Genomic DNA, 56,384 nt, shown 5'->3' with positions numbered 1-56,384 from the left:
TGGAGCGAGCCGTCGGCCTGGGAGGGCGCGACCCGGCTGGGCGGCCCGATGGAGCTGCCCGCCCCGATGATCGGCGGCATGGTGCTCGCGGAGGTCGTGGTGCACGGCTGGGACCTGGCGGTCGCCACCGGGCAGCGTCCGACCTGGCCGGACACCCTGCTGGCGCCGGTGCACGAGGAGGTCGCGAAGACCGCCGAGCAGGGCCGCGAGATGGGGGTGTACGGCCCGGCGGTGGCGGTGCCCGACGACGCGCCGCTGCTCGACCGCATCCTCGGGCTGACCGGCCGCGGCCCGATCACCCGACCTTCGTAAAAGCGCCGAGATCGGGCGTGAGAGGGTGGCACCATGCCATCGCCGCGTCGATCCACCATCTTCGCTGTGCTCGTGCTCGTCGCCGGGCTCGCGTTCGCCGGGTGCGGGCGGGCCCAGCCGGGCACGGCCGCGTACGTCGGTGACGTCCGGATCACCGAAAAGCGCATCGACGGGATGGTCGAGGAGGTCCGCCGGTCGGCGCCGGACCGCAACCCGGCCGGGATCCGGGGGCTGGTGGTGAGCACGCTCGTGCTGAGCGAGCTGGCGGAGAAGGCGGCCAAGGCGAACTCGATCGACGTGCCGGCGCCGGCGTACGACGAGGTGGCCCGGTCGACCGGTCTGCCGGCCGACTCCGACCTGGCCCGGGCGATCGCCGAGCTCGACGCCGCCGGTGGCGCGCTGATCCAGAAGTCCAGCCCGGTGCAGCCGACCGAGCGGGACCTGCGGGACATCTACGAGGGGCTGATCACCAGCCAGTCGATCCCCGACACCACCACGTTCGAAGACGCGAAGCAGCAGCTCAGCGCGAACTCGAGCCTGCCGGGTGTGCTCGGCGCGCGTGCCCTCCTGCTCGAGCAGGCGAAGAAGATCGGCCTGGAGGTCAACCCGCGGTACCGGCCGCTCACCGCGTCGATCGGGTCCGTGGGGGTGCCGATGGTGCTCGCCGAGGGCATCGGCGTCAGCGACCAGCTCTGAGCCCCGTGTCGCGCGTCGTCCTGCTCGTCACCTCGCCGCGGTTGCCGGCGGGGCTGCTCACCGCCGAGGCGTGGGACCTGGTGCGGGCCTTTCCGGTCCGGGCCGCCGTCGAGGGCGGGCAGGTCGCGGCGTTGCGCCACGTCGGGGTGTCGGTGACCGTCGACGCGCGGCCGGACGCCGAGGCGCTGCTCCGGGACGCAGACGAGCACGGCACGGCGGTGTGGCTGGCCGGTGCCGACGGCGACGAGGACTTCGCCCGATCGCTCGGCATGCGGATCGCGCGCGAGCCCGGCCGCGCCGAACTGGAGCTGATGTACGGGTCCTGGGACCCGCCCGGTGCCCGGCTGCTCGACGCGGTGGCGGTGATGGCCCGGCTGGTGGCGCCCGACGGCGATCCGTGGAAGCGGTCGCAGACCCACCGCAGCCTCGCGAAGTACCTGCTCGAGGAGGCATACGAGGCGTACGACGCGATCCTCGCCGACGACCACGGCGCGCTGCGCGAGGAACTGGGCGACGTGCTGCTGCAGATCGTGCTGCACAGCGCCCTGTCCGAGAGCGCCGGCGCGGGCTGGACGGTCGACGACGTGGCCGGCGGCCTGGTCGAGAAGCTGGTCCGGCGCAACCCGCACGTGTTCGCCGGCGCCGAGGTCGACGGGCTCGACGACATCGTCGCCAACTGGGAGCGGATCAAGAAGGAGGAGAAGCCCCGCGACTCGGTGCTCGACGGCATCTCGCCGCACCAGCCGACCCTGTCGCTGGCCGCGAAGGTGCTGGGCCGGCTCGACAAGGCGGACTTCGAGCCGCCGCCGCTACCCACCGACACCGACCTGGGCGGGTCGCTGCTGCGCCAGGTCGCCGACGCGGTGCGCAGCGGGCTCGACCCGGAGGCCGCGCTGCGAGTCACCGTCCTCGACCACATGAACCGGATCCGGGCCGCCGAGCGGGCTGCGCAACCCCAGCACGAGCCCGGCGGCGACGACGAGGACGCCGACGATCTGGACGGTGGCGGGACGCTCCAGGTCCAGTAGCGCGGTGACCGCCAGCGACACCGGCGGCAGCAGCCCGACGAACAGGCCGGCCCGCTCGGGTCCGAGCCGGCCCAGCCCGCCGTACCAGGCCAGGAACGCGACCACGGTCAGCAGCGCGCCGAGGTAGAGGTAGCCGGCGGTCTCGGCGCCGGTCGGCAGCCGCCACCGGGCCGGCTCGCCGGTCGCGACCAGCGCCACGCCGAGCATCGGTACGGCGAGCACGCACGAGTACGCCGAGACCCGCAGCGGGCCGAGCCGCGGCAGCAGCGGCACGGCGAGCAGGGAGAACAGCACCTCGCCGGCGAGCGTGCCGAGCGCGGCGGCGAGCCCGACGGGGTCGGCCGAGCCGCCGCCGTGCACCAGGGCACCACCGACGATCACCACGAGCGCGGCGAGCAGCAACATGCCGCCCGGCCGTTGGCGGCGCATCAGGGGACCCAGCAGGGCGAGCACCAGCGGCGTGCCGCCGACCACCGTGCCGACCACCGCCGCGTCGGCGTGCCGCAGCGCGGTGAGCAGCAGCACGTTGAACAGCACCAGGCCGGTGAGGGCAAGGGCGAGCAGGCGCACGCCGTCCGATAGCGAAAGTCGCACCGGGGGCAGGTTCCGTATGCGGAGGACCGCGAGGAGCACCAGCCCCGCGATCGTGTAGCGGGCGGCCTGGCCGGTGAGGTCGGGGTAGTCGAGCACGAGGCGCGACACGGGCACCGACGCACCGAGGATCGTCATGGCGAATATGCACTGGAGGACGCCGGATCTCTGTGACATGCGATGACCGTAGGTCCGCTGCGGTTCTATTCAGTGGTCCAGAAACGTGCGGGGAATGTGGACCAATCGGCGGGAGGTCAACTCCGGGTAGGTTCTCTGCATGCGGCAGCAGTTCCTCAGTAGCGCCGAGCGCATCGTCGACGCGATGCTCGGTGAGAGCCCGGCCCTCGCGCAGACCGCCGGCGACCACACCTACGACGACTGCCTGCCCGACTGGTCACCCGACTCGGTCGCGGCGCACGTGTCGATCCTGCGCGAGGCTGCCGACGCGCTGTCGCAGGTCGACACCGACGCGCTGCCGCCGGCCGACGCCGTCGACTGCACCGTGCTGCTGGCCCGGGTCGAGCGCACACTGTTCGAGCTCACCGAGGTGCGCGAGCACGAGTGGAACCCGCTGTACCACAACCCGGGTTCCCTGCTGCACCACCTGATCGAGCGCCCGTTCGCGCCGGTCGCCGAGCGGTTGGAGCCCCTCGCCGGCCGGCTGCGTGCCATCCCCGACGCGCTGGCCACCGCCCGCGAGGTGCTCGTCGACTGTCCGCGCGTGCACCTGGAGACCGCGATCGACCAGTTCACCGGCGTCGCCGGCCTGGTACGCCGCGAGGTCGACCGGATGCTCGGCGAGGCGCCGGCGCAGCGCGGCACGGTGGCGCCCGCGCAGGAGGCCGCGATCGCCGCGCTCGACGAGTTCAGCGACTGGCTCCGGTCGAAGCTGGAGACCGCCGGCGACGGCCGTGACCCGCGCCTCGGCCGCCGCCTGTACGAGGCGCGGCTCTGGCACACGCTCGACACCGACCTCACCGCCGCCCAGATCGAGGCCGCGGCCACCACCAACCTGTCGCGGGTGCTGGAGGAGATCCGCGAGACGGCCGCCGCCATCACCGGTGGCCGGCCGACCGACGACGCGGTGCGCGCCGCGATGGCCCGGGCCGCCGCCGACCGGCCCACCAACGACACGATCGTCGAGCTGGCCCGCGTGGCGCTCACCGAGGCAACCGCGTTCGTCGACCAGTTCGAGCTGATGTCGCTGGTCGACGACCCGTGCGAGATCCGGGAGATGCCCGAGTTCGCGCGCGGGGTGGCGATCGCCTACTGCGACCCGCCGGGGCTGCTGGAGACCGCCGACGTGCCCACCTACTACTGCATCTCGCCGACGCCGTCGACCTGGTCGGCGGAGCGGGTCGAGTCGTTCTACCGCGAGTACAACAACCAGATGGTGCGCAACCTCACCGTCCACGAGGCGATGCCGGGGCATTTCCTGCAGCTGGCGCACGCCCGCCGGGCCACCGGGTCGAAGAAGATCCGGGCGGTGTCGCGGTCGGGGTCGTTCGTCGAGGGCTGGGCCACCTACGCCGAGGAGCTGATGGCCGAGCACGGCTACGGCGGCCGCGAGGTGCGGCTGCAGCAGCTGAAGATGCAGCTGCGCATGACGATCAACGCGATCCTCGACCAGGCCGTGCACTGCGACGGCATGACCCGCGACGAGGCGCTCGCGCTGATGCGCGACAGCGGCTTCCAGGAGGAGGGCGAGGCCGTCGGCAAGTGGCGGCGGGTGCTGCTGACCTCGACCCAGCTGTCGACGTACTTTGTGGGCTACACGGAGGTGGCCGCGATCGCCCGCGCCCGCCCGGCCGGCACCCCGCTCCGCGACTGGCACGACGCGATGCTGTCGCACGCGTCACCGCCGCCGCGCCACCTCAGGACGCTGCTCGGGATCTAGTCCGGACGCTGGTCGTCGATCTCGGCGCCGGCCGGTAGCTCGAACGCCGCCGCGTCGGCGGTGGCGGTGTAGGTGGTCAGCTCGAACGAGTAGAGCGTGCCGTCGACCGTGCCGGTGAAGCTGCCGAGCAGCCCGCCGGCGGTGACGCACGTGGTGAACCCGGTCGGCCCGTGCACGCCCACGCACGTCGACGGCTCGCCGGCGATCGTCTTCCGGTAGCGGGTCACCGTGGCGCCGTCGGTCATGGCCGAGCTCACCAGGCGCACCGCGGCACTGGGCGCGACGAGGCCGGCGGCGGCCGGCGAGCCCGGCGACGGGCTGGGCGCCGGCTCGTCGGAGGCGGTGGTGGCCAGCAGGTCGAGCGCCGGCTCGGCACCGGGCGACGGGGGCGCCTTCAGCGTGCAGCGGCTGCCGAGGCAGTTCGCCAGCTCGGTCTCGGTGAACACGGCCTTGCCGCCGGGGTGCACGTACGCGGCCCGCCGGGGCTTCTGCGCCTGCGCGATCATCGCCTCGGCACCGCCGTCGAGGCGGTACTCGGCGGTGAACGTGAGGTCGCCGGCCCGGTCGAGGCGGGTGGCGAGGTCGTTGAGCAGAGCCGGCTCGTCGGCCGCGGCCCGGGTGCACCCCGCCGGAGCGAGTAGTGCCGTGACCACGGCGAGTGCCGCGACGAACCGCCCCCGCGAAGAACGCATGGCCTACACCTTGGACTGCGGGGGTGATCCATCGCAAATCGGTTCACCGCCCGCCCGGGTCGGCGTCACCCGGCCCGACTAGGCTGCTCCGCGGATCCAGACAACCTGAGGGGGAAGCCATGGGCACCATCGAAGCGGTCGTCGCCCGGGAGATTCTCGACTCGCGCGGCAACCCGACGGTCGAGGTCGAGATCGGTCTCGACGACGGCACCGTCGGACGTGCCGCGGTGCCGTCGGGCGCGTCGACCGGCGCGTTCGAGGCGATCGAACTGCGTGACGGCGACCCCAAGCGGTACCTGGGCAAGGGCGTCCAGCAGGCGGTCGAGAACGTCACCGAGAAGATCGCCGAGGAGCTGCTCGGCCACGACGCGAGTGACCAGCGCCTCATCGACCAGACGATGCTCGACCTCGACGGCACACCCGACAAGTCGAACCTGGGCGCCAACGCGATCCTCGGCGTGTCGCTCGCCGTGGCGAAGGCCGCCGCCGACTCGGCGCTGCTGCCGCTGTACCGGTACGTCGGCGGTCCCAACGCGCACCTGCTGCCGGTGCCGATGATGAACATCGTCAACGGTGGCGCCCACGCCGACTCGAACGTCGACGTGCAGGAGTTCATGATCGCGCCGATCGGTGCCGCGACGTTCGCCGAGGCGCTGCGCTCGGGCGCCGAGGTCTACCACGCGCTGAAGTCGGTGCTGAAGAAGAAGGGCCTGTCGACCGGCCTGGGCGACGAGGGCGGCTTCGCGCCGAACCTGCCCACCAACCGGGCGGCGCTCGACCTGATCGCCGAGGCCGTGTCGGCCGCCGGGTTCACGCTGGGTGAGGACATCGCGCTCGCGCTCGACGTGGCCGCCACCGAGTTCTTCGACGACGGCACCTACACGTTCGAGGGCGCCGCGAAGAGCGCCGACGAGATGATCGCGTACTACACCGACCTGGTCGACAACTACCCGATCGTCTCCATCGAGGACCCGCTGGCCGAGGACGACTGGGCCGGCTGGTCGGCGCTCACCGCCGGGCTCGGCGACCGCATCCAGATCGTCGGCGACGACCTGTTCGTCACCAACCCGGAGCGCATCGCGCGGGGCATCGACGAGGCGGCGGCGAACGCGGTGCTGGTCAAGGTGAACCAGATCGGTTCCCTCACCGAGACGCTCGACGCCGTCGACCTGGCCCACCGGGCCGGCTTCCGCTGCATGATGAGCCACCGGTCGGGCGAAACCGAGGACACCACGATCGCCGACCTGGCCGTCGCCACCGGCACCGGCCAGATCAAGACCGGTGCGCCGGCCCGCTCCGACCGGGTCGCCAAGTACAACCAGCTCCTCCGGATCGAGGAACAGCTGGGTGACGCGGCGCGGTACGCCGGCGCCGGGGCGTTTCCCCGGTACCGTTCGTCCTGACGTTTCACGTTCAGGGGGTTCTGATGCCAGCCAGTCGCGGTGGAGCGGCACCGCCGCCCCGCCGCGGCGGGCAGGGTAGCCGTGGGCAGAGCAGCGGTCGCGGCGCCGTTGGGCGCCGGGCCGCCAGGTCCGAGCCGAGCCGTGTCCCGCGGTCGGAGCCGGGCCGTACCGGCAAGACCATCCGGTTGGACCCGAACCGCTCCGCGTCGTCGGCCCGGCCCGTTCAGCGGGGACGGCCGACGGCGGCGAGCCGGCCGGCCGGGGTGCGCCGGCCCAACACGGGCACCGCTGCCACGCGTACCCGGGCACCGCAGCCGCGCCGGTTCACCGGCCGGGCCGCGGTGCTCGGGATGGTGCTGGTCGGGCTGCTGCTGGCGTACGCGTATCCGGTGCGGGTCTACCTGGCCCAGCAGGCCGAGATCGCCGGGCTCGAACAGCAGCAGCGCGAGCAGCGGGAGCGCATCGCTGGCCTGGCCGACGAGCGGGCCAAGTGGGACGACCCCGAGTTCGTGAAGGCCAAGGCCAAGAAGGAACTGCAGTACGTGCTGCCGGGCGAGATCTCGATCGTGCCGCTGCCCGACGCGGTCGCGGCCGGCGCCACCCCGACGACGCAGCCCGACCCGGCCGCGGGCGACCCCTGGTACAAGAAGCTGTGGTCGAGCGTCGAGGTGGCGAACGGGTGACCGTCGACCCTGGGAACCCGGTGCGGGATCCCGCGACCCAGGCCGACCTCGACGCGGTGGCCGCCCAACTCGGCCGCACCCCGCGGGGCACGCGCTTCGTGGCGCACCGCTGCCCCTGCGGCCGTCCCACCGTGGTGGAGACGACGCCGCGCCTTCCCGACGGCACCCCGTTCCCGACGCTCTACTACCTCACCTGCCCGCGCGCGGTGGCGGAGTGCAGCCGCCTGGAGTCGGGCGGCATGATGAAGGAGCAGAACGCCCGTCTGGCCGAAGACGCCGAGCTGGCCGAGCACTACGCCGGGGCGCACAAGGACTACCTGGCCCGCCGGGAGGCCGCCGGTCACGTGCCGGAGATCGAGGGCGTGTCCGCCGGTGGCATGCCGATCCGGGTGAAGTGCCTGCACGTGCACCTCGGGCACCGGCTGGCGGTCGGGCCGGGCATCAACCCGATCGGCGACGAGACGCTAGCGCTCGTCGGCGAGTGGTGGGCCGAGGGCCCCTGCGTGTGAGCGGATGTGGGCCTGCAGCGCCGCCTCGTCGGTGGAGCTGAGGGCGCCCACGGCCGCCGGGAACGCCTCGGCCAGGTCGATCATCACGTCGAGGGTCACCTCGTCGAGCAGGTCGTCGCCGGCGTCCGGGCCGACCTTGGAACGGGCGCTCGCCAGCCGCGGCCCGTTGACCATCGTCGTCGCGATCTCGCGGAGCTCCGCCGGGCTCAGGTGCAGCCACGGGTCCCACTTGCGGCTCTCGCTGAAGCGCCGCTCGTCGAACTCGGCGATCTTGAGCTTGCGTACCGGACGCTCGGCCGGGGTCATCGGGCCGTCGGGACGCAGGACGACGCCCTCGGCGAGGTTGCCGGCCAGCTCGGGCAGCCCGAGCACCTGCGGCACCCGCGTGGGGAACCGGACCGGCACCGCGTCGACCGAGGTGCGGCTGCCCCGGGCGAGCAGCGGCACCACGTCGAGCCCGGCGGCGGTGGCGACCGCGGCCACCTCGGCGTACGGCAGGAACCGGCCGTCGCCGCCGAGCACGTCGAACAGCGCGTACCGGACCGTGGGGGAGTACCACACCCCGGTCTGCACGGGTGCCATGCCGGGCGCGGCCGGCACGTCGGGGTGCGGGTAGGCGCCGCCGTACAGCTCGCCGAAGATCCGCACCTCGCCGCCGCACCGGGTCAGCGCGGCCTCCACTGCCACCTGGAACCGGTCCCGGAGCAGTTGCCACCCGAAGAACGCCTCGTCGGGCCGCAACCACGCCTTGCGCTTCCCCACGTGCAGGGCGCCGCCGTCGTACCCGAGAACGAGCTGACCGCCGTGGATCTTCTCGGTCGCGATCCAGTCGCCACCGGAGGAGCCGCCGACGGCGGACCCACCGGTGGTGATCCTGGGGTAGCTGATGTGCTCCACGGAGGCCATGGTGCGCGATCTACGCTAGGCGGCGTGGAGGTCATCGTCCGGCGGGCCAGGACCCGGGACATAAGAGCGGTCCGGCGGCTGGTCGACACCTACGCGCAGCCGGGAATCATGCTGTCGAAGGCGACCGTCGCGCTGTACGAGGACGTGCAGGAGTTCCGCGTCGCCGAGCGCATCTCCGACGGCGCGATCGTCGGGTGCGGCGCGCTGCACGTCATGTGGGAGGACCTCGCGGAGATCCGCACGGTCGCGGTCGACCCGGAGTGCCGGGGCCAGAAGGTCGGCCACCGCCTGGTCAGCGACCTGGTCGACGCGGCCCGGGAGCTGGGCGTGCGACGGGTGTTCTGCCTCACGTTCGAAACGGCGTTCTTCGGCTCCTTCGGGTTCGAACCGATCGACGGGACGCCGGTGACCCACCAGGTGTTCGAGGAGCTCCTGCGCTCCTACGACGAAGGTGTCGCCGAGTTCCTCGACCTCGAACGGGTCAAGCCCAACACCCTGGGCAACACGCGCATGCTGCTGCATCTGGAGGACAGGTGAGGGTCGCCGCGATTGACTGTGGCACCAACTCGATCCGGCTGCTCGTGGCCGACATCGATGGCGACACCGCGGGTGGCCGGCTCACCGACGTCAGCCGGCGCATGGAGATCGTGCGGCTGGGTGAGGGGGTCGACCGCACCGGTCGGCTCGCGCCCGCGGCGATCGAGCGCACCCGCAAGGCCCTGGCCGACTACGCGGCCGAACTGCGCGACGCGGGCGCCGAGCGGGTGCGGATGGTCGCCACCAGCGCCAGCCGCGACGCGTCGAACGCCGGCGACTTCCGGGCCATGGTGGTGGAGACGCTCGGCGTCGAGCCGGAGGTGATCAGCGGTGACGAGGAGGCGCGGCTGTCGTTCACCGGCGCGGTACGCGGGCTCGACGCACCGGGCCCTTACCTGGTGGTGGACATCGGGGGCGGCTCCACCGAGTTCGTCACCGGTTCCCGGCGGGTCGAGCACGCGATCAGCGTCGACATCGGCTGCGTGCGCATGACCGAGCGCCACCTGCCCGACGACCCGCCCGGAGCATCCGAGGTCGCGGCGGCCCGCGCCGATGTCACCGCCAGCGTCGACCGCGCGCTCACGGCGGTCCACGCGAAGCCCGGCGACGGCGTCGAACGCACGCTCGTGGGTCTCGCCGGATCGGTGACGACGGTGGCCGCGCTCGCCCTCGGCCTCGACGCGTACGAACCGGCGCGCATCCACCAGGCGCGGATCGACCGCGCCACCGTGGAGCGGGTGACCACCGAACTGCTCGTCGCCACGCGGGCCGAGCGCCTGGCGATGCCGGTGATGCACCCCGGCCGGGCCGACGTGATCGCGGCCGGCGCCCTGATCCTCCAGGTGATCATGGAGCAGGTCGACGCGCCGGCGGTGATCGCCAGCGAGCACGACATTCTCGACGGTATCGCTTACAGCGCAGCCGGAACCGCTTGAGGGCGGTAAGGACCGGGCGTACCGTCGAATGCCATGAAGTGGTGGTCGATCGAGGTGCGAGACGGCGTGCTTCCGGCGCAGCGCTGGAAGGACGGCTACGGCGAGTCGCTGCTCGAGGCGGCCATCACCCACGGCGCCAAGCGCTGGGAGTGGACGGTGCTGCCCGGCGGCGTGCTGCTCGAACTGGGCTTCCGGGAGGTCGACGACTGGCAGCGGTTCCGCGACCTGCCGGTGGTCACCGCCGCGCTCGACGCGACGCCCGACCCGGTCAACGGCCTGTTCGTGTACCCGGGCCGCGGCGGCAGTTCCACGAAGCCGAGCAGGCCGCGCAAGCCGCGCCCCATGGGTGCGGGTGCCGCCGCCGTGCCGATTCCGGCGCAGCCGCCGGTTCCGGTGCGCCTGGCCGACACCGAGCCGCCGGTCGAGATCCTGCGAGTATTCGCAGCTTGAGTCAGGCGGTGCGGCGCACTTCGGCGCGGCTCTGCTCGCGCGGCTCGGCGTCGTCGCGTGACCACCACCAGCCGTAGGTGAGCGAGGCCTCCGACGGAATGGTCATGAGGATCTTGGCCGGCATCGGGCCGTCGTAGGCGGAGAAGACCCCCGGCCGCACCTCCAGGAACCGCACCACCCCGGGCAGTTCCAGGCAGGCGACGTGCAGTTCCAGCCGGCCACCCTCGCCGGCGGTGAGCACCGTGTGCTCGACGTGCTGCAGCCCGTGCGAGTCGCTGAAAGCCTCGTAGTCGAGCACCACGGCGCGGCCGCGGACGATCGGCGTCACCTGGATGCGGGCGATGAACGGCCCGCTCTCCATGCCGTCTCCCCGGCCGCGGTACAGGCCGGGCGCCTTGGTGAGGCGTTGCAGCAGGTCGAACACCTCGACACCGTAACGGGCCGTGTCGAGCCAGTGAAGGGTCCGATCACGTGTGCCGGTACAGCGATCGAGGGGCTGTGGCGCTACGGTGAGTACTGATCACAGTGATACTTGTCGGAGGACTCGTGTCTGACCAGCACCCACCGCCGTACGGCGACGGTTCCAACCAGCCGCCTTACCAACCGCCCCCGGCCGGCGGTGGAGGGTACCCCCCGCCTCCGCCTCAGCCGCCACCAGCGGGCGGCCAGTTCCCGCCGCCCACCTCGGGCGCGGGCGCGGGCTTCCCGCCGCCGACGTCCGGCGCACCCGGTGGCTTCCCGCCGCCGGCGTCGGGCGCGCCCGGTTTCCCGCCGCCCACGTCCGGCGCCGCCGGTGGCTTCCCGCCACCGACGTCGGGCGCCGCGGGTGGCTTCCCGCCGCCCACGTCTGGTGCCGCCGGTGGGTACCCGCCGCCCACGTCCGGTGCCGCGGGTGGGTATCCGCCGCCGCCCGGTGGGTTCCCGCCACCTACGTCGGGTCCGCCGACCCCCAGCGGGGGGTTCCCGCCGGCGACGGGTGGCTTCCCGCCGCCGACCTCGGGCGCGGGCGCCTACCAGGCCCCGCAGACGGGCGGGTTCCCCGCGCCGGCGTCCGGAGCGGGGGCCTACCAGTCGCCCACCACCGGGGCGTTCCCACCACCGGGCCAGCCGGGCTACGACCCGAACCAGCCACCGACCGGCTTCGGCCAGCCGGGGCAGCCCGGGCAACCCGGCCAGCCGGGCTACGACCCGAACCAGCCGCCGACCGGCTTCGGCCAGCCCGGCTACGACCCGAACCAGCAGCACGCGTTCGGCGCCGCCCCCGGGTCTCCGCTGCCGCCGATGACGCCGCCCGGCCGGGGTGGCGGCAAGACCAAGATCATCCTGGCGGTCGCCGGTGCGGTGCTCCTGCTGCTCTGCCTCGGCGGCGTGGTCTGGGGTGTGATGTCGCTGTCCGGCGGTGGCGCGGCCGACGCCAAGGTCGGTGACTGCCTCAGCGGCAAGTCGATCGACCGGAACTCCGAGCGGTTCCAGGAGACCGACCTCGAGGTCGTCGAGTGCTCCGACGGCGACGCCCGCTACAAGGTCGTCGGCAAGGTCGAGGACAAGACGCAGGGCGAGGCCAACGAGGAGCTGTGCCGCCAGTTCCAGGGTGCGGAGGTCATCTACTGGGAGGGCCGCGAAGGCGACCCCGGCACGGTGCTCTGCCTCCAGACCAACAAGTGACGCGTCCGCACACCGATCCCGGGTTCGTCGCGCCGGGCCTGGGATCGCTGGCGGACCTCGACGACGCGGTCTCCGACTGCTTCGCCTGCCCCCGGCTGGTCGAGTGGCGGGAGGAGGTCGCGGTCACCAAGCGGGCCTCGTTCCGCGACTGGACCTACTGGGCCCGCCCCGTGCCCGGCTTCGGACCGGAAGGCGCCCGCATCGGGATCCTCGGCCTGGCACCGGCGGCACACGGTGGCAACCGCACCGGCCGGGTGTTCACCGGTGACCGGTCCGGCGACGTGCTCTTCGCCGCACTGCACCGGGCCGGCCTCGCGAACCAGCCGACGAGCGTCAGCGTCGACGACGGGCTCACGCTGCACGACACGCGGATCTTCGCCGCGGTGCGGTGTGCGCCGCCGGCCAACGCGCCGACCCCGGCCGAGCGCGACACCTGTGCGCCGTGGCTGCACCGGGAGGTCGAGCTGCTCCGGCCGTCGCTGAAGGTGGTGATCGCCCTCGGCGGGTTCGCCTGGGCGGCGTTCTGGCCGGTGCTCCGGAAGGTCTACGGCCGCACGGTGACACCCCGCCCCAAGTTCGGCCACGGCGCACTGTGGCAGGCTGGTCACGGTGATGCTCCGGCGTTGCTCGGTTGTTACCACGTCAGCCAACAGAACACCTTTACCGGCAAGCTCACGCCGGTAATGCTGGACGACGTACTGGCCCGGGCGGTGGCGATAGCCGGGGCCTGATCCAGAGCCCGTTGAGCGGCCCGCTGAGGAGGAACCCGTCCGGTGGTGCGCCGGTGGCTGCCATTGCTCGCCGTCGCGGCACTGCTCGTGGCGGCGTTCGTCGCGTCGGCGCTCGCCGAGCCGCAGATCAACGCTCGCCCGCTGCCGCCGGCCGACGGGTCGCCGGAGGCGGGACCCAGCGCGACCGCCACGGTCTCGCAGCCGCCCCTGGTGTCGGCCGAGCCGGTGCCGCGGGAGACGCCGTTCGAGATCCCGGCCTGGGTCGAGACGGTGCTCGGCGCCCTCTGCGTGCTGATCGTGCTGCTGATCGTCGGTGCGCTGGTGTTCGTCGCGGTCCGCGACTCGATCCAGGCCAGGGGACGCCCGATCGAGGCCGACAAGGGGACGCCGAAACCGGCGACCCACGCGGCCGAGGTCGCCGCCGCGCTCGACGCCGGCCTCGACCAGCTCGCGCAGAGCGGATCCGACCCGCGCAGCGTGGTGATCAGCTGCTGGGTGCGGCTGGAGGACGCCGCCGCGTCGGCCGGCACCCCGCGCCGCCCGTCGGACTCGCCGGCCGACTACGTGCTGCGGCTGCTCGAGGTGCACCAGATCAGCCGGCCGGTGCTCGACCGGCTGGCGGCCGTCTACCGGGCGGCCCGGTACAGCTTCGGCGACGTCGACGACTCGATGCGCAGCGAGGCCGTGGCCGCGCTGCAGCGCCTGCGGGCAGAGCTGGAGGCGAAGGTATGAGCGAGCGTCAGCGAGTGAATCATCAACTCAGTGTCCGCGAAAGCATCGCGGAGCGCAGCGGAGCGATCGCATGAGTCGCAGCCGCCGGCCCAGGCCGGAACAGGTCTCGCTCAACGACCTCCTCGACTTCGACGAGAGCGACAGCGGGCCCGGCGAGGCCCCGCGGCAGCGCCGCTGGTGGCTGGTCGACCTGATCCTCTCGGCGGTCGTCGCCGTCGGCGCGTACGTCGTGATCCGCACCACCGGCTTCGAGACGCCCCTGGCCGTCCTCTTCGCGGTCGTGTTCACGATCCTGCTGCTCAGGCGCGCGCTCAGGTCGGTCCCCGCATCTCCGCCACCACCGGCGGCCCGCAGCGACCTGTGGGGCGTGACCGACGACGGCGCCGCCGCCAACGCGCCGGCCGACGGGGTCGTGCGGGCCGTCCAGCGGTGGGAGTCGCGGTTCGGGTGGACGGAGCGCGACCCCGCCCGGTACAGATCAGCGGTGCTGCCACGGCTGTACGAGCTGGTCGACGAGCGCCTACGGCAGCGGCACAGCATCACGTTGCGTAGCGATCCGGAGCGGGCCCGCGCGCTGATAGGAGAGCAGTTGTGGACGTTCCTGCACACGCGGGTGGCACGCACGCCCACCGTTCGCGAGATGGCGGCCGTCGTCGACGAAATGGAGAAGATATGACCGCCCTGTCGCCCGTCGACGCGGGACAGCTCGGCCAGCGGGTACTCGACGAGGTGTCGACCGTCGTCGTCGGCAAGCGCGGAGCGCTGGAGATGGTGCTCGCGGGCATCCTCGCCGGCGGCAACGTGCTGCTGGAGGACATGCCCGGCCTCGGCAAGACCCTGGCCGCCCGCACGTTCGCGCAGGCGCTCGGCATCGGGTTCCGGCGCCTGCAGTTCACGCCCGACCTGCTGCCCGCCGACGTCACCGGCTCGTTCCTCTACGACCAGCGCAACCACGACTTCGCGTTCCGCGCCGGTCCGATCTTCACCAACCTGCTGCTCGCCGACGAGATCAACCGCACGCCGCCGAAGACCCAGGCCGCGCTGCTCGAGGCGATGCAGGAGAAGCAGGTCTCCGTCGAGGGGACCACGTACCGGCTGGAACCGCCGTTCCACGTGCTCGCCACCGCGAACCCGATCGAGTACGAGGGCACGTACCCCTTGCCGGAGGCCCAGCTCGACCGGTTCCTGCTCCGCGTGTCGTTCGGCTACCCGTCGGGCGAGGAGGAGTGGGAGGTGCTGCGCCGGCGGATGGGACGGCGCCAGGAGGAGTCGGAGGTGGCGGCGGTCGTCGACGCGCCGACCCTGCTGGCCATGCAGGCGGCGATGGAGGACGTGCAGGTGGAGAACTCGGTCGGCGGCTACATCGTGTCGCTGACCGCCGCCACCCGCGTCCACCCGCACGTGCTCGTCGGCGCGTCGCCGCGCGGGTCGCTCGCATTGCTGCTGTTGTCGCGGGCGTGGGCGGCGTTGTCGGGACGCGCGTTCGTGGTGCCCGAGGACGTGAAGGCCGTCGCCGTGCCGGCGCTGGCCCACCGCATCACGCTGCGGCCCGAGCTGTGGCTCCGGCGCGTCGAGCCGGCCAGCGTCGTGGCCGACGTTCTGGAGCGGACGCCCGTGCCGGCGAGCGGTGCCCTGCCGCGGCACGCATGACCGATCCGGAGGGCGGTTTCGGGATCTGGCGGCCCACCCGGGCGCTGGGGCGGTCCCTGCTGCTCATGGCCCTGCTGCTCCTGGTCGCCATCATCATGGGCCGGTTCGACCTGGTGGTGATCGTCGCGCCGGTCGCGCTCGGTGCCGGGGTCGCGCTCGTACGCAGACCGTCGCAGCCGCCGGCCACGGAGATCTCGGTCGCCGACTCGGTGGTCGTCGAGGGCTCCCCGATCGATGTGCGGCTCGGCGCGGTGAACCCCGACCGGGCCGCCTACGACCTCATGCTCATCCGGGTCCGCACGCCCGAATGGGTGACGCTCAAGCACGGCGACCGGCCGTACGTGGCGGGGACCACTCCACGCTCGGTCGTCGACGTCGACCTCACCGGCTACGTGCGCCGCTGGGGCCGGCACCGGCTCGGCCCGGTGACGGCGCACGCCGTCGCCTGCGACGGCATGCTGATGAGCACCGCCGCGATCACCGACCCGCTGATGCTCGCCGTCTACCCGGAGGTCGAGCCGTTCGTCGCGGCCGAGGCGATGCCGCGGGCGGCCGGGCTGGTCGGCGCGCACCGGTCCCGCCGCCCCGGCGAGGGCGGCGAGCTCGCCGGCGTCCGGGCGTTCGGACCGGGTGACCGGCTGCGCCGCATCGACTGGCGGGTGTCGCTGCGGGCCCGCGAGCTGCACGTCGCCGCGACCCTGAGCGACCGCGACGCCGAGGTTCTGCTCCTGCTCGACGTGCTGCACGAGGCGGGCCGCTCGGGCGGCCACGGCGGGAGGGCGTCGGTGCTCGACACCACCGTGCGGGCCGCCGCCGCCATCGCCGAGCACTACCTGACCCGCGGCGACCGCGTCGCGCTGCTCGAGTACGGCCTGCGGTCGCGGTTCCTGCGTCCGGCCAGCGGCCGCCGGCAGTACCTGACGGCGCTGCAGTGGCTGCTCGACGTCACCCCGAGCGAGTCGCCGTACGAGCCCAGCGCCGGCGCGTTCGGCACCACGCTGATCCCGTCGCACGCCCTGGTGATCGTGCTCAGCCCGCTGCTCGACCAGCGCACCGTCGGCATGCTGGCCCGGCTGGCCCGGGGCGGCCGGGTGGCGATCGCCGTCGACACGCTGAGCAGCACCGAGGTGCGGCTGCCCACGTCGTCGTGGATGCCGGTGGCCCAGCACATCTGGCGGCTGGAGCGGGAGAACCTCATCGGCCAGCTGCGCGAGCACGGTGTGCCGGTGGTGGCCTGGGCCGGCGCCGGCAGCCTCGACGCGGTGCTCCGCGACGTCTCCCGCCTGGCGACCGTGCCCCGGGTGGGCCTGCGATGAGTGATTCGGGTGGGTTGATCGCTCGTGGGGCCCGGGACCGGGTCGCCCGGGCGCGGCGCATCGTCGAGCGGGCCACCGCGTGGCCGTTCGCGGTGCGGCTGGTCGTCTTCGCCGCCGCGATGATCGCGCAGGGCTTCGCCTACCCGCCCGACACGACGTTCGGGTCTCCCGCGCTGCTCATCCTGCTGCTGGCGCTGCTGCCGGCGCTGTGGCCGCGCTCGCCCGCGGTCACCGTGTTCTGGCTGATCACGGTGGCCGGCTGGATCGCGGCGACGATGCTCTACGACTCGCAGGTGACGCTGACCCGGCTGATCGGCCTGTCGGTGGCGCTGTACGTGGTGCACTCCGGCGCCGCGCTGGCCGCCGTGCTCCCGTACGACGCCGTGGTCGACCAGGGCGTGATCCTGCGCTGGCTGATGCGGGCGGCACTCGTGGTGGTCGTGTCGGTCGCGCTGTCGGTCGGCGCCCTGTACGTGGTGAGCGGCTGGCCGGCCGAGTACTACCTGGCCGCCACGATCCTCGGCCTGTTCCCCGTGATCGGCCTGGTGTGGCTGATCGTGTGGGTGGCGCGCCGGCGTCCGTGACCCCGGCGCGCCCACCTCGTTCTACTGCGGCAGCAGGCCGGCCTGGCGGGCCAGGCCGAGCCACTGGGGGTACTCGGCCATCATCAGGTCGAAGAGCTGGTCGTCGGGGATGTTGGCCGGGTCGGTCACCGCGAAGAAGTTCGCGTTGTCGATGTAGCGGCCGGGCAGGTTGTCGAGGTTCTCCAGGAACGTGAAGTCGCTCTGGAGCAGCCGCTTGAAGAAGCCCTTCTTCTTGTTCTTGTCGGCGTCGACGGCCTGCGGCGAGTCGCCGATCGCCATGAACTGCCAGAAGATCGGCTCGTACGCGCTGTACTTCAGCTGCTCGATGGTCACCGACTCGTCGAACGTCGCCCCGTCGGTGACGAACATGACGTACACCGGCTGGTTGTCACGCTGCGGCTGGTACCGGGGGCCCGGGTTGCCCCAGTAGTTGGCCCGGATCATCTGCATGGCCTTGCCGTAGTACGTGCCACCCTCCAGCGGGTGCTGCTGCAAAACGCCGCCAAGGAACGCCTGGAAGTTGTTCATCCGCAGCTCGCCCACCTCGTGCGCCTCCGCGCCGAAGAGGAACACGTCGACGGCCTCGTTGTCGTCGAACCGCAGCCCGAGCGCCAGCACCCGCTCGACCAGCGCCTGGATCTTCCCCGACCGGTACAGGTTCGACATCGACCCGGAGATGTCGAGGCACAACGCGACCCGGGCGGTGTGGTCGGCCAGCCCGCGCTTCTGCAGGCTCACCGCCGCCTGCTTGGTGAGGTTGAGCAGTTGCGGCGCCTGCTGGGCGGCGCGCTTCTCCATGTCGATGAGCTTGCGCTGCTTGGCGAGGTTCACCCCGCCGCCACCGCCGGGTGCGGGTTGGGCGGCCGGCTGCGGCGGCGCCTGGTGCGGGCCTGAAGGCGGCGCCTGGAACGGAGCCGCGGGCGGGGCACCCGGCGGTGCCTGGTACGGCCCGGCGGGCGGGGCACCGGGCGGCGCCTGGTAGGGCCCGGTCGGGGGCGCCTGGTACGGCCCGGTCGGGGGCGCCTGGTACGGCCCGGTCGGCGGCGCCTGCGGAGCCTGGTATGGCCCGCTCGGCGGAGCCTGCGGCGGCCCGGCGGGCGGTGCCGACGGCGCCTGGAACGGCGCCGCCGGGGGAGCCGAAGCCGGGGGAGCCGAAGGCGGGGCAGCGGCCGGCCGGGAGGCGGCCGGCTGCGGCGCGGGCTCGTCGTCGACGGAGACGCCGAAGTCCGTCGCGAAACCGGCCAGCCCCGACGCGTAGCCCTGGCCCACGGCGCGCAGCTTCCACCCGTCCCCCCGCTTGTACACCTCCCCGAAGAGGTAGGCGGTCTCGGACGTGGCGTCGGTGATGTCGAAGCGGGCGAGTTCGGCACCCGAGCCGGCGTCGAGCACCCGCAGGTGGAGCCCGGACACCTTGCCGAAGGTCCCACCGTCGGCGGACGCGCCGATCAGCACGCGTTCGACGCCCGGCGGGAGCCTCGTCACGTCGATGCCGACCGCGTCGGCGCCCGCCTGCTTGCCCTCGTGGCGCACGGCGCCGCTCGCGTGCGTCGGCTGGTTGAAGAAGATGAAGTCGGAGTCGTCGCGGACCTTCTTGTCCGGGCCGAGCAGGAGGGCGGAGACGTCTACATCCGGAACGCCGGTGCCGGCGCTCCAACCGATGACGGCGCGCACCGATGTGGCGGTGAGCGGCATGTTCTGGCCCTTGGACAGCGTCGTCATGCCGCAAAACTATCAACGTGACGGGCGTAACACCCGGTGAGACGGCGGTGACAATATTGGGGGCCGCCGGATTGTCAAGCACCCGTGGGCAGGACGATGACCAACGTGACTGCCAAACGCATCCTCGTCGTCGGAGCCGGACACGTCGGCCTGTACGCCGCGCTTCGGCTCACCAAGAAGCTGAAGTTCCGCGAGGCCGAGGTCACGGTTGTGGACCCGCAACCGCACATGACCTACCAGCCGTTCCTGCCGGAGGCGTCGGCCGGCAACATCTCCCCGCGGCACGCGGTGGTGCCGCTGCGCCGCGCGTTGCGGAAGGCCCACGTCATCGCCGGTGAGGTCACCCGGATCGACCACAGCCGCAAGGTCGCGCTGGTCGAGCCGATCATCGGGCCGGCCCGGGAGGTCGCCTACGACCACGTCATCGCGGCGCCCGGCAGTGTCTCCCGGACCCTGCCGATCCCGGGTCTGCGCGAGCACGCCGTCGGTTTCAAGACCATCGGCGAGGCGATCTTCCTGCGCAACCACGTCCTCGAGCGGCTCGACGTCGCCGCGGCGACGAGCGACCCGGAGACCCGCAAGCGGGCGCTGACGTTCGTGTTCGTCGGCGGCGGCTACGCGGGCATCGAGGCGCTGGCCGAGATGGAGGACATGGCGCACGACGCGTTGAAGTACTACCCGGAGCTCGAGCCGGAGGACATGCACTGGGTGCTCGTCGAGGCGACCCGGCGCATCCTGCCCGAGGTCGACCCCGACATGGGCGCCTACACCGTGCAGGTGCTGCTGCGTCGGGACATGGACATCCGGCTCGACACCAGGCTGGAGTCCTGCGTCGACGGCATCGTCCGGCTCAGCGACGGTGACGAGTTCGCCGCCGACACGATCGTCTGGACCGCGGGCGTGAAGCCCAGCCCGATGCTGAACCAGACCGACCTGCCCCGCGACGGCCGCGGCCGGGTGCTCTGCAACGCCAAGCTGCAGGTCGTCCACGAGGACGGCTCGGTGGTCGACGGGGCGTGGAGCGCCGGCGACTGCTCGTCGGTGCCCGACCTCACCTCGAAGACGCCGGGTGCCACCTGCTCGCCGAGCGCGCAGCACGCGGTCCGGCAGGCGGTGCGCCTGGCCGACAACATCGTGGCGGTGATCCGTGACCGCGAGCCGAAGGACTACAAGCACAAGCACGTCGGCTCGGTGGCCAGCCTCGGCCTGCACAAGGGCGTGGCCCAGGTGTACGGGATCAAGCTGAAGGGCCTGCCGGCCTGGTTCATGCACCGCACGTACCACATGAGCCGGATCCCCAGCCTCAACCGCAAGATCCGCGTGGTCGTCGACTGGACGCTGGCGCTGATCCTGCGGCGCGAGGTCGTGTCGCTGGGCGGGCTGCACCAGCCGCGCGACTCGTTCGTCGACGTGACCCCACCGGTCGAGGCCCGCGAGCAGGCGTCCGTCGAGGCTTAGGTCAGCTTCCACACGTCGACGTCGGCGACCCGCTGCGGCGGGAAGCCGAGCAGTTGTTCGACGGTGTCGCGCAGCGGCGCGTCGTTGCGCTGCGCGGCGAGCACGAAGCAGCGGGCGCCCCAGAAGCGGGCGTCCGCGAGGGCGTCGGCCCGCTGGGCGTCGGTGATCACGGGTACTTGTCCGGTGTCGGCGACCTGCGCGAGCAGCAGCGACGTCGGTCGCGGGAAGGCGCCGAGCGACGCCGTTCCGCCGGTGCCGTAGGGGCCGATGAAAGAGCCTTCGGGCAGGGCGAATCGCGTGTCGGCCGCCGCGGCCCAGCGCATGCTTTCGGGCCGCCTGGGCTCAGGCAACGGGACCGGGACCAGCACGCCTCCGTCGCCGACGCACCCGCGCCACATGCCGGCGGTGAAGTACCGGGGCACCGCCGGCCGCTCCTCGGTCGGCAGCGGAGTGGGCGCGACCGGTGCGAGGGCGGCGAGCACGGCGACCGGCACGATGAGCCGCGTCCAGCCGTCCGTCACCGCGAGCGCGGTGTCGACCGCGAGCGCGACCAGCACCGCGAACAGCGGACCGGCGGCCAGCGCGAACCGCCCGGGCAGCGCCGCCGACACCCCGGGCAGCCCGTCGATCAACGCGAACGGCAGCGCGATCCCGGTCTGCTCGCCGTCGACGGTGAGCCGCGGGCCCAGCGCCAGCACGACCATCGCGGCCGCCGCGGCGGCGCAGGCGACCGCGACCGGCCGCCGCCACAGCCACAGGGTGATCCCGGCGATCGCGAGCAGCAGCGGGATCCCGAAGAAGCCGTTGTACTCGGCCGGGTCGGTCGACAGGTTCGCGGCGGCGCGGTCGCCGCCGAGTGCCAGCGGGGAGATCGTGGTGAGGCTGGCCGCGTCGAGGCCGAAGTAGTACGACGGGAACGGGCCGCCGCGCACGTGCTGCGGACCGGCGAACTGCAGCCACAACGGGTACGCCAGCAGCATGGCGGCCACGCCGAACGTGATGCCGAGGCCGCTGGCCAGGCCCGACAGCCGCGGCCGGGCGTCGGGCCAGGCGGCCGCCGCGTAGGCGGCGCAGAACAGGAACAGCCCGAACGCTGTGATCATGAGCACCTCGGGACCGAGGTGGTACTGCAGCGTCACGAGGAAGCCGAGCAGGGCGCCGGTGATCAGCTGCTGGCGCCGCTCGCGACCGGGGTCGGCGAGCCTGAGCACGCACCAGACCAGCGCCGGCACGAGCCACTGCGCGGTGATGTGCGGGTGCCCGTTCGACTGCGAGATCATCCCGGGTCCGAACCCGGCCAGGAGGCCACCGACCGCCGCCGCGAACCGGTGCCGGCCCAGGGCGCGGGCGAGCAGCAGGTACCACCCGGACGCGGTGACGGCCAGGTTCAGCCCGATGGCCAGCGCGAAGCTCACCGGTGCGCCGAAGGCCAGCGTGACCGGTCCGAGCATCAGGCCGAGCAGGATCACCGAGGCGTTGGCGAGCAGGCTCACCCCGTCGGGTGCGTTGAGCCGGTCGGTCACCAGGCTGAAGTCACCGGCGTAGACCCGTGCGTCGTAGGCCAGGAACCATTCGCTGAGCACCTGGTCGTTGGCGCCGAGGGAGAGCTGGCGGGTGTGCGGGTCGGGCCACAACCCGGCCGTCAGCAGCGCCGCGACCAGCACGAACCCGAAGCAGACCGCGAGGTCGTGCCACACCCGTCGGGGCGGCGCCGGCTCCGGCGGCGGCTGCGGCTCCGCGCGGCGCGGTAGCTTGGCGTTGATCACCCGTGACGGCCGGTCGGCACCGATCAGGTTGACGATGCGGATCGCGGTGCTGTCGTCGGAGGCTGCTTCCGTGCGTTGCCGCGGCGGGGTGGCCGTGACATGGGTATCGTCGTCCGGCCGGCCATCGTCGGTCGGCGCAGCGCTCCTCACCTGAGGGACCATACTGCCGTCCGGTCGTACGAGGCCTGCCGATCAGCACACCCGTTACGGTGATATGGGTCCACGATCTGGACGCCAACGCCCGCCCGGGTGGTGGAACGGCAGACACGGCCGCCTTAAAAGCGGCTGCCGAGAGGCATGCGGGTTCGAGTCCCGCCCCGGGCACTCTATTGATTAAATCCCGGACGCAAGCCTGCCCTTACCGGAGCAAGAGCGGCTCCGGTAAGGGCAGGCCGCTCAACCCCCCTCGTGGCCGGTGTCTCGCCGGTTGGCTTGCCCCCTCGTGGCCTCTCGGGTGGTGTGCGTCGTCTTTCGTTTGCGGGCGTCATATCGGTGTTCTTCTTGCACAGCGGGCTCCCAGGCTGGCGGGATACGCTTCTATGCAGCAACTGAGCTCTTCTTTTTCGGGCTCCATCCACAGGAGGCGGAACGTGCGTAGTTCCAATCCCGTGCTCACCCGTCTCGGCAGCGCCGCAGGCCAGGGACGCGCGGGTGGCCAACAAGCACCATATGCACAGCCCGGGCAGAACCCCTTCCAGCAGCAGCCGTACGGGCAGCAGCAGTACCCGCCCCAGTACGGGCAGCAGTACGGCGGGGGCTACCCGGCGCCACCGGGGGTCAGCGGCGGCACGATGTCCATCGACGACGTCGTCGTCCGCACGGTCATGCTGCTCGCGGTCACCGGTATCTTCGGCGCGATCGCCTGGATCGCGCTCCCCGACACCGGCACCGTGGCGACGCTGGCGATGGTCGGCTCGGTGCTCGCCGGGCTCGTCCTCGGCCTGGTGATCGCGTTCAAGCGCATCACCAACCCGGCCGTGATCTTCGCCTACGCGGCGATCCAGGGTGTGCTGCTCGGCGTCGTCAGCGAGTACTTCAATGAGCGGTACTCCGGCATCGTCATGCAGGCGGTGGCGGCCACGTTCGCGGTGTTCTTCGTGATGGCCGTGCTGTACAAGTTCCGGGTGCTGCGGGCCACCCCGAAGTTCGCGAAGTTCGTCATCGGCGCGCTGCTGGCGTTCGTCGCGTTGAGCCTGATCAACCTGGTCGCGTACGCGTTCAACTTCGAGATGGGCCTGGTCGACTACGGCACCGACTCGGTGAACCCGCTGGCGTTCCTGTTCGCGGGTGCCGGCATCGTCATCGGCGCGCTGACGTTCATCCTCGACTTCGCGGAGATCGAGGAGGGCGTGCGGCACGGCATCCCGGAGAAGTTCGCCTGGTACTCGGCGTTCGGGCTGCTCGTCGGCCTGATCTTCCTGTACTGGCAGATCCTGCAGATGCTGAGCTACCTGCGCAGATGACCACCGACGAGCTGGCGGTGGAGACCCGCCGGCTCGTCGACCGGGTCTCCACCTGGACGCCGCCCCGATGGGCGGCGTCCAGTGCGTCGGGACCCGGGACGCGCGCCGACCGTTTCCACGCCCTGATCCAGGAGCTGGCCGACCAGGCCGCCGACGCCGAGGGCCAGCCCCACCGCGTCGTGCCCCGCCTCTCGCCCGACACGGCCCTGCCCGACCAGCTGCGTGTCGTCGTGGCCGACCTCATCGAGGCCGCCCGTGACGACGAGGCCCGCCTGACGGCCGCCACGAAACGGGTCCTGGCCACCAAGCGCGCGCTGTAGTCCCTCGGCAGAGGTATGCCGGATGGCTCGGGAGGGTGACGCCGGTAGCGGTGTCGTGCGCCCACGCTCCGGTGCATGGTTCTCAAGCAGATATCTCTCCTCGCCGCGCTGACCCTGATGGTCCCGGCCACCCCCACGAGACCGGACCCGCAGCGTCGCCTCGACGCCGTGGTGGCCGCGGTCGCGGTCGGCGGGCTGGCCGAGGTCCGTACCGGGCGGGCCGTGTGGCGGGGTGCCAGCGGCGTCGCCGAGCGGAACACGACCCGGAAGGTGCCGGTCGACGGCCGGTTCCGGGCCGGCAGCGTCACCAAGACGTTCGTGGCCACCGTCGTGCTGCAGCTGGTCGCGGAGGGCCGGCTGCGGCTCGACGACCCCGTGGAGACCGGGCTGCCCGGGGTCACGGTGCGCCACCTGCTCAACCACACCAGCGGCCGGTACGACTACCTGCGGACGCTGCGGCTGCCGCCGGATCCGGCGTTCCTCGACAACCGCTGGCGCACCTGGACCGCCGACGAGCTGCTCCAGCGGGCCGCGGCCAACCGACCCACCCACGAGCCGCCCGGTTCGGCCTTCGCGTACTCGAACACCGGCTACCTCCTGCTCGGCCGGATCATCGAGCGGGTGACCGGCCGGTCCTATGGCGAGGAGGTCGAGCGCCGCGTCATTCGACCGCTGCGGCTGACCGGCACCCTGATGCCGGGCACCGCGACCCGGATCCCCGGGCCGCATCCGCACGGGTACGTCCCGATCGAGGGGCGGGGCCTGGTCGACTACACCGAGTTCAACCCGTCGGTGATGGGAGCCGGCGGCGAGCTGATCTCCACGACGCGCGATCTCAACCGCTTCTTCGCCGCGTTGCTGGGCGGGCGGTTGCTACCGGGCCACCTGCTCGCCGAGATGAAGACGGGCCGGACCTACGGGCTCGGGTTGACCTGGCGAGACACCCCGTGCGGGGTCCGCGTGTACGGCAACGACGGTGACGCGCTGGCCTACCAGGCCTACTCGTTCTCGACGGAGGACGGGCGCCGCCAGGTCACCGTCGCGGTCACCCCGAACCACCGCACCGACCCGGACGACGCGGTCGAGGCCCTGGTCGATGCGGTGGTCTGCGATGTCAGCTGAGGCGCTCGACGATCATGGCCATGCCCTGGCCGCCGCCGACGCACATGGTCTCCAGCCCGAACCGCTTGTCGTGCCACTCCAGCGAGTTGAGCAGCGTGGCCGTGATCCGGGCGCCGGACATGCCGAACGGGTGGCCGACCGCGATCGCCCCACCGTTGACGTTCAGCTTCTCCAGCGGGATGCCGAGGTCCTTGTACGACGGGATCACCTGCGCGGCGAACGCCTCGTTGATCTCGACCAGGTCGATGTCGTCGATGGTCATGCCGGCGCGGGCCAGGGCCTGCTTCGACGCCTCGACCGGGCCGAGGCCCATGATCTCCGGCGACAGCGCGGTGACACCGGTCGACACGATCCGGGCGAGCGGGGTCAGCCCGAGCTCGCGCGCCTTGGTGTCGCTCATGATCACGACGGCGGCGGCGCCGTCGTTCAGCGGGCAGCAGTTTCCGGCGGTGACCCGTCCGTCGGGGCGGAAGACCGGCTTGAGGCCCGCCGTGCCCTCCAGAGTGATGCCGGGACGGGGACCGTCGTCGGTCGACACGACGGTGCCCGACGGGGTGGTCACCGGGGTGATCTCGCGGGCCCAGAAGCCGTTCTTGATGGCCTCCTCGGCGAGGTTCTGGGAACGGACGCCGAACTCGTCCATCTCCTGCCGGCTGACGCCCTTGATCTCGGCGAGGTTCTCGGCGGTCTGGCCCATCGCGATGTAGATGTCGGGGATCTGGTCGGACTCGCGCGGGTCCTGCCACGGCCCGGCGCCACCCTCGGCGCTCTTGGCCGTGCGGGCCTTGGCGTCGTCGAACTTCGGGTTCTCCCAGGTGCCGCCGACCAGCGCCTGCGCCTCGGCGGGCAGGCCGTCGGAGTTGCCGCGCGCATACCGCGACACCGTCTCGACGCCGGCGGAGACGAACACGTCGCCCTCACCGGCCTTGATGGCGTGGAACGCCATGCGGGTGGTCTGCAGCGACGAGGCGCAGTAGCGGCTCAGCGTGGCGGCCGGCAGGTGGTCGTAGCCGAGCAGGGTGGCGACCACCCGGCCCATGTTGAACCCCTGCTCCCCGCCGGGCAGCCCGCAGCCGAGGTAGAGGTCGTCGATGTCCTTGGGGTCCAGTTCGGGGACCTTGTCGAGGGCGGCGCGGACGATCGTCGCGGCGAGATCGTCGGGACGCAGGTCGCGCAGGGAACCTTTGAACGCTCGTCCGATGGGCGAGCGGGCGGTGGCAACGATGACGGCTTCCGGCATGCCCGCATCTTAACGCCCGTTAAGCGAGCGACATTTGTGATCCGTGGCTCTGCTACGGATGTCTCAAGCCGCCCACCGCCGCCACGACGGCGGGAAGTAGCGCGTGGGCCCACACCCGGTAGCCGTCGGCCGACGGGTGGAAGCCGTCGTGGCAGAGCGTGCCCGCGTCGGCGCGGAACACCGGGCCGGTGCGCTCGGCGAGGTCGACGGCGGTGCCGCCGGCCGACCGCACGGCGTCGACCTGGGCCCGGCCGAGCCGGCGGCCGTGCCAGCCGAGCAGTTGGCGCAGCGGCTGGGCGAACGCGCGGGTGGACCCCAGGTCGGGGCACGTGCCGACCACCACCGCCGACCCGGCCCCGCGCAGCCGGCGAACGGCGGCGGCGAGCTGCTCGGCCGACTCGAGCGGCCGGGCCAGCCTGACCGCGTCGTTGGTGCCGATGAGGATCACGGCAACGTCGGGACGCGTGCCCACCAGCGCTCGGGCCACCTGGATGCCCAGGTCGGACGAGTGGGAGCCGGCCACGGCGACGCTCGACAGCTCGACCCGGCGCCCGCCCGGTCCCTCGGCGAGCAGCGCGGCCAGCTGGCCGCCGACGGTGTCGGCGACCTGCTCGACGCCCACGCCGAGCGCGGTGGAGTCACCGAGCAGCACCAGCCGCAGCGTCGGCGCCTTCGCCGGGCCGACCGTCGCGCGCATCGCGAGCTGCATGTCGGGCGTGGCGTACTTGCGGGCCCGGGCGGCCAGGGTCTCCGCGGCCAAGAGCGCCATCCCGCCGACCGCACCGGCCATCGCCGTAACGGCAGCCGCCCGCGACAACTGCCGGATCGCTCTGCGCTCCGCCATGCGACATGACCTCCAGGCCCTCTAGGGTACGTGCGCCGGATCGGTCGGGCGTCCCACGGACCGCCAAGCCCGACGTCGTAGGTGTGCCCAACGGCCGTGCGGTCCACGCTCCCGCCCGGCCACAGTGGCGGGTGCCACTTCGATGCCGGACTGCTCGGCGGCCTTCGCCGCGGCCGCGTACAGGTTGCGCACGCCGGCGCCGTCGGGCTCGGCCGGACGCGGCCCGGCGGGTTCGGCCAGCGCCGACACCATCGAGGGGAGCAGCACCCCGGCGGCGGCCACGTACCCCTCGGCCGACGGGTGGAACCGGTCCCAGCCGAACATGCGCTGCGGGTCGGCGGCGAACTGCGGGCCGAGCAGGTCGCCCAGCGACACGGTCCGGCCGCCGGCCTCGACCACGGCGATGGTCTGCAGCGCGGCGAGCTGGCGGCTCCAGCGGTGCGCCAGCCACTTCAGCGGCGGCTGGATCGGCTCGATCGCGCCCATGTCGGGGCAGGTACCCACGACCACGTCGGTGTTCACCATGCGCAGCGCGCGGACCGCGTCGCCGAGGGCGCGCACCGCGTCGGGCACGTTCGACCGGTGGGTCACGTCGTTGCCGCCGATGAGGATGACGGCGAGGTCCGGCGGGTCGTCGAGGAGCCGCTCGACCTGGGGCGCCAGGTGCCGCGACTGGGCGCCGACCACGGCCACGCAGCGTAGGTCGACGGGGCGCTTGAGCTGCTCGGCCAGTCCGGCGGCGAGCAGCGCGCCGAGGGTCTTGCGGGGCGCGTCGACGCCGTAGCCCGCGGCCGACGAGTCACCGAGGACCGCGAGCCGCACGGGCTCGCCCGGATGTTCGAAGCCGTACCGGCCGTCGCAGCGCGGCGGCGGATGCTCGGCGGTCGGTATGGTCCGGCGGGCGATCAGCGCCTGCCCGATGACCACGCCCGTGGCCAGCATGCCGAGCGCCGTGACCCCCGCGCTCGCGTAGCCGGCGGCCGTTGCCACGTGCCTCAAACGAGACTGCTCGACCATCGTCACCCCCGATCGTCCGATCATTCCGAGGTTAACGAACGTTCACTAGCAAGTTTGTCATCCACTTTGCTCAACCGAGTTCAACAACGCGGCCGTTGTGGATGGAACGTGCGTGGGTATTGCACGATGGAGAGCACCCATGTGAAGGGCGGGAGCGCAATGGCCACCTACACGTCCAACCGGGCGGCGACCCAGCTGCGGCGACGCGCGGCCTGGACCGCGCTCGTCCGCACGTTCAAGCCCGGCACGCCCGGCCTGGCCAGGCGCATCGGCGCGATCCCGCGCATGGTCGGCGCCACCCTGCGGGGGAGGTACGACGGTAAGTCGCGGATGACGATGATGCTGGTCTCGGCCGCGTACATCGTCTCGCCGATCGACTTCGTCCCCGAGGGCATCCTCCTGTTCATCGGCCTGGTCGACGACGCGGCCGTGGCGGCCTGGTTCGCCGGCGCCCTGCTCGACGAGACCGAGCGGTTCCTCGAGTGGGAGAAGCGCCAGCAGGCCGTACCCGGAGAGGTCATCGGCTGACGCCACGCATAATGGCCGGGTGCGCTACTACGACAACGTTGTCGAGCTGATCGGAAACACGCCTCTCGTCCGGCTGCGCAATGTCAGCGCCGGTATCGAGGCCACCGTCCTCGCGAAGGTCGAATACTTCAATCCCGGCGGCAGCGTGAAGGACCGCATCGCGCTGCGGATGGTCGAGGAGGCCGAGAAGTCGGGCCAGCTGCGGCCGGGTGGCACGATCGTCGAGCCCACCAGCGGCAACACCGGCGTCGGGCTGGCCCTGGTCGCCCAGCTCAAGGGCTACCGCTGCGTGTTCGTCTGCCCCGACAAGGTGAGCATGGACAAGCAGAACACGCTGCGCGCCTACGGCGCCGAGGTCGTGGAGTGCCCGACGGCCGTCGCGCCGGAGGACCCGCGCTCGTACTACTCGGTCTCCGACCGGCTGGCCCGGGAGATCCCGCTGGCCTGGAAGCCCGACCAGTACTCGAATGTCAACAATCCGATCTCGCACTACGAGACCACCGGTCCGGAGATCTGGGAGCAGACCGCCGGAAAGATCACCCACTTCGTGGCCGGCGTCGGCACCGGCGGCACCATCTCCGGCGTCGGGAAGTACCTCAAGGAGGTCTCGAACGGCGCGGTGAAGGTCATCGGCGCCGACCCGGAAGGGTCGGTGTACTCCGGCGGTACCGGCCGGCCGTACCTGGTCGAGGGCGTGGGTGAGGACTTCTGGCCGACCACGTACGACCGCGGCATCGCCGACGAGATCGTCGAGGTGTCCGACAAGGAGTCGTTCGCGCTCACGCGGCGGCTGGCCCGCGAGGAGGGGCTGCTGGTCGGCGGCTCGTGCGGCATGGCGGCGGCGGCCGCGTTGCAGGTCGCGGCGAAGGCCGGTCCCGACGCCGTCGTGGTCGTCCTTCTCCCGGACGGCGGCCGCGGCTACCTGTCCAAGATCTTCAACGACGAGTGGATGGCCCGGTACGGCTTCCTCGCCACCGGCTCCGAGGCCGAGGCGACGGTCGGTGACGTGCTGGCGGGAAAGAGCGGCGGCATGCCCGACCTGGTACACGCCCACCCGAACGAGACCGTCCGCGACGCGATCGACTACATGCGCGAGTACAGCGTCTCGCAGATGCCGGTGCTGAAGGCCGAGCCACCGGTGGTCACCGGTGAGGTGGCCGGTTCGATCGCGGCGAAGGACCTGCTCGACGCCCTGTTCGGCGGCCGGGCCCACCTGCACGACCGCATCGAGACCCACATGGGCCCACCCCTGCCGATGATCGGCGGCGGCCAGCCCGTGGCCGAGGCGGTCAAGCTCCTGGAGACCAGTGACGCCGCCCTGGTGCTGGTCGACGGCAAGCCGGCCGGCGTCCTCACCCGCCAGGACCTGCTGGCCCACCTGGACACCTAGACCCGGTGGGCGACTCGGGACACTAGGTGCCGCCGCCCGCGTCCGCGCGCCGGTCAGTGGGCCGAGAGGCCGCCGTCGACGCAGATGACCTGGCCGGTGACGAAAGCCGACGCGTCACCGGCCAGGAACACGGCGATCCCGCGGAAGTCCTCCGGCGTCCCGTTGCGCCCGACGAACGTGCGTGCCGCGGTCGCCGCCGCCTTCGCAGGATCGCTGAAGATCGGCGCGGTCATCGGCGTCTCCACGACGCCCGGTGCCACCGCGTTGCAGCACACCCCGTGCGGCGACCACGCTTCGGCCTGCGAGCGGGTCAGCGACACCAGGCCACCCTTGCTGGCCCCGTAGCCGCCGCTGTTCCCGTACGCGCGCAACGCCTGCTGCGACACGACGTTGATGATGCGCCCCCACCCGCGCGCGGCCATGCCGGGCCCGAACCGCTGCCCGAGCAGGAACGGCGCCGTGAGGTTCACCTCGAGCACGTCGTCCCACACGTCGGCGGTGAGGTCGTTCATGTGCGGCCGCGGATTGATGCCGGCCGCGTTCACGAGGATGTCGGGTTCGCCGGCCGCGGCCACCGCGGCGTCCGCGGCGCGCCGCAGGTCCGCGCGGTCGGAAAGCTCCACCGGGACCGCGTGAGCGCCGATCTTCTCCGCCACCCCGTCGAGCCGCCCGCGGTCGCGACCCATGAGCACGACCGTGGCTCCCGCCCCGGCGAGCGCCTCGGCCATGGCCTGCCCGATACCCGAGTTTCCACCCGTGACGATCGCCGTCCGCCCGCTGAGCCCGAACACCCGCACCCCCTCGTGGATCTCCACGACCCTAGCGGCCACCACATGCCACCGGCCGGTCCAATCCCCGGAGATTGGCTCCCCGCGCCCCCTGCGGGGCTTCAAATAGACGACACTCTATCCAGTGCGGTTCCCGGGCGGCACAGCGCACTGGATAGAGCGTCGTCTATTAAAAACCGGCTAAGCCAGCGGCGTGGGGATCGCGACCACGTCGACCAGGGCGCCCCGGCGCAGTGCCGTGATCGGCAGCCGCGTGCCGATGGAGCTGCCCAGCATCAGCCGCTGGATGTCCTGGACGCCCTGCACCGCGCGGCCGCCGGCCGCGATCACGACGTCACCGATGAAGAGCCCGGCCTCCGCGGCCGGGCCGCCCGGCATCACCTCGACCAGCCGCAGCCCACGGCGCTGGCCCAGCTTGCCGGCGAGCGCGGCGGGCAGCGGCGCCGGCGTGCCCGCGATGCCCAGGTACGCCCGGCGCACCCGGCCGGTCGACACCAGTTCCTGCACGATCTGGCGGGTGTTGGTGTTGATCGGTACCGCGAGGCCCAGCCCGTAGCCGGCGACGGCCGTGTTGATCCCGACGACCCGGCCGGCCGAGTCGGCGAGGGCGCCGCCGGAGTTTCCGGGGTTGAGGGCGGCGTCGGTCTGGATGACGTCGTCGATGAGGCGCATGCGGCGCGCGTCGCGGACCGGCAGCGACCGGCCGAGCGCGCTCACCACCCCGGCGGTGACCGACCCGGCGAGACCGAGCGGGTTGCCCACCGCGATGACCAGCTGGCCGATGCGCAGAGAGTCGGCGTCGCCGAGGGTGGCGGGTCTGGTGCAGGCGGCCGGGTCGTGCAGCCGCAGGACCGCGAGGTCGGCCAGCGGGTCGGCGCCGACCACATCGAAGCGGGTCTCCTCGCCGGACGTGAACTCGGCGAGTCCGCTGGTGGCGCCCTCGACGACGTGGGCGGAGGTCAGGGTGAGACCGTCGGGGTTGAAGACCACGGCGGACCCGGCGCCATTGCCCCGCCGCGACTGCACGGTGAGGCTGGCCACGCTGGGTAGAAGGGTGGCCGCGACGGTGGTCACGGCACGGGAGTAGGCGTCCAGAGCGTCGACATCAGGCTCCATGTGCCGGGCAACGCTCCCCGGCCCGCCCGCATGCCGGGTTACGCCGTGGGCTTAGGCCGTTGGTGAGGTCCGGATGATGCTCTGCAGCGCGCCCTTGAGCGAGGCGAGGTCCGGGTCGTCGAGGAGCACCGCGTAGTCGGCCTCGAGGTCGGCGATCACCGCGGCGGCCTCCGTGCGGATCGCATGGCCGCGCTCGGTCATCGTGACCACCACCGCGCGCTGGTCGTCGGGGTGGGTGGCCGTGGACAGGTAGCCGAGCGCCTCGAGCTCGCGTACCAGCCGGCCCATCATCTGGCGGGTCATGCCGGCGCGGTTGGCGAGGTCGGTGATGCGGGTGCCCTCACCGGCCACGTTCGAGGACTCGGGGTTGAGACCCGCGAACACCGGAATGTGTCCGGTGCGCAGCCCGGGATGGCCGCGCTGCTGCAGGCGCTCGATGTAGGTCGACTGCACCGCGCGCACCGCGCGGAGTAGGAGTCGCGCGATGTGGACGTCGGTTACCAGCGCCATGCGAAACCTCGTTTACAAAATACGAAACTAAGTTTAGTGTCTGTTTCTATGAAAACCATTCTCCGTGCGGCCCATGCGCCGCGGTTCGACATCCCCGGCGTCACGTTCGTGGGCATGGCCTCGCCAAGCCGTGGATCGGAACAGTTGTGTACGTGGAAGATCATCGTCGCGGCCGGCCACGAGACGGACAGCCCACACACCCTCGACCGCGACGAGGTGTTCATGGTGCTGTCCGGCTCGATCACACTCTCGGGCGACATGCTAGGGCCGGGCGACGCTGTCGTGGTGCCCGCGGGCGGACAGATCGCGCTCTCCAACCCCGGTGCCACGCCGGCCGAGGTGCTGGTGGCGATACCGGCGGGCTTCACGGCGACGATGGCCGATGGCACACCCTTCGGTACGCCGCCGTGGGCGAAGTAGTTTCATCGGAGCGTCTCATCGCAGACACTCCGGCGGCAGGTCGAACCAGCGCAGCTCCTCGAACGTCGCGGAGACCGCGGCTCCCGGCCCAGCCTCGGTGCCACCCGGCGCGCTCGGCGGACCGGCCTGCTCCGGCTCCGGCGGCTTCAGCCGGGCCACCACCGCGTGGGCCTCGTCGAGGTATCCGGCCAGCGCGTCCTCGCCGGCCCGCTCGTGTTCGGCCGCCCGGCCCGGCCAGTGCAGGTCACCCTCGTCGGTGTAGATCAGGTCGGTGAGCCGCAGCGGCGGCTCGACCAGACCGTCGCGGTGCCGCCACAGGCCGCGGTAAGGGTCGAACCGGTACTCGGGCAGCAGCGCCCAGCCGTGCGTCGCCACGAACGACACCGCGTCGACGATGTACCGCGCGACGGCGTCGGAGATGAAGTAGTTGAAGCTCACCCGCACCCAGCCGGGCTTGATGCCCTCGCACCCGTCGAGGATCTCGCGTTCGAACCGGTGCGACCGCTCGATGTCGATGCCGAGCAGCCGGTGCCCGTACGGGCCGGCACAGGAGCAGCCGCCCCGCGACTGGATGCCGAACAGGTCGTTGAGCAGCGCCACCACGAAGTTGTGGTGCAGGTACCGGCCGCCGGGGCGGCGCACCACGAACGAGAGGATCGACAGCCGCTCGGCGTCGAGGTTGCCGAGGATCTCGATGTGGGGATGGGCCGTCCAGGCGTCGATGGCGGCGCGCAGGAACCGCTGCTCGTGCGCCTTGATCACGTCGACGCCCACCGCGTCTTTGAGCTGGAGCACCAGGCCGGCGCGGATCGACTCGACGATCGCGGGCGTGCCGCCCTCCTCGCGGTGCGCCGGGTCGCGGATGTAGTGGTGTTCGGCGGCGTTGACGTAGTCGACCGTGCCGCCGCCGGGCACCGTCGGCACCCGGTTGCGCAGGAGTTCCCGGCGGACCACGAGCACACCCGGCGTGCTCGGTCCGCCGACGAACTTGTGCGGCGACAGGAACAGGGCGTCCTTGTGGCCGTCGTACATGTCGATGCGGACGTACGGCGCGGCCGCCGCGTAGTCCCAGAACGACAGCGCGCCGTGCCGGTGCAGCAGGTCGGCGACCGCGCGGGTGTCGGTGACGATGCCCGTGACGTTCGAGGCGGCCGAGAACGACCCGATCTTCAGCTGGCGGTCGCGGAACTCGTGCAGCCGCACCTCCAGTGCGCCCAGGTCGATGTGGCCGTCGGCGTCCTCCGGGATCACCACGACGTCGGCGATCGACTCGCGCCAGGCGAGCTCGTTGGAGTGGTGCTCGAACGGCCCGATGAACACGACCGGACGCTCGGCGGCCGGGATGTGGTCGGCCAGCCGGTAGCGGTCGTCGAGGTCGGCCGGCAGCCGGAGCCCGAGGATGTGCACCATCTTGTCGATCGCGCCGGTCGACCCGGCCCCGGTGAAGATGACGACGGTCTCCTCGTCGCCGCCCACGGCGTCCCGGATGATCTTTCTCGCGTCCTCCCGGAGCCGGGTGGTCTGCAGACCGGTGCCGCTCGACTCGGTGTGGGTGTTGGCGTACCGCGGCAGCACCTCGGCCCGGATGAAGCTCTCCAGGAACGACAGGGCCCGGCCCGACGCCGTGTAGTCGGCGTACGTCACCCTCCGTGGCCCGTACGGCCCCCACATCACCTGGTCGTCGCCGATCACGGCCGCCCGGATGCGGCGGAGCAGGGGCGGGTCGTCGGCCATGGCCCCATTATTCGCACGAAAGCCCGGGAAGCTGAACCTGCTGGCCGGTCGCACACTCTGTCCGCTGGGCGTCTCCTGCGCGGCCTAACTTTGTGCTCACCGGTGGTTCACGGCGCCGCAACCCGCAAGTGGCCACGAGCGTTAGAACCTCCGGAACAACTGAAAGCCCGGTGGCCTCGGCGGTGCCCGCCAACATCGCCAACCGCCACCTGCGAAAACCCGCCCGTGCACGGGACCGGCATGCCTCCGCCGGCCCGGCGCCTCCGGCCAGGCGCCCTCCCCAGGGCCGGGCGGGTTTCCGGGCGGGCGAGGGTACGCGATGACCGGTTCCCCCGCAGAGATCGCGATCGTGTGCCCTCGCCCGCCCAATATAGAGACGACGCTCCCCGTTACGCTGTGTGCAGCCGAACGGGGAGCGTCGATGTCTTGGTCTTCCGCGAAGCCATGGGTCGTGGTCGCGGCCGGGTCCTCCGGTTGGGTGACCGTGGCGGCCGCGCTGGCCGCCGCCGGAGGCGACCGGGTCGCCGCCGTCGTGATCGGTGACGACGCCGCCAACCTCCTCCGGACCTGTGCGACCACGTACGTGGCGGTGCCGGTCGCCGACCGCGCCGACGACGCGGTGCGGATCGCCGAGGCGCTCGTGCCGACCCACGACCGGGTGATCGTGACGGCACCGGGCGGCCTGCTGGCGCCGCTGGGCGGGTTCACGCTGGCCGACGTCGCCTGGGCGCTGCGCGCACCGGTGGTGGTGGCCGCCGACGCCGACGCCGTGAACGACGTCCGGCTGACCCTGGAGGTCCTGGAGCGGCGGCACGTGCCGGCCGCCGTGGTCGCGGTGGGACCGGCCGGAGACCTCAACGACCTACCGGTGACGCTGGGCGGGGAGCTTCCGGCCGACGCCGCCGACCGGCCCGACTTCGCCGAGCGGTCCCGGGAGTGGCTCGACCCGCTGCTCGCGGAGCGGCCCGAGCCCGCGAAGCGCGCGGTCACCGGGAAGCGGGTCGCCGTCGCGGTGCTGATCCTGGTGGTCGCGGCGCTGCAGGCGCTGTACATGATCACGCTGTTCACCGACGGGGAAGCCACCATCGAGCCGGAGAACCGGGCGGTCGTCGGCTACGCGGAGGCGCGCCCCGCGCGTCCCGTACCGCCCACGCCGGCGGCCGCACCCTGCGTGCCGGCCCGCGCGGGCACGGTCCCGCTGACGCCCGACGCGGCGACCACCGCGCGCGTGAACGCGGCCTGGACCCGGATCGAGGCCGGACTCGCGGCGAAGGCGCCGCTGACCGCGGCCTCGCTGCGACCCGGGGCCGACCCCGCCCACCTGCGCGCCATGCAGGCGCTGACCGGGGTGCAGTTCCCGGCGGACCTGGCTGCCTCGCTGCTACGGCACGACGGCGCGCAGCCGCGGGCCGGGTTCGAGTTCCCGCCGTTCCACCGGTACCTGGGGCTCGACGAGATCTACACGGAGTGGCTGTCGTCGTGCCGGGCCATCGGCGGCAGCCGGGCCGACGGCACCTGGTGGCACCGGCTCTTCGTGCCGTTCGCGGCGGCCGGCGACGGCGGCAGCCTGCTGGTCGACCAGCGCCCCGGCATGGGCGGCCGGGTTGGTGACTTCGTCCCGGAAGAGGGCACCCGGTTCGGGAACCGGCCGCCCTCGTTCCTCGCTCTGCTCGAAGCGGTGGCGACGAGCCTGGAGACGGGCTCCCCGTACCGCCCCGCCGCCCTGCCCGACGGCACCCTGGACTGGCTCTGATCAGCCCTCGGTGCTGACCACGCCGATCGGGCAGCTCATGCCGTTCGGGCCGTGGTTGCAGTACCCGTTCGGGTTCTTCACGTCGCTGAGGTACTGCTGGTGGTAGTCCTCGGCGTAGTAGAAGTCGCCGGCCCGGTCGATCTCGGTGGTGATGTCGCCGAAGCCGGCGTCGCGGGTGACCCGCTGGAACAGCTCCTTCGACTCCAGGGCCCGCGCGTGCTGCTCGTCGGTGGTGGCGTAGATCGCCGACCGGTACTGGGTGCCGACGTCGTTGCCCTGCCGCATGCCCTGGGTGGGGTCGTGGTTCTCCCAGAAGACCTTCAGCAGCTGGTCGTAGCTGACCTGGTCGGGGTCGTACACGACGAGCACGGCCTCGGTGTGGCCGGTGCGGCCCGAGCAGACCTCCTCGTACGTGGGGTTCGGGCTGATCCCGCCCGCGTACCCGACCGCCGTCGAGTACACGCCGGGCACGCGCCAGAACAGCCGCTCGGCACCCCAGAAGCAGCCCATGCCGAACACCGCGGTCTGCAGCCCCTGGGGCCAGGGGCCCTTCAGCGGGGTGCCGAGCACGGTGTGGCGCGCGGCCACGGGGATCTCGGTGTTACGGCCCGGCAGGGCCTCGTCGGGGGTGGGCAGTTCGAGCTTCTTATGCCTGAGAAACACGGGTCACAACCCTCCAATTCTGTGCCTCCGGGGCGAGGGGGCTTCGCCACCCTCGCGCTCCCCCGAAAAGCCATCAGGCCTAACACCGGGCCACCCTCAGGAATGCCCGCCCAGGGCATTACCGACACGTGACGCGTACGACGCGGCCTCCTCGTCCGATTCGTACTTCGTGCGGGGCCAGAAGAAGCCGCGCAGTCCGTCGCCCTTGGTGCGGGGAACCACGTGGACGTGCAGGTGGGCCACCGACTGCGAGACCTTGTTGTTCATCGCCACGAAGGACCCGCCGGCGCCCAGGCCGGCCTCGACGGCGCGCGACAACTGTTGCACAAAGCCGAAAAAAGGCGACAAAAGGCCAGGGTCAAGATCGGCCAAGGTGACCACGTGAGCACGCGGCACGACCAGCACGTGCCCCTTGAACACCGGGCGGATGTCGAGGAACGCCACGCACTCGTCGGTCGAGGCGACCTCGAACGCGGGCACCGATCCGGCGATGATCGAGCAGAACAGGCAGTCGGCCATAGGGGCAACCGTAACGAGGATTAGCCTTCTACGGATGAGCCACGGCTTCGACACGCTCGCCGTCCACGCCGGCCAGGACCCCGACCCGCGCACCGGTTCGGTGATCCCGCCGATCTACCAGACGAGCACCTACGCACAGGACGCGGTGGGCGCCCCGCGGCTCGGCTACGAGTACAGCCGCAGCGCCAACCCGTCCCGCGACTCCCTGCAGGCCCAGCTCGCCGCGATCGAGGGCGGCCGGCACGGCCTCGCGTTCGCCAGCGGCCTCGCGGCCGAGGACGCCATCCTCCGCGGCCTGCTGAAACCCGGCGACCACGTGGTGTTCCCGGGCGACGCGTACGGCGGCACCTACCGGCTCTTCGCGCGGGTCCACGAGCAGTGGGGGATCGGGTTCACGCCCGCGAAGGGCCCCGACGTCGGCGCCATGCGGAACGCCGCGCAGGCCAACACGAAGATGGTCTGGGTCGAGACGCCGACGAACCCGCTGCTCAACATCACCGACCTCGCCGGCGCGGCCCAGCTGGCCCGCGACCTCGGCGCGCTGCTGGTGGTCGACAACACGTTCGCGTCGCCGTACCTGCAGCAGCCGCTGTCGCTGGGCGCCGACATCGTGGTCCACTCGACCACGAAGTACCTCGGCGGCCACTCCGACGTGATCGGCGGCGGACTCGTGCTCAACGACGACGAACTGGCCGCGACCCTGAAGTTCCACCAGAACGCGATGGGCGCGGTCAACGGGCCGTTCGACGCGTGGCTCACCACCCGCGGCATCAAGACCCTGGGCGTCCGGATGGACCGGCACTGCGACAACGCCGAGCGGATCGCCGAATTCCTGATCCACCACAAGAAGGTGACCCAGGTCTACTACCCGGGCCTGCCCGACCACCCCGGCCACGAGACGGCAGCCAAGCAGATGCGCCGGTTCGGCGGCATGGTGAGCTTCCGTACCGCGGACGCCGAGAAGGTCTGCAACAGCACGGAGCTGTTCATCCTGGCCGAGAGCCTCGGCGGCGTCGAGTCGTTGATCGAGCATCCGGGGCGGATGACCCACGCCAGCGTGGCCGGGTCGCCGCTGGAGGTGCGCGACGACCTCGTCCGCTTGTCCGTGGGCATCGAGACCGTCGATGATCTGCTGGCCGACCTCGACAGAGCGCTGAGCTAAGGGGCAACGAATGCTCGACCGACCCGACGCCTGGGTGGGCCGTACCGCCCGCGAGATCGCCCGTGCGGTACGCCGGGGCGACACCTCGGCGACCGCGGTCGTGGCCGACCATCTCGACCAGATCCGCAACTACGACCGCATCGTCGGCGCGTTCCGCGAGGTGCGGGCGGCCGCGGCGGTCACCGAGGCGGAGATCGTCGACGAGCTGCCCGAGCTCTCCAACCTGCCGTTGGCCGGGGTGCCGATCGCGGTCAAGGAGAACGTGCCGGTCACCGGGCTGCCCACGTGGCGCGGCTCGGCGGCGGTCCGGCAGCCGGTGGCCACCGCCGACCACGAGGTGGTGCGGCGGCTGCGCGGCGCCGGCGCGATCGTCGTCGGCACCAGCCGCATGCCCGAGCTGGGCATCTGGGCGCTCACCGACGACACCGACGGCGTGATCACCCGCAACCCGTGGCGCACCGACCGCACGCCGGGCGGCTCGTCGGGCGGGTCGGCGGCGGCCGTCGCGGCCGGTCTGGTGCCGATCGCGCACGGCAACGACGGCTTCGGGTCGGTGCGCGTCCCGGCCGCGTGCTGCGGCCTCGTCGGCATCAAGCCGGGCAGCGGCGTGGTGCCGGCCGACGTCGGCGCCGGCTGGTACGGCATGGTCGAGAACGGCATCCTGGCCACCACCGTGGGCGATGCCGCGGTCGGGTTCGGCGTGATCGCGGGGCGGACCCCCGCTCCGCTGGAGGAGCCGGGCCGGTTGCGGTTCGCGGTCTCGTTGCGGTCGCCGGCGGCGGGCGTGCGGCCGGACGCGGGTGCGCGCGACGCCGTGACCAGGTCGGTCCGCGAGTTGGTGGGGCTGGGCCACAACGCGGTGCGGGCCGAGGTGTCCTACCCGCTGTGGCTGCAGACCCGCGGCACGGCGACGTGGTTCGCCGGCGTCTACGAGGACGCGACGTTCCTCGGCGTCGACGTCGGCACGTTGCAGCCGCGGTCGCGCCGGCACATCGCGGTCGGCGAGCAGGCGGTGCGGCGCGGCATGGTGCGCTCGGGCGACCGCGAGTCGTGGCGCGAGCGGGTGCTCCGCTGGCTCGACGAGAACCGGTACGACGTGCTGGTGACCCCGGCCCTGGCCGGCCCGCCGCCGGTGGCGGCCGACTGGGCCCGCCGCTCGTGGCAGGCCAACCTGGCCGCCTGCGTCCGGTTCGCGCCCTACGCGGCACCGTGGAACCTCGCCGGGCTGCCGGCGGTCGTGGTGCCGGCCGGTGTGCGTCCCGACGGGCTGCCCGCCGCCGTGCAACTCGTCGGCCGTCCGGGCAGCGAGCTGACCCTGCTCGCGGTGGCCGGCCAGCTGGAACAGGCCGCCCCCTGGCGCCGCCACGCACCCGGCTGGCCGCGGGCCGGTGCGGCCTGGACTGAGGAGCGTAGGAAGCGAAGCGGCCGGAGCGACGAGGGAAGGCTGCGCCGTTGAGGCCCGGGGCCCGTGCGAGCGGAGCGAGCACCTCAGGACAGCCCCGGACGAAGCACCGGCGGGGTGCGAGCATGCAGGCATGACTGCACTGGTCACGCTGGCCGAGGTGCACGCCGCTCGCGAGTTGCTCGACGGCGTCACCCGCTACACCCCGATGGAACCGAGCCGCCCGCTCACGGCGAAGCTCGGCGGCCCGGTCTGGCTGAAGTGCGAGAACCTGCAGCGTGGTGGCTCGTTCAAGGTGCGCGGCGCCTACGTGCGCATCGCCCGGCTGAGTCCGGAGGAGCGGGCCCGCGGGGTGGTGGCGGCGAGCGCCGGCAACCACGCGCAGGGTGTGGCGGTGGCCGCCGCCGCGCTCGACACGGCGGCCACGGTGTTCATGCCGGTCGGTGCGGCGCTGCCGAAGATCGCGGCGACCAGGGGCTACGGCGCCACGGTGGAACTGGCCGGCGCGACCGTCGACGAGGCGCTGGTCGCGGCCGGGGAGTTCGCCGACCGGACGGGTGCGGTGCTGATCCACCCGTTCGACCACGCCGACGTGATCGCCGGTCAGGGCACGGTGGCGCTGGAGATCGTCGAGCAGGTGCCCGACGTGCGCACGATCCTGGTCGGGATCGGCGGTGGCGGGGTGATCTCCGGCATCGCGGTCGCGGCCAAGGCGCTCCGCCCCGACATACGGATCATCGGGGTGCAGGCGGCCGGCGCGGCCGCGTTCCCGGCGTCGCTGGCCCAGGGACGGCCGGTGCGGCTGCCCGAGTTCGGCACGATCGCCGACGGCATCGCGGTCGGCTGTCCCGGCGAGGTGACGTTCGAGCACGTCAGCAAGCTCGTCGACGACGTCGTGACGGTGACCGAGGAGGACATTTCCCGGGCCCTGCTGGTGCTGCTGGAGCGCGGGAAGCTGCTCGCCGAACCGGCCGGCGTCGTGGGCGTGGCCGCCCTGCTCGCCGGGGTGGCCGGCGAGGTCGAGACCCCGGCCGTGACGGTGCTCTCGGGCGGGAACATCGACCCGATGCTGCTGCTGCGCGTGATCGAGCACGGGCTGGCGTCGGCCGGCCGCTACTACACGTTCACGGTGCGGTGCACCGACCGGCCCGGCCACCTCGCCAAGCTGCTGGGCGAGGTGGCCGCGCTCGGCGCGAACATCGTCGACGTCGACCACCGGCGGCAGGATCCCCGCCTGCGCCTCGGCGAGGTGGAGATCTCGATGTCGGTGGAGACCCGCGGCGCGGCGCACGCCGACCGGCTCACCGGCGCCCTACGGGCGGCCGGCTACACGGTGACGCCGCTCAGCCGGTGAAGCCCAGCCGGTGAAGCCCAGCCGGTGAAAGCCCAGCCGGTGAAAGCCCAGCCGGTGAAAGCCCAGCCGCTGAAGCTCAGCCGCTGAACAGCTCGAACTTGACCACCGTCACCTTGATCTCCGCGCCGCTGGGCGCGGTGTAGGTGACGGTGTCGCCGGCCTTGGCGCCGACGATGGCCTTGCCCAGCGCCGACTCCGGCGAGTAGACGGTGAGGTCGGTGCTGGCCGCGATCTCCCGCGAGCCGAGCAGGAACGTCTCGGTGTCGTCTTCGTCGTCGTCGAACTGGATGGTGACCACGACACCGGGACCCACCTTGCCGGTGTTGGCCGCCGGCGCCTCACCCACCTGCGCGGTGCGGAGCAGCTCCTGGAGGTAGCGGATGCGGGCCTCGGCCTTGCCCTGCTCCTCACGCGCGGCGTGGTAGCCGCCGTTCTCCTTGAGGTCGCCCTCCTCGCGCCGGGCGTTGATCTCGGCAGCGATCACCGGCCGGTTGGCGATGAACTCATCGAGCTCGGCCTGCAACCGGTCGTACGCTTCCTGCGACAGCCAGGTCTCAGACGACACTGAAGATCCCCTTTGCAAGTACATGGGTCGGCGCAACTTGCATATGAGCCAGACCAACCAAGGTAGCAAAAGTGCCCAACTTAACGTGAGCCCCGCGATTGCTGCCAGTTACTCCGCTTCTTACGCGGGCCGGCACTTCGGTATGTCCACCACGAATGCCCTTTCGCGGGTGACCAGCGTATATGTCTGTACAACGCGCTTTCCCGCGGCCACCGGTACTTCGGCCGACCCGATGACCAGGCCGTCCTTCGCCCTGGCCCGCACGATGCAGATCGCCGGGTTGCGCCCGTCGCCGCGGACCTCGAACCGGATCGTGACGTGGTCGGCGGTGCGCTCGCTCTCGGAGAGGATGCGCGGAGCGTGCTCCGGGTCGCCGTACTGCTTGTACAGGCGGTAGCCGATTCCGGCCGACGCCACCATGACCAGCGCGCCGAGCAGCACGGCCAGCCACGGACGGCGCGGGCGGTCGGCCCGGCGACGTCCGTACCGGCCGGGCGGGAATACCGGCGCGGCGGTAGCGTCTTGATCAGTCACGGCGTCCCAAAGTTTTTGTCGGGGGTTCCGGCAACAATATGCCGGTGCGGTGCGTTGGGTCACGGTAGTGGCCGTTCATGAGGGCCCGTTCATGAGGGAGACAGCAGCGTGGGGGAGCAGTTGCGCCTGATGGCCGTGCACGCACATCCGGACGACGAGTCCAGCAAGGGTGCGGCAACCATGGCCAGGTACGTGGCGGAGGGCGTCGACGTCCTCGTCGTCACCTGCACCGGGGGCGAACGCGGCAGCGTGCTCAACCCGAAGCTCGACCGGCCGGAGATCTGGGAGCAGCTGCCCGAGCTGCGCCGCGCCGAGATGGACCGGGCGCGCGAGATCCTCGGCATCCGGCAGGAGTGGCTCGGCTTCGTCGACTCCGGCTACCCGGAGGGCGACCCGCTGCCGCCGCTGCCCGACGACGCGTTCGCGCTGGTGCCCGTCGAGGAGGCGGCCGCGCCGCTGGTGCGGCTGATCCGCTCGTTCCGGCCGCATGTGGTGCTCACCTACGACGAGGACGGCGGCTACCCGCACCCCGACCACGTGATGACCCACAAGATCAGCATGGTGGCGTTCGACGCCGCCGGTGACCCCGAGCGGTACCCGGGGGAGGGTCCGGTCTGGCAGCCGCTGAAGCTCTACTACCACATGTGGAACATGCGGCGGATCGAGACGCTGCACAACGCGCTGCTGGCCGAGGGCCTCGAGTCGCCGTACGGGGAGTGGCTGAAGAACCTCGACCCGAAGCGCGACAAGAGCTCGCGGGTCACCACCCGCGTCGAGTGCGGCGAGTACTTCGAGCAGCGCGACGACGCCCTGCGGGCCCACGCCACCCAGGTCGACCCCGACGGGCAGTGGTTCGCGGTGCCGCGCGACATGCAGGTGAAGCACTGGCCGACCGAGGACTACGAGCTCGTCCGGTCGATGGTCGACAGCCCCACGCCCGAAGACGACCTGTTCGCGGGGGTGCGCGAGCGCGTCTCCGCGTAGGCAGGCGTACCGTAGCCGGCGTGGACGGGATCGCGCAGAACATCTTCGGTGACACCCGCTCCGGTAGCCTCGCCGGGCCGCTGGGCCTGCTGATCATCGTGCTGCTCGCGATCGGGACCGTGCTGCTCGTCCGGAACATGAACAAGCGGATCAAGCGGCTGCCCGAGCGGTTCCCGTCGCAGGAGCCGCCGGACTCCGACTCGTCGCCCGCGCCGGGAAGCTGACCGTCGGGCCGCCGTTCGGGCGGCCCGCATTGTCTTCGTGACTCTGTCGTTCGATCCGTGGATGTTCTAGCCTGCCCAGTGGACTGGGGCCTCGGTACGGGGATGGCGGGGCGCAGGCGAACACGCAGCGCGGAGGGGCGGTGACGCGTGGTCGATAAACGCGCGACCACGCCTGCCGCATTCCCTGATTCGGCGGCTTCCGGCGGGTCCACGGCCACCGCCGACATTCCCGGCGCCCTGGTCGGGCCATCGGCCGTTACCGATCCGGTACGCATTCCGGCGCAGCGCTCCTCGGCCCAGTCGCCACCCGGTCCGGTGTGGCGGTGGTGCTGGTACCTCCTGCGCGCGGTCGCCGTCGCGGCGGTGGTCGGCGGGGTGGCGCACACGCTCGTCACCGGTGCGGACGTCCCGTCGCCGCTCGTCCTCCTCGCGGTCGTCGCGGTGGTGGTGCTCGGACACGTCATGGCGGTGCGGGTGCGCACCGGGTCCGGTGTGCTCCGGCTGGGCTGGGGTGAGGCGGCGCTGATCGTCGCCTGCTACCTCATTCCGGTCGGGCTGGTGCCGGCGGTGTTCCTCGTCGGTGTCGGCTCGCTCCAGTACCTCCGGCTGCGCACCGGCCGGCTCGCCGTGGCGTACCGGGTGCTGAACAACACCGCCGCCCTCACGGTGTCGGCCGCCGGTGCGGCGACGGCCGCCGCCCTGCTCGGGCTGCGTCCGAACGTCGCCCTCGACGGGCGCACCGTACTCGCGATGACCGTCGGCGCGGCGACCTTCCTGGGGCTGAGCGCGTTCATCGTCGCCGGTCTGGCCACGGTCGAGTACGACCAGCGGCCGCTGCGCGTGGCCCGCACCATGGTGCGCACCAAGGTGCCGATGGCGGTCGGCAACGTGGTGGTGGCCGCCGCCGTGATCGCCGGCTTCAGCGCCAACCGGCTGTGGCTCCTGGTGCTCCCGCCGTCGCTGTGGCTGCTGCACCAGACGTTCGCGTACCGGGCCAACACCGAGGACGAGCGCCGCTCGTGGCAGGTGTTCGCCGAGGCCACCCGGGAGCTGAACCACCTCGACGAGAGCCAGGCCGCGGCCGCCGGGCTCGATGGCGCGGTGCGGCTGTTCGCCGCGCGCACCGCCGAGATCGTGATCGACGGCCCACCGGGCCCGCAGCGGGTGTACACGATCGCGGCCGACGGCGTGGTGACCCACAGCGAAGCGTCGGCCGGATCCGACGCGGTGGGCACGCTGGTCGGCACGAGCCGGGGCCGCCTGCTGAGCTCGCGGCCGCTGCTGGTGGGCGGTGCCCGCATCGGTGAGCTGCGCATCCTCTCGTCGCAGCCGATGAACCGCCGCGACGCGCTCATGCTCAACGCGTACGGAGACGCGCTGGCCGCGTCCCTTCACGACGCCGCGACCAACAGCGAGCTGCGCGCGCTCACCGAGCGCAGCGACCACGACGCCAACCACGACCCGCTGACCGGGCTGATCAACCGGGCGGGGCTGCTCGTGCGCGGCACGGCGCGGCTGCGCGGGCTCGACGCCGCCGACCGGGTGGCGCTGCTGCTGTTCGACATCAACCACTTCAAAGAGGTCAACACGACGCTCGGACACGCGGCCGGCGACAGCCTCCTGGAGATCATCGCGAGGCGGCTGTCGGCCGGGTCGCGGCCCGGTGACCTCGTGGTACGGCTCGGTGGCGACGAGTTCGCGGTGCTCTTCGCGGGCGCCGACGCGCACCAGTCGGCCGCCGTCGAGCGGGCCCGGCTGCTCGCCGCCGACCTGGCCCGCCCCACGTCGGTGTCCGGCGTGCAGCTGTCGGTCGAGGCGTCGATCGGCGTCGTGGCTGCCGCGGCCGGCGAGATCGACGTCACCGAGCTGCTGCGCCGCGCCGACATCGCGATGTACCAGGCCAAACGCAGCGGGGCGAGCGTCGCCCGGTACGAGGCCGGGCGCGACAATGCGAGCACCGACCGGCTGGCCCTGCTGGCCGAGCTGCGCGAGGCCCTCGCCGGCGACGACCAGCTGCACCTGGTACTGCAGCCGGTGGTCGGGCTGCCCGGCCGGCGGCCGGTGTCGGTGGAGGCGTTCGTGCGGTGGCGGCACCCGCGCCGCGGGGTGCTGACCCCGGTCGACTTCGTGCGGGCGGTCGAGCAGAGCGAGCTGCTCGGTCAGTTCACCCGGTACGTGCTCGACGCCGCCCTGGAGTTCGCCGCCCGGCTCCGCGACGCCGGCACGGCGCTGCCGGTCTCGGTGAACCTGTCGCCGCGCAGCCTGCACGACCGGCAGCTGCCGGCCGACGTGGCACACCTGCTGCACGAGCACGACATTCCGGCCAACGGGCTGATCCTGGAGATCACCGAGACCGTCGTGCTCAGCGAGGCGCAAGTGGTCGACGAGGTGCTGGCCGAGCTGCGCACCCTCGGGGTCCAGCTGTCCGTCGACGACTTCGGCACGGGCTGCTCCGCGTTGACCTTCCTGACCCGGGTGGCCCTCGACGAGGTCAAGGTCGACCGCACGTTCGTCACCCGGATGGTCGAGCAGCCCGAGGCCGAGGCGATCGTCCGCACCACCGTCGAGCTCGGGCGTGCCCTGGGCCGCCGGGTCGTCGCGGAGGGCGTGGAGAACGCCGAGCAGTGCGCCGCCCTGGTGGCGCTCGGCTGCACCGCCGCGCAGGGCTACCACTTCTCCAAGCCGATGCCCGCGCACACCGCCGTGGAGGCGCTGCGCGGCTCACCCCGCCCGGCGGGCACGCGGCACCTGCGCGCCGCCGAGTAGCTACCGCGTCAGGCTGACCCTCGCGACCCGGTGCAGCTGCTTGTCGGGTTCGGTGCCCGCGATCGTCACCACCGCGTCGCGGCCGTCGTGCCAGAGCTCACTGACCGCGTTCTTGTAGACGGGACCGGCGACGCGGTGCCACTTGACGACCGGCGGTGGCAGGCCGGCCGCCTTGGCGATGCCCCGACCGATGGCGGCCGCCGCGCGGCTCCAGCTGAACCGCATCGCCGGCTTCATGAACCCGGGCAGCGCGTTGTGCACGGGTGAGCAGGTGAGCTGGTAGATCGGGCTGCGGGTGGGCAGGTCGGCCCGGGCCACGTAGGAGTGGTGCACGTCGCCGGAGAGCACGCACACGGTGGCCGGGCCGCCCTCCCGGTCGGCCACGTCGGTGAGCAGCTCGGCCAGCGCGTCGAACGACCGGCCGAACGCGGCCCAGTGCTCCAGGTCGACCGCCCGGCGGATCTTCTCGGCCCGCCTGCGGACCCACGGCCGCCGCGACTCGGTGAGCCGCTCGCTGGCCGCCTCCAGGTGGTGGATCGCCGGTGGCATGAGCCACGGCAGCGACGACCCGATCACCACGTGGTCGTGGTCGCCGTCGACGGCGTCACGCAACCAGGCCCAGTCGGCGTCGGACGCCATCGCCCGCCGGCCCGGCTCCAGCTGGCGGCCGGCGCGGTTGTCGAGCACGACCACCCGGGTGCGGCCGAGGTCGAGGGCGTAGCTCCACCGGTACGAGCCGGGCTCGGAGTCGGCCCGGGTGCCGAACTCGTCGAGCACCGCGGTGGCGTCGTCGGCGTTGGCCAGCACGGCCTGGTAGACGGGGTCCTTCTCCAGCTCGGAGGGCGGGATGTTGCCCAGGTGCTGGTACACCCAGTAGGTGGCGAGGCCCGCCTTGATGCGGGTCGCCCACCACGACTCGCGGTTGATGTCGGTGCGCCAGGTGTCGGAGATGTTCCAGTCGTCGATGATCTCGTGGTCGTCGAAGATCATCACGCTGGGGACGGTGGAGAACAGCCACCGGATGTCGGGGTCGGTCCACGAGTCGACGTACAGCTGGGTGTACTCGTGGAAGTCGACGACCTGCTCGTCGGGGGCGTCGGGACGGCGCTGGGCGCGCCGCTCCTCCAGGACCCGCTTCATCGTGGTGGACGTCTCGTCGGCGTACACCTGGTCGCCGAGCAGCATGATCAGGTCGGGCCACTCGGTGGGCTCGGGGCTCTCCACCTGGCCGCTCAGGCGCACGGCGTACGCGTCGAGCGCGTCGGGCGGGAACCGGTCGGTGTGCAGCGGCGACGACTCGCGGCACGAGCCGAACAGGATGCGCACCCCGCCGTCCTCCGGACGGGTGCGGATCGCCGGCTGCGGGTAGTCGTAGTCGGGCGGTGGCCAGGCCTTCTCGCCCTCGAACCAGACCTCGTACGGCACCACCGAGTCGGGCGGCAGGTCCTCGACCACCACGAGGCCGTAGTGGTGCCCGTGCGCGCTGAAGGTGCGGGAGCTGTTCACCGAGGAGCCGGCACGCACCTCGACGGTGCCGGGGCGGTTCGGCTCGACCCAGATCGTGGCTCTACCCCCCTCGACCCGGCGGAGCACCGGCCCGAGGATCAGCGGCGAGCGGACGCTAACGGTCGAATCGGACTCGAGTGGTTCCTCCACGGCGGGCACGGGTCCATGATTCGCCAAGAACCTTGGCCCTGCCACCCGGTCGCCTGTGGTGAGTCTGAGACGATTCGGGGCATGGAGTACGTCGTCATCGCAGTTGTGCTGCTGGTCCTGCTGGTCGCGGGGGCAGTCGCATACGTCGTCCCGAAGCGCCGGCGCGAGCTGCCGCCGAGCGCGCCGGGCGCGAGCGAGACCGAGGTGCTCGAACGCCCGCCGACAACCGCACCGCCCGTGGTGGTCGAACCGCCGGTCGTCGAGGAACCGCCTGTCGCGGTCGAGCCGGAACCGGCGGTCGAGGCGCCGGCCATCGAGACGCCCGAGCCCACTGCCGGCCGGCTCACCCGGCTGCGGGCCCGCCTGTCGCGGTCGCAGAACGCGCTCGGCCGGGGCCTCCTCGCGCTGCTCAGCCGCGACAAGCTCGACGACGACACCTGGGACGAGGTCGAGGAGAGCCTGATCCGGGCCGACGTCGGCGTCGGACCCACCCAGGAGCTGGTGGAGCGGCTGCGCACGCAGGCCCGCGTGATGGGCACGGCGTCGCCCGACGAGCTGCGCAAGCTCCTCACCGAGGAGCTCACCACCGCGCTGGACCCGTCGATGGACCGGTCGTTGAAGGCATCAGCCGAGGGGCGTCCGGCCGTCGTACTGGTGGTGGGCGTCAACGGGTCGGGCAAGACGACCACCTGCGGCAAGATCGGCCGGGTGCTGGTCGCCGACGGGCGGTCGGTGATGTTCGGCGCCGCCGACACGTTCCGCGCCGCCGCCGCCGAGCAGCTGGCCACCTGGGCCGGCCGCGTCGGTGCCGAGGTCGTGCGCGGTCCGGAGGGCGGCGACCCGGCCGCGGTGGCCTTCGACGCGGTCAAGCGCGGCATCGACACCCAGGTCGACACCGTGGTGATCGACACAGCCGGCCGGCTGCAGAACAAGGTCGGGCTCATGGACGAGTTGGGCAAGGTCAAGCGCGTCGTGGAGCGTCACGGGCCGGTAGATGAGACCCTTCTCGTACTCGACGCCACCACCGGGCAGAACGGCCTGGAGCAGGCGCGGGTGTTCACCGAGGTGGTCAACGTGACCGGCGTGGTGCTCACCAAGCTCGACGGCACGGCGAAGGGCGGGATCGTCATCGCGGTACAGCGCAAGCTGGGCATCCCCGTCAAGCTCGTGGGGCTGGGCGAGGGGCCAGACGACCTCGCGCCGTTCGAACCCGCCCAGTTCGTCGAGGCGTTGCTGGCGACGGACGCGTAACCTTCGAGGGCGTACGCACATGATGGAGGGCCGGTGACCCAGCAGGAAGTACCGCTTCACGGCGGTAACACCTCGGTGGTCCACCGTGTCGGAGACACGGTCCGCCGCAACGCCGGTCCCTGGACGCCCGCGGTCCATTCGCTGCTCAGGCACCTGGAGTACGTCGGCTACACGGGCGCGCCCCGGGCGCTGGGCATCGACGAGAAGGGCCGCGAGGTCCTCTCGTTCATCACCGGCGAGTGCGGTGAGTACCCGCTCGCGCCGCACTGGGTCACCGACGAGGCGCTCACCACCGTCGCCCAGATGCTGCGCATGTTCCACGACGCGCAGTACGGGTTCCGGCCGCCGCCGGGCGCGGTGTGGCGGTCGTTCGGACCCCCGCCGCCCGACACCGAGGTGATCTGCCACCACGACGCGGCGCCGCACAACGTCATCTGGCGGCCCGACGGCACGCTGGCCCTGATCGACTTCGACCTGGCCTCGCCCGGCGCCCGCATCTACGACGTGGCGTACGCGGCCTGGACCTGGACGCCGCTGTTCTCCGACCGCGACTCGTACACGCTCGGCTGGAAGCGCCCGAACCGGCCGCGCCGGCTGCGGATGTTCGCCGACGCGTACGGGCTGACCCCGCGCGACCGTCATCGCCTCGTGCGCGTCATCCGGAAACGGATCGTCGACCACATCGAAGGCATTCGACGGATGGCGGCGGCCGGCGATCCGGCGTTCGTCCGGATCGTGCACAAAGGGCATCTGCGCCGGCCGGTGCGCGATCTACGCTTGATCGACTACGAGCGCCACATTCTCGAGTACGCACTCCGCTGATCGGTCGGCGGGCCTCGTCGGTTCGGTCAGTGTGAACAAACGTTCACACGTTGGAAACCTTGCGTGATGGTGCGGAAACCGCTCTGGGCACCTTTCGAAACACCTGGCCGTGATGCTTTCGCCCATTCCGGCGTACCGGCGAGGGTGCCGTCGTGGGCCGGAAGGAGGGTATTCGACATACAGGAGGCCAGAGTGCCTGAAGTAGACGCCGGCCATACCGCCTGGTTGCTGGTTTCCAGCGCGCTCGTACTGCTCATGACCCCCGGCCTGGCCCTGTTCTACGGCGGCCTGAACCGGTCCAAGGGCGTGCTCAACATGATGATGATGAGCTTCGCCAGCATCGGGCTCATTTCCATTCTGTGGCTGTTCTACGGATTCTCGATGTCGTTCGGGTCCGACACCGCGGGCGGCCTGATCGGCAACATCGGGGACTACCACGGCTTCAAGACCTACCTCGCCGACACCGACCTCTGGGGCGCCACCGCCGACAACCCGAGCGGGCTCGGCATCCCCACGTATGTGTTCATGGCGTTCCAGGCGACCTTCGCCATCATCACGGTCGCGCTGATCAGCGGCGCGGTCTCCGACCGCATGAAGTTCGCCGGCTGGCTGCTCTTCGCGTTCGGCTGGGCGACGCTCGTCTACTTCCCGGTCGCCCACAACATCTGGGGCGGCGGCTGGATCGCGGCGAAACTGCACGCGCTCGACTTCGCCGGTGGCACCGCGGTGCACATCAACGCCGGCGCGGCGGCCCTCGGCCTCGTGCTCATCCTCGGCAAACGCGCCGGCTGGCCCGGGCAGGGCTTCCGACCGCACAACGTGCCGTTCGTGGCGCTCGGCGCCGGCCTGCTGTGGTTCGGCTGGTTCGGCTTCAACGCCGGCTCGGAGCTCGCGGTCGACCAGGTCACCGGCCTGGCATTCATCAACACGCTCGTCGCCACGGCCGCCGCGCTGCTCGGCTGGGTCGTCGTCGAGTGGTTCCGTGACAAGAAGCCGACCATGGTGGGTGCCTCGTCGGGTGCCGTCGCCGGCCTGGTCGCGATCACCCCGGCCTGTGGCTTCATCGAGCCGTGGTCGGCCGTGCTGCTCGGCATCGTCGCCGGTGTCGTCTGCGCCCTCGCGGTGAGCCTGAAGTACAAGCTGGGCTACGACGACTCGCTCGACGTGGTCGGCGTGCACTTCGTCGGTGGCTGGATCGGGTCGCTGTGGCTGGGCCTGTTCGCGTCGAACGACCTGAACGCCTACATCGGCGACGTGGTCGGCGCCAGCGACGGTCTGTTCTACGGTGGCGGTGTGACCCAGCTCGGCCGGCAGGCCGCCGCCAGCGCCATCGTCACGGTCTGGTCGCTCGCCATCGCCGCGCTCCTCGCCCTGATCCTCAAGGCGGTCGGGCTGCTCCGGGTCACCTCCGAGGCCGAGGTCGACGGCATCGACCTGGCCGAGCACGCCGAGGCGGGTTACGACCTGTCCACGGCCACCTCCGGCGGTGGCGGCGCGTTCGCCATGGCCGGCATCGCACCCGGCGCCACGCAGCCGTCCGGGGCCACGTCCCTGGACAAGGCTCCCGTGGCCGAAGAAGTTACTCGCTAACGTCGGGACATGGAGGGAATGGGCATGAAGCTCGTGACCGCGGTCATCAAGCCATACCAGCTGGATGCCGTGAAAGAGGCGCTGTCGACGCTGGGCGTCAGTGGCCTGACTGTCAGCGAGGTACAAGGGTACGGCCGCCAGAAGGGGCACACCGAGGTCTACCGGGGTGCCGAGTACACGGTGGAGTTCGTGCCGAAGATCAGGGTCGAGATCGTCACCGACGAACTCGACGTCGAGAAGGTCGTCGACTCGATCGTCACCGCGGCGCGCACCGGCAAGATCGGTGACGGCAAGGTGTGGGTCACCTCGGTCGACGACGTGGTGCGGGTACGCACCGGCGAGCGTGGGCTCGACGCGCTCTGACGGCGGGTCGACGGCAGTGACGGGTACGGCGCCCACCCCGGGGATCCCCGGGGTGGGCGCCGCCGCACGGGTGGAGCGCGCGAACGCGCTCGACCCCTGGCTGGCCACCCTGCTGCCCGACCTGCCGGGAGCCGCGCTGGTCGCCGTCGGCGGCCTGGGCCGACGCGAGATGGCCCCGTACAGCGATCTCGACCTCGTGCTCGTGCACACCGAGGACTCCGGGATCGACCCGGCCCAGGTCTGGTACCCGATCTGGGACGCCGGGTTCAAGCTCGACCACTCCGCCCGCACGGTCGAGCAGGCGCTCGCCGTGGCCGAGACCGACGTCAAGGCGGCCCTCGGGCTGCTCGACGCGCGGCTGCTCGCCGGCGACCGGGCGCTCGCGGAGAAGCTCCACAAGGCGATCGTGCTGAAGTGGCGCCGCGAGGCGCGCCGCATCCTGCCGACGCTGCGCGAGCTCACCGAGCAGCGCTGGGACCGGTACGGCGAGCTCGCGTTCCTGCTCGAAGGCGACCTCAAGGAGGCCCGCGGCGGGCTGCGCGACGTCGGCGTGCTGCGCGGCCTCGGCTACGCCGGCGTCGCCGACGGCACCCGGCCCGCGGTCCGGGCTGCCCACAACTTCCTGCTCGACGTGCGCGACGCGCTGCACGTCGCCCGCGGCCGGCGCGGCGACCACCTGCTCGCGCAGGAGCGCGCCGAGGTGGCCCGGCAGGTCGAGCTTCCCGACGGCGACGCGCTGCTGCGCCGCATCACCGAAGCGGCCCGCACGATCGCCTACGCGTCCGACGACGCGTGGCGCGCCGCCAACCGGTGGCTGGCACCGCGCGCGGAGAAGACCCGGACCCCGCTCGCCCGGGACGTCATCGAGCAGGAGGGCGAGGCGGTCCTCGCCCGTACCGCGGTCACCGCGCGTCCCGACCCCGCCCTGGCGTTGCGGGTCGCGGCCGCGGCCGCGCGCTCCGGGCGTCCCATCGCCAGACCGACGCTGGAGTGGCTGGCCCGGTACGCGCAACCACCGACCAGGCCGTGGCCTCCCGGCGCCCGGTACGCGTTCTTCGCGCTGCTCGGCGCCGGCCCCGGCCTCGTGCAGACGTGGGAGGCGTGCGACCGGTACGGGCTGGTGACCGGCTGGCTGCCGGAGTGGGCCCGCATCCGCAGCGCGCCCCAGCACAACCCCGTGCACCGGTTCACGATCGACCGGCACCTGGTCGAGACCGCCGCGAACGCGGCCGCGCACGCCCGCGAGGTGTCGCGGCCCGACCTGCTGGTGCTGTGCGCGCTGCTGCACGACATCGGCAAGGGGCTGCCCGGCGACCACAGCACGGTCGGCGCGCCGATCGCCGCCGGGGTGGCCGAGCGGATCGGGCTGCCGCCCGCCGACGTGGAGATCGTGCAGCGGGTCGTGCGCCAGCACCTCCTGCTGCCCGACACCGCCACCCGGCGCGACCTGGCCGACCCGATCACGATCGACATGGTGGCCGAGGCCGTGCGCGACACCACGACGCTGGACCTGCTGTACGCGCTGGCCCGCGCCGACGCGTTCGCGACCGGACCGGCGGCGTGGTCGACCTGGAAGGGCCGGCTGGTCGACGAACTGGTGCGCCGGGTCGGCGCGGCCCTCGCCGGCCGGGCGCCCGAGCCGCAGCCGTCGGCGCCGCCGCGCCCCGAGGGGCCGCTGCCGGCGGTGCGGGTGACGGCCGAGCGGGTGACGGTCACCGCGCAGGACCGGCGCGGGCTGCTGGCCGCGGTGGCCGGCTGCCTGGCGCTGCACCGGTTGGAGGTCATGACGGCCGACACGTCGACCCTCGACAAGCTGGCCTACGTATCGTGCGCCGTGCAGCCGCGCTTCGGCGGCGGCGTCGACGTGGAGGGGCTCACCGTCGACCTGCGGCGGGCGCTGGCGGGTGAGCTGCCGCTGGGACGGCGGCTGGCACCGCGGTCGTCGTCCGACGCCGTGCTGAAGTGGCACCCCGCCACCGACGCGGCGGTGCTGGAGGTGCGGGCGGCCGACTCGCCCGGGCTGCTGTGGCGGGTGGCGTCGGCGCTGGAGAACGCCGGTGCCGACGTGCGGGCCGCCCGCATCTCGACGCTGGGCGCAGCCGTGGTCGACGCGTTCTACCTGGAAGGCACCGACTGGACCGACGACCGGCGGAAGGAGATCGAGACGGCCGTGCTCGACGCGGTGTCGGGTAGTTCGTCACAGTAGACTTGCCGCGTGTTCGACACCCTGAGCGACCGGCTGTCCGGGATCTTCACCAAGCTTCGCGGCAAGGGCAAGCTGTCCGACGCCGACATCGACGCCACCGCGCGCGAGATCCGTCTCGCGCTGCTCGAGGCCGACGTCGCGCTCTCGGTCGTCAAGCAGTTCATCAACCGGATCAAGGAACGGGCCCGGGGGGCGGAGGTCTCCCAGGCGCTGAACCCGGCGCAGCAGATCGTGAAGATCGTCCACGAGGAGCTCATCGGCATCCTCGGCGGCGAGGCGCGGCGGCTGCAGTTCGCCAAGCAGCCGCCCACGGTGATCATGCTTGCCGGTCTCCAGGGTTCCGGTAAGACGACGCTCGCCGGCAAGCTGGCCCGCTGGCTGAAGGAGCAGGGGCACCAGCCGCTGCTGGTCGCGGCCGACCTGCAGCGTCCCAACGCGGTGAACCAGCTCCAGGTGCTCGGCGGGCGGGCCGGCGTCGAGGTGTACGCGCCCGCGCCGGGCAACGGCGTCGGCGACCCGGTGCAGGTCTCGCGCGACGCGATCGGACACGCCCAGCGGCAGATGCGCGACGTGGTCATCGTCGACACCGCCGGCCGGCTCGGTATCGACGCCGAGATGATGCAGCAGGCCGCGGACATCCGTGACGCGGTCAACCCCGACGAGATCATCTTCGTGATCGACGCGATGATCGGTCAGGACGCCGTGGCCACCGCCGAGGCGTTCCGCGACGGCGTCGGCATCACCGGTGTCGTCCTCTCCAAGCTCGACGGTGACGCACGAGGCGGTGCCGCCCTCTCCGTACGCGCGGTCACCGGGCAGCCCATCCTCTTCGCGAGCACCGGCGAGAAGCTCGAGAACTTCGACGTCTTCCACCCCGAGCGGATGGCGTCGCGGATCCTCGACATGGGCGACATGCTCACCCTCATCGAGCAGGCCGAACGCGCCTTCGACGAGGATCAGAAGGAGCGCATGGCCGCCAAGCTCATGGGCGGCGAGCAGTTCACCCTCGAAGACTTCCTCGAGCAGCTCATCGCGGTGCGCCGCATGGGCCCGATCGCCAACGTACTCGGCATGCTGCCCGGCATGGGCCAGATGAAGGACCAGCTGGCCGAGGTCGACGACAAGCACTTCGACCGGGTCACCGCGATCATCCGCTCGATGACCCCCGGCGAGCGCACGAACCCGAAGATCATCAACGGGTCGCGCCGGGTGCGCATCGCCAACGGCTCGGGCACCACCGTCATGGACGTGAACCAGCTGCTCAACAGGTTCGCCGACGCCCAGAAGATGATGAAGCAGATGGGCGGCATGATGGGCCTGCCCGGCGGTCGGCGGAAGGCGACGAAGTCGCCGAAGAACAAGCGCAAGGGCAAGGGCGGCGGTCAGCGGCCGCAGCGCCCCGCCGCGATGCCGCAGCTGCCGGCCGGGTTCGACCCGAACGCGCTGGGCGGCGGTGGCGGCGGCTTCACCCCGCCGAAGCTGGACTTCTCCCAGCTTCAGAAGCGCCAGCGTGACTGACGCCCTTCACGTTCGGGGCGTACTCCTGCCCGACGACGTCACCCGGGACGTGTGGCTCGTCGGCGACCGGGTCACGTTCGAACCGGTGCCGGGCGCCGTGTCGGTGTGCGACCAAGGATTCATCCTGCCCGGGCTGGTCGACGCGCACTGCCACATCGGGATCACGCTCGGCGGTCCGCCCGCCACGATGGCCGAGGCCCGCGAGGCCGCGTTCGTCGATCGCGCCGCCGGGGTCCTGGCGATCCGTGACGCGGGCTCGCCGCTTCCGTACGGCCCAGCCTTCGACGACGACGTCGACTT

General features: G+C 72.2%; 55 protein-coding genes, 1 tRNA gene and 1 pseudogene (2 of these 57 only partly in view). 39 read left to right on the top strand and 18 right to left on the bottom strand.

Going from position 1 to position 56,384, the window contains the following annotated elements; genetic code table 11:
- The 3 genes in view from Voc01_RS00810 to Voc01_RS52700 are tightly spaced (at most 33 nt apart) and all read left to right on the top strand, a layout consistent with a single transcriptional unit that may run on beyond the window.
- Positions 1-312: the 3' portion of a TIGR03086 family metal-binding protein gene (locus Voc01_RS00810; RefSeq protein WP_203925241.1), read on the top strand. Its footprint begins 243 nt before the window's first position; 312 of the gene's 555 nt are visible here — the last part of the coding sequence; its start codon lies beyond the left edge, outside the window; the stop codon is at positions 310-312.
- Between the two features lie 33 nt (positions 313-345).
- Entirely contained in the window at positions 346-1,008 is a 663-nt protein-coding gene (locus tag Voc01_RS00805) for a SurA N-terminal domain-containing protein (protein WP_203925240.1), read from the top strand.
- Complete coding sequence (locus Voc01_RS52700; RefSeq protein WP_373873770.1) at positions 1,005-2,036, top strand: nucleoside triphosphate pyrophosphohydrolase; 1,032 nt, start codon at positions 1,005-1,007, stop codon at positions 2,034-2,036. Before Voc01_RS00805 ends, Voc01_RS52700 begins: the two co-directional genes overlap by 4 nt.
- On the opposite strand, the pseudogene Voc01_RS00800 reads toward Voc01_RS52700, so the two are convergent.
- Positions 2,025-2,804, bottom strand: a pseudogene (locus Voc01_RS00800) (DMT family transporter); the annotation flags it as partial. The gene Voc01_RS52700 and the pseudogene Voc01_RS00800 sit on opposite strands and share 12 nt — an antisense overlap.
- A gap of 100 nt (positions 2,805-2,904) precedes the next feature.
- Here Voc01_RS00800 and Voc01_RS00795 point away from each other — a divergent pair.
- A complete protein-coding gene (locus tag Voc01_RS00795; protein ID WP_203925238.1) occupies positions 2,905-4,524 on the top strand; it encodes a DUF885 domain-containing protein in 1,620 nt (539 codons plus the stop codon).
- Here Voc01_RS00795 and Voc01_RS00790 read toward each other — a convergent pair.
- The gene (locus Voc01_RS00790; RefSeq protein ID WP_203925237.1) at positions 4,521-5,216 is read right to left on the bottom strand and encodes a hypothetical protein; all 696 of its coding nucleotides are present in this window, start codon (positions 5,214-5,216) and stop codon (positions 4,521-4,523) included. The genes Voc01_RS00795 and Voc01_RS00790 overlap by 4 nt on opposite strands.
- Before the next feature lie 119 nt (positions 5,217-5,335).
- Here Voc01_RS00790 and eno point away from each other — a divergent pair, with 119 nt between their 5' ends.
- The 3 genes from eno to Voc01_RS00775 all read left to right on the top strand — a co-directional run bounded on the left by eno (position 5,336) and on the right by Voc01_RS00775 (position 7,811).
- Positions 5,336-6,619: a phosphopyruvate hydratase gene (gene eno, locus Voc01_RS00785; RefSeq protein WP_203925236.1), complete on the top strand. Its 1,284-nt coding sequence runs from the start codon at positions 5,336-5,338 to the stop codon at positions 6,617-6,619.
- A 185-nt stretch (positions 6,620-6,804) separates the two neighbouring features.
- Positions 6,805-7,302, top strand: coding sequence for a septum formation initiator family protein (locus Voc01_RS00780; RefSeq protein ID WP_239159830.1), 498 nt, complete (start codon positions 6,805-6,807; stop codon positions 7,300-7,302).
- Positions 7,299-7,811, top strand: a complete 513-nt coding sequence (locus tag Voc01_RS00775) for a DUF501 domain-containing protein (protein ID WP_239159829.1) — start codon at positions 7,299-7,301, stop codon at positions 7,809-7,811. The genes Voc01_RS00780 and Voc01_RS00775 overlap by 4 nt, the downstream gene beginning before the upstream one ends.
- On the opposite strand, the gene Voc01_RS00770 is transcribed toward Voc01_RS00775, so the two are convergent.
- On the bottom strand, positions 7,767-8,708 hold the full coding sequence (locus tag Voc01_RS00770) for an RNA ligase family protein (protein ID WP_203925234.1): 942 nt from the start codon (positions 8,706-8,708) through the stop codon (positions 7,767-7,769). The two genes, Voc01_RS00775 and Voc01_RS00770, sit on opposite strands and share 45 nt — an antisense overlap.
- A 33-nt stretch (positions 8,709-8,741) precedes the next feature.
- Here Voc01_RS00770 and Voc01_RS00765 point away from each other — a divergent pair, with 33 nt between their 5' ends.
- Genes Voc01_RS00765 through Voc01_RS00755 form a run of 3 tightly spaced genes read left to right on the top strand, consistent with a single transcriptional unit; the run spans position 8,742 to position 10,639 of the window.
- Positions 8,742-9,254 (top strand): amino-acid N-acetyltransferase, encoded by a 513-nt coding sequence (locus Voc01_RS00765; RefSeq protein ID WP_239159828.1) that lies wholly within the window; start codon positions 8,742-8,744, stop codon positions 9,252-9,254.
- Entirely contained in the window at positions 9,251-10,189 is a 939-nt protein-coding gene (locus Voc01_RS00760; protein ID WP_203925232.1) for a Ppx/GppA phosphatase family protein, read from the top strand. Before Voc01_RS00765 ends, Voc01_RS00760 begins: the two co-directional genes overlap by 4 nt.
- Positions 10,190-10,222: 33 nt before the next feature.
- The gene (locus tag Voc01_RS00755; protein ID WP_203925231.1) at positions 10,223-10,639 is read left to right on the top strand and encodes a hypothetical protein; all 417 of its coding nucleotides are present in this window, start codon (positions 10,223-10,225) and stop codon (positions 10,637-10,639) included.
- Position 10,640: 1 nt separating this feature from the next.
- On the opposite strand, the gene Voc01_RS00750 is transcribed toward Voc01_RS00755, so the two are convergent.
- Positions 10,641-11,063: a hypothetical protein gene (locus tag Voc01_RS00750; protein WP_203925230.1), complete on the bottom strand. Its 423-nt coding sequence runs from the start codon at positions 11,061-11,063 to the stop codon at positions 10,641-10,643.
- A 122-nt stretch (positions 11,064-11,185) separates the two neighbouring features.
- On the opposite strand from Voc01_RS00750, the gene Voc01_RS00745 reads away from it, so the two are divergent.
- From Voc01_RS00745 to Voc01_RS00715, 7 genes are all read left to right on the top strand, one after another.
- Positions 11,186-12,304 (top strand): LppU/SCO3897 family protein, encoded by a 1,119-nt coding sequence (locus Voc01_RS00745; RefSeq protein ID WP_203925229.1) that lies wholly within the window; start codon positions 11,186-11,188, stop codon positions 12,302-12,304.
- Positions 12,301-13,035 carry a uracil-DNA glycosylase gene (locus Voc01_RS00740; protein WP_203925228.1) on the top strand — a complete coding sequence of 245 codons (735 nt, stop codon included), beginning with the start codon at positions 12,301-12,303 and terminating at the stop codon, positions 13,033-13,035. The genes Voc01_RS00745 and Voc01_RS00740 overlap by 4 nt, the downstream gene beginning before the upstream one ends.
- Positions 13,036-13,077: 42 nt before the next feature.
- Positions 13,078-13,767 (top strand): DUF4129 domain-containing protein, encoded by a 690-nt coding sequence (locus tag Voc01_RS00735; RefSeq protein WP_203925227.1) that lies wholly within the window; start codon positions 13,078-13,080, stop codon positions 13,765-13,767.
- Positions 13,768-13,837: 70 nt separating this feature from the next.
- Positions 13,838-14,443: a hypothetical protein gene (locus Voc01_RS00730; protein ID WP_203925226.1), complete on the top strand. Its 606-nt coding sequence runs from the start codon at positions 13,838-13,840 to the stop codon at positions 14,441-14,443.
- Entirely contained in the window at positions 14,440-15,417 is a 978-nt protein-coding gene (locus Voc01_RS00725) for an AAA family ATPase (protein WP_203925225.1), read from the top strand. The genes Voc01_RS00730 and Voc01_RS00725 overlap by 4 nt, the downstream gene beginning before the upstream one ends.
- Positions 15,414-16,733, top strand: coding sequence for a DUF58 domain-containing protein (locus Voc01_RS00720; protein WP_203925224.1), 1,320 nt, complete (start codon positions 15,414-15,416; stop codon positions 16,731-16,733). Before Voc01_RS00725 ends, Voc01_RS00720 begins: the two co-directional genes overlap by 4 nt.
- Positions 16,730-17,317, top strand: coding sequence for a hypothetical protein (locus tag Voc01_RS00715; RefSeq protein WP_203925223.1), 588 nt, complete (start codon positions 16,730-16,732; stop codon positions 17,315-17,317). The genes Voc01_RS00720 and Voc01_RS00715 overlap by 4 nt, the downstream gene beginning before the upstream one ends.
- Positions 17,318-17,338: 21 nt before the next feature.
- On the opposite strand, the gene Voc01_RS00710 is transcribed toward Voc01_RS00715, so the two are convergent.
- Positions 17,339-19,036, bottom strand: coding sequence for a VWA domain-containing protein (locus Voc01_RS00710; RefSeq protein ID WP_203925222.1), 1,698 nt, complete (start codon positions 19,034-19,036; stop codon positions 17,339-17,341).
- 105 nt (positions 19,037-19,141) lie between these two features.
- On the opposite strand from Voc01_RS00710, the gene Voc01_RS00705 reads away from it, so the two are divergent.
- Complete coding sequence (locus Voc01_RS00705; RefSeq protein WP_203925221.1) at positions 19,142-20,494, top strand: NAD(P)/FAD-dependent oxidoreductase; 1,353 nt, start codon at positions 19,142-19,144, stop codon at positions 20,492-20,494.
- Here the strand turns inward: Voc01_RS00705 and Voc01_RS00700 are convergent.
- The gene (locus Voc01_RS00700; protein ID WP_203925220.1) at positions 20,491-22,410 is read right to left on the bottom strand and encodes a hypothetical protein; all 1,920 of its coding nucleotides are present in this window, start codon (positions 22,408-22,410) and stop codon (positions 20,491-20,493) included. The two genes, Voc01_RS00705 and Voc01_RS00700, sit on opposite strands and share 4 nt — an antisense overlap.
- A 93-nt stretch (positions 22,411-22,503) precedes the next feature.
- Between Voc01_RS00700 and Voc01_RS00695 the strand changes: the two genes are divergently transcribed.
- The 4 genes from Voc01_RS00695 (at position 22,504) to Voc01_RS00680 (ending at position 25,165) form a co-directional block, all read left to right on the top strand.
- A tRNA-Leu gene (locus tag Voc01_RS00695) sits at positions 22,504-22,584 on the top strand.
- A 266-nt stretch (positions 22,585-22,850) separates the two neighbouring features.
- Complete coding sequence (locus Voc01_RS00690; protein WP_203925219.1) at positions 22,851-23,723, top strand: Bax inhibitor-1/YccA family protein; 873 nt, start codon at positions 22,851-22,853, stop codon at positions 23,721-23,723.
- The gene (locus Voc01_RS00685) at positions 23,720-24,043 is read left to right on the top strand and encodes a hypothetical protein (RefSeq protein WP_203925218.1); all 324 of its coding nucleotides are present in this window, start codon (positions 23,720-23,722) and stop codon (positions 24,041-24,043) included. Before Voc01_RS00690 ends, Voc01_RS00685 begins: the two co-directional genes overlap by 4 nt.
- Positions 24,044-24,118: 75 nt before the next feature.
- On the top strand, positions 24,119-25,165 hold the full coding sequence (locus Voc01_RS00680) for a serine hydrolase domain-containing protein (protein WP_203925217.1): 1,047 nt from the start codon (positions 24,119-24,121) through the stop codon (positions 25,163-25,165).
- Here Voc01_RS00680 and Voc01_RS00675 read toward each other — a convergent pair.
- Genes Voc01_RS00675 through Voc01_RS00665 form a run of 3 tightly spaced genes read right to left on the bottom strand, consistent with a single transcriptional unit; the run spans position 25,158 to position 28,290 of the window.
- Positions 25,158-26,405, bottom strand: coding sequence for an acetyl-CoA C-acetyltransferase (locus Voc01_RS00675; protein WP_203925216.1), 1,248 nt, complete (start codon positions 26,403-26,405; stop codon positions 25,158-25,160). The genes Voc01_RS00680 and Voc01_RS00675 overlap by 8 nt on opposite strands.
- Positions 26,406-26,457: 52 nt before the next feature.
- Positions 26,458-27,249 carry an SGNH/GDSL hydrolase family protein gene (locus Voc01_RS00670; protein ID WP_203925215.1) on the bottom strand — a complete coding sequence of 264 codons (792 nt, stop codon included), beginning with the start codon at positions 27,247-27,249 and terminating at the stop codon, positions 26,458-26,460.
- A 21-nt stretch (positions 27,250-27,270) separates the two neighbouring features.
- Positions 27,271-28,290 (bottom strand): SGNH/GDSL hydrolase family protein, encoded by a 1,020-nt coding sequence (locus tag Voc01_RS00665; RefSeq protein WP_203925214.1) that lies wholly within the window; start codon positions 28,288-28,290, stop codon positions 27,271-27,273.
- Between the two features lie 135 nt (positions 28,291-28,425).
- Between Voc01_RS00665 and Voc01_RS00660 the strand changes: the two genes are divergently transcribed.
- Positions 28,426-28,794: a YkvA family protein gene (locus tag Voc01_RS00660; protein ID WP_203925333.1), complete on the top strand. Its 369-nt coding sequence runs from the start codon at positions 28,426-28,428 to the stop codon at positions 28,792-28,794.
- A 19-nt stretch (positions 28,795-28,813) separates the two neighbouring features.
- Positions 28,814-30,184, top strand: a complete 1,371-nt coding sequence (locus tag Voc01_RS00655; RefSeq protein ID WP_203925213.1) for a cystathionine beta-synthase — start codon at positions 28,814-28,816, stop codon at positions 30,182-30,184.
- Positions 30,185-30,237: 53 nt separating this feature from the next.
- On the opposite strand, the gene Voc01_RS00650 is transcribed toward Voc01_RS00655, so the two are convergent.
- From Voc01_RS00650 to Voc01_RS00640, 3 genes are all read right to left on the bottom strand, one after another.
- Positions 30,238-31,014 carry an SDR family NAD(P)-dependent oxidoreductase gene (locus Voc01_RS00650; protein WP_239159825.1) on the bottom strand — a complete coding sequence of 259 codons (777 nt, stop codon included), beginning with the start codon at positions 31,012-31,014 and terminating at the stop codon, positions 30,238-30,240.
- 138 nt (positions 31,015-31,152) lie between these two features.
- Positions 31,153-32,088 carry a S1C family serine protease gene (locus Voc01_RS00645; RefSeq protein ID WP_203925212.1) on the bottom strand — a complete coding sequence of 312 codons (936 nt, stop codon included), beginning with the start codon at positions 32,086-32,088 and terminating at the stop codon, positions 31,153-31,155.
- A 51-nt stretch (positions 32,089-32,139) separates the two neighbouring features.
- On the bottom strand, positions 32,140-32,598 hold the full coding sequence (locus Voc01_RS00640; RefSeq protein ID WP_203925211.1) for a MarR family winged helix-turn-helix transcriptional regulator: 459 nt from the start codon (positions 32,596-32,598) through the stop codon (positions 32,140-32,142).
- Between the two features lie 48 nt (positions 32,599-32,646).
- On the opposite strand from Voc01_RS00640, the gene Voc01_RS00635 reads away from it, so the two are divergent.
- Complete coding sequence (locus tag Voc01_RS00635; RefSeq protein WP_203925210.1) at positions 32,647-33,018, top strand: cupin domain-containing protein; 372 nt, start codon at positions 32,647-32,649, stop codon at positions 33,016-33,018.
- Between the two features lie 15 nt (positions 33,019-33,033).
- On the opposite strand, the gene Voc01_RS00630 is transcribed toward Voc01_RS00635, so the two are convergent.
- Positions 33,034-34,752 carry an aminotransferase class V-fold PLP-dependent enzyme gene (locus Voc01_RS00630; protein ID WP_203925209.1) on the bottom strand — a complete coding sequence of 573 codons (1,719 nt, stop codon included), beginning with the start codon at positions 34,750-34,752 and terminating at the stop codon, positions 33,034-33,036.
- Positions 34,753-35,173: 421 nt separating this feature from the next.
- Here Voc01_RS00630 and Voc01_RS00625 point away from each other — a divergent pair, with 421 nt between their 5' ends.
- The gene (locus Voc01_RS00625; protein ID WP_203925208.1) at positions 35,174-36,505 is read left to right on the top strand and encodes an SMI1/KNR4 family protein; all 1,332 of its coding nucleotides are present in this window, start codon (positions 35,174-35,176) and stop codon (positions 36,503-36,505) included.
- On the opposite strand, the gene msrA is transcribed toward Voc01_RS00625, so the two are convergent.
- Both msrA and Voc01_RS00615 read right to left on the bottom strand, forming a co-directional pair.
- On the bottom strand, positions 36,506-37,168 hold the full coding sequence (gene msrA, locus Voc01_RS00620) for a peptide-methionine (S)-S-oxide reductase MsrA (RefSeq protein WP_203925207.1): 663 nt from the start codon (positions 37,166-37,168) through the stop codon (positions 36,506-36,508).
- A gap of 96 nt (positions 37,169-37,264) precedes the next feature.
- The gene (locus tag Voc01_RS00615) at positions 37,265-37,687 is read right to left on the bottom strand and encodes an HIT family protein (protein ID WP_203925206.1); all 423 of its coding nucleotides are present in this window, start codon (positions 37,685-37,687) and stop codon (positions 37,265-37,267) included.
- 34 nt (positions 37,688-37,721) lie between these two features.
- Here Voc01_RS00615 and Voc01_RS00610 point away from each other — a divergent pair, with 34 nt between their 5' ends.
- The 3 genes from Voc01_RS00610 (at position 37,722) to ilvA (ending at position 41,605) form a co-directional block, all read left to right on the top strand.
- Positions 37,722-38,849 carry a cystathionine gamma-synthase gene (locus Voc01_RS00610; protein WP_203925205.1) on the top strand — a complete coding sequence of 376 codons (1,128 nt, stop codon included), beginning with the start codon at positions 37,722-37,724 and terminating at the stop codon, positions 38,847-38,849.
- 10 nt (positions 38,850-38,859) lie between these two features.
- Complete coding sequence (locus Voc01_RS00605; protein WP_203925204.1) at positions 38,860-40,305, top strand: amidase; 1,446 nt, start codon at positions 38,860-38,862, stop codon at positions 40,303-40,305.
- A gap of 79 nt (positions 40,306-40,384) precedes the next feature.
- Complete coding sequence (gene ilvA, locus Voc01_RS00600; RefSeq protein WP_203925203.1) at positions 40,385-41,605, top strand: threonine ammonia-lyase; 1,221 nt, start codon at positions 40,385-40,387, stop codon at positions 41,603-41,605.
- Between the two features lie 76 nt (positions 41,606-41,681).
- Here ilvA and greA read toward each other — a convergent pair whose 3' ends face one another.
- The gene (greA, locus tag Voc01_RS00595) at positions 41,682-42,194 is read right to left on the bottom strand and encodes a transcription elongation factor GreA (RefSeq protein ID WP_203925202.1); all 513 of its coding nucleotides are present in this window, start codon (positions 42,192-42,194) and stop codon (positions 41,682-41,684) included.
- A gap of 96 nt (positions 42,195-42,290) precedes the next feature.
- Positions 42,291-42,704, bottom strand: a complete 414-nt coding sequence (locus tag Voc01_RS00590; protein ID WP_203925201.1) for a DUF4307 domain-containing protein — start codon at positions 42,702-42,704, stop codon at positions 42,291-42,293.
- Positions 42,705-42,812: 108 nt separating this feature from the next.
- Here Voc01_RS00590 and mca point away from each other — a divergent pair, with 108 nt between their 5' ends.
- From mca to Voc01_RS00575, 3 genes are all read left to right on the top strand, one after another.
- Positions 42,813-43,688, top strand: a complete 876-nt coding sequence (gene mca, locus Voc01_RS00585; RefSeq protein WP_203925200.1) for a mycothiol conjugate amidase Mca — start codon at positions 42,813-42,815, stop codon at positions 43,686-43,688.
- Positions 43,689-43,708: 20 nt separating this feature from the next.
- Positions 43,709-43,912, top strand: a complete 204-nt coding sequence (locus Voc01_RS00580; RefSeq protein WP_203925349.1) for a hypothetical protein — start codon at positions 43,709-43,711, stop codon at positions 43,910-43,912.
- Between the two features lie 147 nt (positions 43,913-44,059).
- Entirely contained in the window at positions 44,060-46,678 is a 2,619-nt protein-coding gene (locus Voc01_RS00575) for a putative bifunctional diguanylate cyclase/phosphodiesterase (protein WP_203925199.1), read from the top strand.
- On the opposite strand, the gene Voc01_RS00570 is transcribed toward Voc01_RS00575, so the two are convergent.
- A complete protein-coding gene (locus Voc01_RS00570; RefSeq protein ID WP_203925198.1) occupies positions 46,679-48,334 on the bottom strand; it encodes an alkaline phosphatase D family protein in 1,656 nt (551 codons plus the stop codon). It abuts the gene before it with no gap.
- A gap of 81 nt (positions 48,335-48,415) precedes the next feature.
- Between Voc01_RS00570 and ftsY the strand changes: the two genes are divergently transcribed.
- From ftsY to Voc01_RS00535, 7 genes are all read left to right on the top strand, one after another.
- A complete protein-coding gene (gene ftsY, locus Voc01_RS00565; RefSeq protein WP_203925197.1) occupies positions 48,416-49,585 on the top strand; it encodes a signal recognition particle-docking protein FtsY in 1,170 nt (389 codons plus the stop codon).
- Between the two features lie 33 nt (positions 49,586-49,618).
- Positions 49,619-50,407: a phosphotransferase gene (locus tag Voc01_RS00560; RefSeq protein WP_203925196.1), complete on the top strand. Its 789-nt coding sequence runs from the start codon at positions 49,619-49,621 to the stop codon at positions 50,405-50,407.
- A gap of 192 nt (positions 50,408-50,599) precedes the next feature.
- Positions 50,600-51,997 carry an ammonium transporter gene (locus Voc01_RS00555; RefSeq protein WP_275423668.1) on the top strand — a complete coding sequence of 466 codons (1,398 nt, stop codon included), beginning with the start codon at positions 50,600-50,602 and terminating at the stop codon, positions 51,995-51,997.
- A gap of 24 nt (positions 51,998-52,021) precedes the next feature.
- Complete coding sequence (locus tag Voc01_RS00550; RefSeq protein ID WP_203925194.1) at positions 52,022-52,360, top strand: P-II family nitrogen regulator; 339 nt, start codon at positions 52,022-52,024, stop codon at positions 52,358-52,360.
- 16 nt (positions 52,361-52,376) lie between these two features.
- Positions 52,377-54,566 (top strand): [protein-PII] uridylyltransferase, encoded by a 2,190-nt coding sequence (locus tag Voc01_RS00545; protein WP_239159823.1) that lies wholly within the window; start codon positions 52,377-52,379, stop codon positions 54,564-54,566.
- A 9-nt stretch (positions 54,567-54,575) separates the two neighbouring features.
- Positions 54,576-56,084, top strand: coding sequence for a signal recognition particle protein (ffh, locus tag Voc01_RS00540; protein WP_203925192.1), 1,509 nt, complete (start codon positions 54,576-54,578; stop codon positions 56,082-56,084).
- A protein-coding gene (locus Voc01_RS00535; protein WP_203925191.1) for an amidohydrolase family protein crosses the window boundary here: on the top strand, positions 56,077-56,384 show its 5' portion. Its footprint extends 772 nt past the window's final position; the window shows 308 of its 1,080 coding nt (coding positions 1-308); it begins with the start codon at positions 56,077-56,079; the stop codon falls past the right edge of the window. The genes ffh and Voc01_RS00535 overlap by 8 nt, the downstream gene beginning before the upstream one ends.

The sequence above is a fragment of the Virgisporangium ochraceum genome (genome assembly GCF_016863655.1).
GTDB lineage: Bacteria > Actinomycetota > Actinomycetes > Mycobacteriales > Micromonosporaceae > Virgisporangium > Virgisporangium ochraceum.
This window is presented reverse-complemented; position numbering and strand designations above follow the sequence as displayed.

Coding starts and splice junctions, on each gene's coding strand:
- Voc01_RS00805 (WP_203925240.1), top strand. CDS start 346: ATGCCATCGCCGCGTCGATCCACCATCTTCGCTGTGCTCGTGCTCGTC.
- Voc01_RS00795 (WP_203925238.1), top strand. CDS start 2,905: ATGCGGCAGCAGTTCCTCAGTAGCGCCGAGCGCATCGTCGACGCGATG.
- Voc01_RS00790 (WP_203925237.1), bottom strand. CDS start 5,216: ATGCGTTCTTCGCGGGGGCGGTTCGTCGCGGCACTCGCCGTGGTCACG.
- eno (WP_203925236.1), top strand. CDS start 5,336: ATGGGCACCATCGAAGCGGTCGTCGCCCGGGAGATTCTCGACTCGCGC.
- Voc01_RS00755 (WP_203925231.1), top strand. CDS start 10,223: ATGAAGTGGTGGTCGATCGAGGTGCGAGACGGCGTGCTTCCGGCGCAG.
- Voc01_RS00730 (WP_203925226.1), top strand. CDS start 13,838: ATGAGTCGCAGCCGCCGGCCCAGGCCGGAACAGGTCTCGCTCAACGAC.
- Voc01_RS00725 (WP_203925225.1), top strand. CDS start 14,440: ATGACCGCCCTGTCGCCCGTCGACGCGGGACAGCTCGGCCAGCGGGTA.
- Voc01_RS00720 (WP_203925224.1), top strand. CDS start 15,414: ATGACCGATCCGGAGGGCGGTTTCGGGATCTGGCGGCCCACCCGGGCG.
- Voc01_RS00715 (WP_203925223.1), top strand. CDS start 16,730: ATGAGTGATTCGGGTGGGTTGATCGCTCGTGGGGCCCGGGACCGGGTC.
- Voc01_RS00710 (WP_203925222.1), bottom strand. CDS start 19,036: ATGACGACGCTGTCCAAGGGCCAGAACATGCCGCTCACCGCCACATCG.
- Voc01_RS00685 (WP_203925218.1), top strand. CDS start 23,720: ATGACCACCGACGAGCTGGCGGTGGAGACCCGCCGGCTCGTCGACCGG.
- Voc01_RS00680 (WP_203925217.1), top strand. CDS start 24,119: ATGGTTCTCAAGCAGATATCTCTCCTCGCCGCGCTGACCCTGATGGTC.
- Voc01_RS00675 (WP_203925216.1), bottom strand. CDS start 26,405: ATGCCGGAAGCCGTCATCGTTGCCACCGCCCGCTCGCCCATCGGACGA.
- Voc01_RS00670 (WP_203925215.1), bottom strand. CDS start 27,249: ATGGCGGAGCGCAGAGCGATCCGGCAGTTGTCGCGGGCGGCTGCCGTT.
- Voc01_RS00665 (WP_203925214.1), bottom strand. CDS start 28,290: ATGATCGGACGATCGGGGGTGACGATGGTCGAGCAGTCTCGTTTGAGG.
- Voc01_RS00660 (WP_203925333.1), top strand. CDS start 28,426: ATGGCCACCTACACGTCCAACCGGGCGGCGACCCAGCTGCGGCGACGC.
- Voc01_RS00645 (WP_203925212.1), bottom strand. CDS start 32,088: ATGGAGCCTGATGTCGACGCTCTGGACGCCTACTCCCGTGCCGTGACC.
- Voc01_RS00640 (WP_203925211.1), bottom strand. CDS start 32,598: ATGGCGCTGGTAACCGACGTCCACATCGCGCGACTCCTACTCCGCGCG.
- Voc01_RS00635 (WP_203925210.1), top strand. CDS start 32,647: ATGAAAACCATTCTCCGTGCGGCCCATGCGCCGCGGTTCGACATCCCC.
- Voc01_RS00630 (WP_203925209.1), bottom strand. CDS start 34,752: ATGGCCGACGACCCGCCCCTGCTCCGCCGCATCCGGGCGGCCGTGATC.
- Voc01_RS00625 (WP_203925208.1), top strand. CDS start 35,174: ATGTCTTGGTCTTCCGCGAAGCCATGGGTCGTGGTCGCGGCCGGGTCC.
- Voc01_RS00615 (WP_203925206.1), bottom strand. CDS start 37,687: ATGGCCGACTGCCTGTTCTGCTCGATCATCGCCGGATCGGTGCCCGCG.
- Voc01_RS00610 (WP_203925205.1), top strand. CDS start 37,722: ATGAGCCACGGCTTCGACACGCTCGCCGTCCACGCCGGCCAGGACCCC.
- Voc01_RS00605 (WP_203925204.1), top strand. CDS start 38,860: ATGCTCGACCGACCCGACGCCTGGGTGGGCCGTACCGCCCGCGAGATC.
- ilvA (WP_203925203.1), top strand. CDS start 40,385: ATGACTGCACTGGTCACGCTGGCCGAGGTGCACGCCGCTCGCGAGTTG.
- greA (WP_203925202.1), bottom strand. CDS start 42,194: ATGTACTTGCAAAGGGGATCTTCAGTGTCGTCTGAGACCTGGCTGTCG.
- ftsY (WP_203925197.1), top strand. CDS start 48,416: ATGGAGTACGTCGTCATCGCAGTTGTGCTGCTGGTCCTGCTGGTCGCG.
- Voc01_RS00550 (WP_203925194.1), top strand. CDS start 52,022: ATGAAGCTCGTGACCGCGGTCATCAAGCCATACCAGCTGGATGCCGTG.